Here is a 57,070-nt window from a genome sequence, read left to right as displayed (position 1 = left end):
TATTTCCGTTTTCTGTATTTCCACCTTGGTCCTGATCCTTATCTTGATCTTTTTTGTCATCAGGCTTTTGCTCATCAGTGCCAGGGGGCTGATTTTTGTTATCGTCTGTTTGGTCTGTCTGTTCGTCGTCAGGTTGCTGCGGTTCTTCTTCTTCTTTATTCTCATCATCCGCTTTTTCTTCCTCATCTGCGTCATCCTTAATGGTGAGGAAGGTAGAAGCCGCTTTACTCGTGACATCATCTACAGTGGCTGTCACTTGGAATTTATAAGTGGAGCCAGGCTTCACATCAGAGATGACCGCTTCTTTAGCAGAGCTGTTTTGAATCTCTTTATAGCCGCCATTATCAACCGCTTGCTTGACATTAAATGTAGCATCAGCGTCGTCAGAATAGCCCCAAGTCAGTGTGATGGATTTTTTCTCTTCATCATACACCGCTTTTAAGTCAGAAGGCTTATCGGCTTCTTTTTTCTCAAAAGTGTCAGACACTTTTGTTGGAACCGTACCTTTTACAAAGTATTCTGTTGTCTTCTTGTCACTTGGTGTATTCGGTCCGGCTAATTTTGCAGGATCGGATCCTTTTTCAACCGTAGCTTCAACGACACTGTCTGGTTTTTCAAATGAGCCGCTTCCATCATCAATTTGAGAAATCAATCGCTGGAAGACAATTTTGGCAACACGCTGCTCGTTTTCATTCAGCCATACTTTGCCGTCTGCATCTTTTGAATTACCGATTCCCGTCCAAACGGCTGCTGTGTATTGCGGAGTATAACCGACAAACCACGAATCTTTTGCACCGCCAGAAGGGATATTGTGTGTCTTAATATCTTTTTCTATAAAGTTCGTTGTACCTGTTTTACCAGCTACTTGAACGTTCGGTACTTGTGCAAGTGTACCAGTTCCAGATTGGACAGCAGTTTTCAGCATATCTGTGATCATAAATGCTGTATAATCACTCATTGCTGCTTTTGAGTCCGGCGTAAGGTCAAGTTTTGTCCCGTCATTAAATTCAACAGACGTGACAGCATGCGGTTCGTTATAGTATCCGTTATTACCGAATGCACTAAATGCTCCAGCCATCTTAAGGGAGGAGACACCATCGTCAAATCCACCGATTGAGTAGGACTCTGGAATGTCAGAAGGTAAGTCCATACCTAAGTTATTAGCGAATTGAACGGCATTGTCTGTACCAGCTTCTTGGAAAGCTTTTAGGGCAGGAATGTTACGTGATTGTGCCAAAGCACTTCTCATCGACATTTTCCCTAAGTGTCTTCTGTCAAAGTTATTAATCGGCGTACCGTTTGAGTACGTATACGGTGCATCATCAATTTGCTGATATGTTGACCATTTTTTGTTTTCAATGACTGGGCCGTAATCTAAGATCGGTTTGATTGTGGAGCCTGGCTGGCGTTTTGCATCCGTCGCATAGTTAAAGCCGCCGGCTGGTACATCACGTCCACCGCCAATGGCGCGAATTTCACCATTTTTCGTATCAAGCAGAGTCACACCCGCCTGCATCCCTTTCGTAAATCCAACTGAATCTCCATTGATGATTTCAGTTAGATGATCCTGTGCATTTCGATCAAGTGATGTATAGATTTTTAATCCATCAGTTGATGCATCCACTTTGGCTTTTTTCTGTACTTCTTCCATCACTTCTTCAATGTAGGCAGAGTACTTACTAGAGTTTTGGCTCTTATATTTACTAGCTGAAACAACTGTCTTGCTGACAGGGGTTGCTTTTGCAACGTCATAGTCTTTTTCTGAAATGTAGCCTTGTTTTTTCATAAGGCTTAAAACGATATTACGGCGTTTTTCCGCTGCCTCGGGGTGTTTCACTGGGTTATAGGCAGAAGGACTCTGCGGCATACCTGCAAGTGTAGCAGCCTGTGCAACGGTTAGTTTATTTAAATCTGTGACTCCGAAAAATTGTTCAGCTGCTTTCCCAACACCATAAGCATAAGGAGAGAAGAAAATACGGTTTAAATACATTTCTAAAATTTCATCTTTAGAGTATTTTTGCTCAAGCTGAATCGAGAGCCATACTTCCTGTACTTTCCGTTTTAACGTCTTTTGATTGCTTAGGAGGGAGTTTTTCACAACCTGCTGTGTAATTGTACTTCCGCCTTCAGCACCAAAGCCGTCCTCAACGTTTGCGACAAGTGCACCGCCGATACGGATTGGATCAATCCCGTGGTGCTTATAAAAACGTGCATCTTCAGTCGCAATAAACGCGTCTTTTACTACATCGGGTATATCTTTTATCGAGACATACGTTCTTTTTTCTGCACCAACTTCTGCAAACACTTTCTTGTCTTTATCATAAAGCTTTGAAGAGTATGGTGTTTTAAGCTTACTATCATCAATAGAAGGAGCGCTTGATGCAAAAACGGCAAAAGTTGTGATTCCGGCAACTAAACAAAGTAGACCGATCACGAGTAAAGATAAAAATATTTTTTTAAATAGACCTGCTTTCTTTTTGCCTTTTTTGTTCTTTTGCTTCTTATTGTTTTCTTGACTTGCTTTACGTCGCTGTTCACGACTTGTAAATTGATCAGACATCACATCTCAACCTTTCGTGTTAAACCTTTTTCGAACGTAATTGCTGCTTGCTTTCATCCGAAAAATGAAGTGTCTCCACTACTTTAATATAATCAATTCTTGGCGAATATCCAAGTGTCATTATGTGGCCAGCTTCCATTAATTCGTCTTTGCTAATGGATTTACGGCCGTTTTTTTTCTGCCGCTCCCAGAAGAAAAAGAGATCTGAAGCGGGCAAATAATAAACGGAGCCAAAAGCGGATATAATAACGAAACAAATACCGCCTTGCTTTTCAACCTGTTTCATATGCTCAATTTGATGGTCGTGGAAATTTTTGAGCGGAAACGAGGTAGTGCTTTTGGTTTCCTTTGCTTCAAAATCGATATAGCGGCCTTTATACACCCCGTTATAGTCTGTTGTGGATGATTGTTTAAAATAGGCTTCTTTAATGACAGCAGCACTTCTTTTTGGATAATCCACATTCACAATTTGAACTGGGGTAGGCTTTTTATGAATGACTGCGATCCCGTTGACCAAATAGTATTGGTTTGTTTCATTTAAATCAGCCTCAAGCGTCATCCCGCGGTTACTATAAGAGGATTCGCCGCTGATTCTTTTTTTTGTCCCAATTTGTTGTATGGGCTGATACGATTTTCCGTTTGGATACCGAATCATCAAGTTTCAGCCTCCTTTTAATGCATTTTGTATTGGAGAGATCACCATGTTGTCCCAAGAAGAGCATATCATCACTCAGCAAATTTTGCGTGAAACGAAAGCAAAAAATAAAGACAACCTGACGAGAACAAATGCCTACAAGCGCTTTTATGACCGGCATCCAGAGATGAAATGGTCGCTGCTCGCTTCCTTTGTCTCGAGAAATGCTGGGTGGTCCATGACGGATTTAAAAGGCGAGCTCTTCCATCCAGGTTTAACGGATCAGCAGGGGCACCTTTTTTTCACAGCATATGAAAGAGCGAATTGGCTGATCTTTTCGGATGCTTACCCTCAGCTTCTTTTGTACGAATGGTCTAAGCGATGCAGTAAACCTTTGTTTCATCTGCTGCCTTATTTCTCCGTGTCTCGTTTTATGAGCGCTGAGTGGGAACGCTTCTGGCTAAAGCGTGACACAGAGCGTCTGCTTTATGCACTCATCATAAATGAACAATATACTATACAATCTCCTATTATACAAAATCCTCTTCTGAAAAAGAATGTTTTTCACTCGATTCAATATCTTTTCAGCGAGTGGGGACATTTCCAAACCGTTGTTTTTCCAACGGTGGACGGGCATTTGTACGGCTTAACCATACGGAAGTTTTCCAATGTAAAGGATCGCATTACATTAGGTAAAAAACTAGCGAAACTATTATTTCGAGCCGATTTGTTTTCGGATTTTTATCATTTTTTGCATACCGTTCCGCATACGGGATCTCGGTTTGATTTTGAACCGTTTTTAGGGATCGCTAGAAGGTCAACACCTTTTCTTCGGACGGTTTATCCGGTGATGACACATTCATTAGACGATCAAAGGGAAGATTGGTTTCAAAAGAAATTGAGTCCATCTTTATTTGAGGCAGAGCCGCTGCCAAAGCAGATTGAGCTGACCGACTGGTATTTTCATAAAAAAAGACAGCTTCGTTTTCTTTTCTCATTAGAGCACTATTTTTTGCATAAATAAAAAGCAGGGGGTGCCTGCTTTTTTTACGTAGATGGACGATTAGGACCGCCGAGCTTTTTATCCAGCTGATCTGGACTGTTTTCTTTCCCTTTTGGTTTTTGCTCTTTTGGTGCTGGCTGCTTTTTCATGAAATCTACCTCCTTTTGTCTTTAGAATTTACACAATCGGACGCAATCATACAAAGAAGGACAAGCATCTGTCGAAAAGGAAGAAATAGCGCTTATCTACACTTAGATTGGCGATTTGCTTCTAGTTTTGTCATGTGTGAAGGAGGGTGAGAAAGAAAAGAGAATGTAACGAGAGACGATAAAGGAGGAATCTGATGATGAGCGAATTTGTATCAAAAGAATCCATTATGCAGTTGTTAGAGGAAATCGAGCGAAAAATTGATGCGGTAGAGGAAGAGCTGTCTCTTGCTGTGAAGGAGACGAAACGTGCAGCGATAGAAGAGCAAGAACAAATGATTGACCGGCTTGAATCAGAAGTAAAGGACTGTGAAGTGAAGCTTCATGCAGCCGAGTATAAACTGGCAGCAAGACCGGCATATCACGCCGGATAGCTTTTCTATTTGAGCAATAGGTAAACGTTTGATAGGATGGTTCATAGAGGTGAACACTTTGGATAATCAAACATTACTTGAACATACACAAAACTTGAGAATATGGATCGAAGAAGCGTATGAGCAGTACCAAAAGGGAAAGGCTGAAGAGGAGTACCCATCGTATGATTTTTATACGGATATTCAGCCGGCCGTTGTTACATTTGATCAGAAAATGGAGGAGTGGCTCACCGCTGCCATCTCGTTTATTGAGCAGGCCAAACCTAGATATTTACACCAAGAACAGCTTGAAGCCGTAAAAGAAAATGGAAAAGAGGTTGTCCTGCAATCTTATTTTGGTAAACAGCACGCACCCCGTGTAAAAAATTTAGTTGAGTCAGTGGTTTACACTCTGAACCTTTTAATAGAAGAAATCAAAAAGCGCAGCTAAAGACATGATGCTGCGTTTTTCTTATGGCTTCTTTAGGCACATCTTCTGCTCTTGGTCATAATATATGAGTGTCATCAATATGTGTTGAGAGCGAGAGGAGCGAGATAGATGTTCCCTTATTCAAACCAGCAGCCTTATGAATTCAATCAATTCAAGCAAAGGCCTTTTCCGTATCCAGAGATGCAGCAGCAGCCTCCGCAGCCTCCAGACTATTTCATGCCGCCGTATCAAGGTGGAGGGGGAATGAATCAGGCACCATCTACTGTTTATCAGCCGCCTTATGGATACCAAGAAAACGTGCCGCCTTTACAGCCGCCAGAAGCGATGAATCCACCCCAAATGCAGCAGCCTCCAGGCATGATGCCCATGCAGCCGCCTATGAACCCTTATCCATTGCCAAGGCCGCAAAAACAGCAGCCATCTCAATTTAAAAGTGTGCTGTCACAATTCAAAAAGACGAATGGGCAATACGATTTTAACAAAATGTTTGATACAGCTGGCCAAATGATGAGTACAATGAATCAAGTAGGCTCATTGGCGAAAGGATTTACAAGCATTTTTAAAGCATAGCTAAAACCCAATAGATTGATCTATTGGGTTGTTTGCTTTGGCGCAGACACATGAAGCGATTGATCTTTCCACACACTCTTCATTTTCGTTTCATCTATTTTTGCCGGCATTAAAATGGTTTTGGTAAAGCTTGAATACGAAGAAGTCGTATCTGTTTTGATTTTTTCCTGTACTGATAAGTGTAAATATTGGGCTTTTACTTCTAGCGCAATGTCTCCTTCGACAAAATGGTCTGGAAATTGAATCTCGATATACACATTCTGTTCATCCTCTGTCACACCGGTCGTAATGGATGCAAGTGAATGCGATGTGGTCATGAGTGCCTCTGCACTATTTAATATCTCGTGAAACGGGGAGGATGCAAAAAATTGCTCAATCGCTTCATATAGCATATCTTCATTTGCCAGCATTTCATGTTTTTTTTCGCCTTCATGTTTCATCTGAATCACCTCTCATTTACAGCCTATGCAGAGGGGGCTCAGGCGGTTATCAATTGATGAGAGGAAAAAATTATGATTAAATAGTGTTGAATGAAGCAAGGTGTATGGGCGTAAAGTTTCATACACGAAATAGATTTAGGAAGCAAAGCTTGAAGGGAGCAAATTGACATTGCTGAAAAAATTATTCGGTTTCGGAAAAAACCAAGATGATGTAAAGGAAGAAGTCATTTATTCTCCAGTTGATGGAGAGTTAATGGATATGACTGATGTACCAGATCCCGTCTTTTCTCAAAAGATGATGGGAGACGGCGTAGCAGTAAAACCAAAAAGTGGGACGATTGTGTCACCAGTAGAGGGTGAAATCATTCAGCTCTTCCATACAAAACATGCAATTGGCATTCGAACACTCTCGGGGCTTGAGCTTCTGATTCATATCGGACTTGAAACAGTTGGGTTAAATGGTGAAGGATTTGAAGCCCACATGAAAGAAGGGGATAAAGTGAAAATCGGTGATCCTCTTATTACATGTGATTTAGAACTGATTGAAGAGAAAGCATCAAGTACAGTGACACCGATTGTGATTATGAATGGTGACCTTATCGAACGACTTGATAAAGAACCAAAAGGCTCTGTAGAAAAGCAGATGTCCAAGCTCTTTACAGTGAAAATGAAATAATCCATGAATAGAAAAAACTACCCACTGATAGGGTAGTTTTTTATTGTGCTGAGGACATTAATCCTCCATCGGAACCCAGCCTTGACTTGCTTCCATGACAGACCACAATCCTTCTGGAATGAGATACTTGTCTTTTTGGCTGCGTTTAATGACGGTTTCAATCTCTTGTTCTCTGCCTTCTTTAATCTTCTTAGCCCAATCTGGGTCGACGATCAGCTCTCGTGCGACAGCGATGAGAGGAATCCCTTGATTGTAAGCATGGAGTGCATCTTCAGCTGTAATGACACTGCCTACTCCAATAAGCGGAAGAGCATCGCCGCAGCGTTCTTTTAGCAGTTCCATACGAGTTTTATTAGAATCTGCGCCTCGTCTTGCTTTAGAGCCAATCTCCATTAGAGAGATATGCAAATAATCGAGGCTTTTTGTTTTGAGAACATCCACTAATGTAAACGTCTCTGTCATTGTTAAACCAGGTGTTTCTGGTTCTTCAGGAGATAACCGGTATCCAAAGATAAACGGTTTAGCCGCATGTTCTTTGATGGCCTCTTTAACTGCATCTACAACAGCAATAGGGAAAGCTAGACGTTTTTCTTCATTTCCTCCCCATTGATCTGTACGCTGATTGCTATGCGGTGAGTAAAATTGTTGTAATAAATAACCGTTTGCTCCGTGAATTTCCACGCCGTCAAACCCTGCTTGCACCGCTCGTCTCGCCGCTTCTTTAAAGGAGTCGATAATATGCGTAATTTCCTCTTCTTTTAAAGCGCGTGCAATTTGTTTTCCATCTTTAAACACATCACTTGGCGCAACCACATCACCGTTTGGAACTAAATGAGGGAGAGCCTGAGAGCCGCCGTGATGAATTTGAATAATGGCTTTTGTTCCTTTCGCCTGGATTGCTGCAGCCAATTTTTTCAGGCCTGGTATATCTTCATCTCTTGCGATAGAAGGCTGTCCTTCAAATGCCTTCCCATCTGGAGTCACATTCGCACATGCTGTAATCACCATGCCCATTTCACTTGATCTAGCTGTAATGAAGTCAATTTCGTCTTTTGAAATGGTGCCGTCATCATGAGAACCGAAGTGTGTCATTGGAGCAACGACTAACCGGCCATCAATAGAAGCGCCTCCTGGAAACGTAAATGGTTCAAACAAAGGCTTAAATTCGTTTTTCAATCTGATCATCTTCTTCCTTGATAAAATCATTTCACTTTAGAAGTGTAATAGATATTGTTACAACAGTTCAAAGTATTTGCTCATAAGTCCGCATCAAAAAATTGCCGCCTAGTCATGCAAACAAATATTCGGTACACTAGAATGAGAGGTGGACGCAATATGAAAAAGAAAACAATGAACGAACTGATAGAAGAATTAAAGAAAGACGAACAGGTAGAGCATTGGCATGAAATTGAAGCAAAGCCTGCACAGACCTCTCCCGTTCCTGAAAGAGTGGACGACAGGCTAAAAAAGGCGCTTGAAAAACGAGGCGTGAAAGAGCTGTATATTCATCAAAAGGAAGCCTTTGAACGTGTAATGGATGGTGAGCATGTAGTGACTGTTACACCAACAGCTTCAGGTAAAACGCTTTGCTACAATCTGCCTGTTCTTCAGTCGATCGCAGAAGACCAGACAAACCGCTCTCTTTATTTATTCCCAACAAAAGCGCTCGCACAGGATCAAAAGAGTGAACTTAACGAGATCATCCACGAGATGGATGTTCCGATTCATAGTGAAACATATGACGGGGACACCTCCCCGGCCATTCGGCAGCGAGTCAGACAAGCAGGGCATATTGTCATCACAAACCCAGATATGCTGCATTCAGCTATTTTGCCTCATCACACGAAATGGGTCAGCTTGTTTGAGAATTTGAAGTATATTGTCATTGATGAACTTCATACATATCGGGGTGTGTTTGGCAGTCATGTGGCCAATGTGATTCGAAGATTAAAGCGAATTTGTGCATTTTATGGAAGTGATCCGATTTTCATTTGTACTTCCGCAACGATTGCGAATCCAAAAGAGCTGGCGCAGCAGCTCACAGGGAACAAAGTGCATCTTATTGAACGAAACGGAGCGCCCAGCGGTAAAAAGAATTTTGTGTTTTATAACCCGCCAGTGGTGAATAAACCATTAAATATTAGACAAAGCGCTGCCACTGTCGTCAACCAATTGGCTAAAACATTTTTAAAAGAAAAAATTCAAACGATCGTTTTTGCTAGAAGCAGGGTACGAGTAGAAGTGATTTTAAGTCATATTCAAGAGCTTGTGAAAAAAGAAATCGGTCCAAAATCGATTCGTGGGTATCGCGGAGGCTATTTGCCAAAAGAGCGCCGCGTGATTGAAAAGGGGTTAAGAGAAGGAGACATTCTAGGTGTCGTCAGCACGAACGCACTAGAATTAGGGGTAGATATAGGTCAGCTAAAGGTATGCATTATGACGGGGTATCCTGGCAGTGTAGCGAGTACATGGCAGCAGGCTGGACGTGCTGGAAGGCGTCATGAGGAGGCGCTCATTATCATGGTAGCAAGCTCCTCACCCCTTGATCAATATATTGTCAGACACCCTGAATATTTCTTTAATAGACCGCCTGAAGCAGCCAGAATCAATCCTGAAAATCTCATTATTTTAGTGGATCATCTAAAATGTGCTTCCTACGAGCTGCCATTTCGGACGGATGAACAGTTTGGCGGCATGGAAGTAGAAGACATTTTGCAATACTTACATGAGGAAGGGGTTCTTCATTTTAGCGGGAACCGGTATTATTGGTCAGATCAATCGTTCCCAGCGCATGGCATCAGCCTGCGGTCTGCAAGCCAGGAAAATGTGGTGATTGTGGATCAATCAGATGTAGCGAATGTCCGAATTATTGGAGAGATGGATCGATTCAGTGCAATGACATTGCTTCATGATGAGGCAATTTATTTACATGAAGGGGTTCAGTATCAAGTAGAAAAGCTAGATTACGAGCATTTGAAGGCTTATGTGAAACAAGTGGATGTAGAATACTATACAGATGCTAATTTAGCTGTTCAGCTCAAGGTGCTGGAAATCGATCAGACAACAGAGAAAGAAGCGGTATCTGTTCACTACGGTGATGTGACTGTCAACGCAATGCCAACAATTTTCAAAAAAATCCGGCTCAGTACCGGTGAAAATATCGGCTCTGGTCCAATTCACCTACCTGAAGAAGAAATTCATACGAGTGCGGCTTGGTTTGAATTACACGAGGCAGAGCGGAGATTTGAAGAGAAGACACTTGAACAGCTCCTGCTTGGCATCGCAAATGTTCTTCAGCACATTGTACCTGCTTTTGTGATGTGTGACCGATCAGATATTCATGTTGTTTCACAAATTAAAGCGGCACATACCGGTAAACCGACAGTCTTTTTATATGACCACTACCCTGGCGGAATCGGCTTAAGCAAAGAAGTCCAAGCTCGTTTCGATGAAATAGCAGGTGCAGCCATTCAGCTGATAGAGCGGTGCCGCTGTGAGAACGGCTGTCCATCCTGCATTGGCATGGAAATGAAAGAGGTGAGCGGAAAAAGCAGCATTGTTGAATTGATGTCTGCATTTTAAGAGGAAGGAGGAAGATACCTACTCATGTCTTTAAAAGGGAAATTAAATCGAATGAAGAAGCACCTATCGCACAACCAGCCAAACGAAAAACGTCAAAAAACAGTGGAAGGGCAGCCTCAGCCTGTGATGGCCGAAAACATTCCATTTTTAAAGGAATGGGAGCAATTGGGTGCAGCTCCTTATCACTTTGAGAATTCCTTTTGTCTCATTCGAGAAGTCACCTATTCATTAGATGATAAGCATGGACTCTACTCGTTTGCGGAACTGCCAAAGATCATCGAGGCATGGAACAAAAGCAGCATCCAGCATTCTCTATCGGCTAAAGGTTACAAGCCGCATGAACTGTTTTTCTTTGATACAGAAACAACTGGATTATCTGGCGGAACGGGAAATATGATTTTCTTGCTAGGACATGCGCGGGTATTTGCTGACAAAGTAGTGGTGAAACAGCACCTGCTCACAAATCCGGGAAATGAAGCGGCTCTTTATAAAAGCTTTCTCGATGAAGTGAACGTAGAATCACTCGTTACATATAATGGAAAATCATTCGATTGGCCGCAAGTGAAAACGAGACATACTTTTTTGCGAGATCAAATCCCTGCGCTTCCAGAGTTTGGCCACTTTGATCTTCTGCATGGATCAAGACGATTGTGGAAGCATAAATATGAACGAATGGCGCTGTCTGTGGTTGAAAAAGAAGAGCTGCACGTCCACCGGGAGGGAGACACACCGGGTTTTTTGGCACCGATGATCTATTTTCACTTTTTAAAGGAACAAAAACCGAAGCTCATCGAAGGGATTTTGACTCATAATGAATTAGACGTCCTATCGTTAATCAGCCTTTACATCCATCTATCCAAAAAAATTCTATCTATGGATGCGGTAAAAGAGCACGATGAGAAATACGCGCTGGCTAGGTGGCATCTTGCGCATCGTGATGTACAGGAAGCTACGAAGCATTTGCGGGAATTAACAGGTGCTGATTTTGAACATGCCAATCAGGCGGCTTTTGATCTCTCCTTACAATATAAACGGCTAAACGAGTGGGATGAAGCAGTTCGAATTTGGGAAACATTATTTGAATCAAGTGATGTCCATTTGGCATTAAAAGCAGGTATAGAGCTTGCGAAGTGTAAAGAGCATCGCCAAAAAGATGCAAGGTCAGCTCTTTCCATCACGGAATCTTTATTATCTTTCTCATCGTTAAGCGAGCGAGACACAAAAGAGCTTGAGAAGCGAAAAAAACGGCTATTGAGAAAAGCTGGGCAATGAAATATTATTACCCGGGAAAGCGCAAAAAATGACAACGTTCGGCTCTCGGCCGAAAATAAAAATTGTTTAGCACTTTTATTGTAGAAAGTCCGCGAATCCTGTAAAATAACGTTAGATATTGAAAGAGGAGCGTATAGCATGTATAAGGGTCTTTTCTACTTGTTTTTTCTTGTGGTCATTTTGGTCGCTTTTGTGTTTTCAAACTATAAAGATATTTTTCTTGCCAACTTTTAAAATAGGTTAATGCATTAGTACATGTACACCTCTTAATTCATACATTGTTAATGTAAGAAAATAAAGGAGAGGGGAATGCTACATGTACCATCATCACCATCATTGCCATCCGAATGTTACACAGCCAATTGTTCATCCGACGAATCATTGCTGTACACACAGCGAGTCAACAACAATTGTGCCGCATATCCACCCGCAGCATGTGACAAATGTTCACCACCATAATTTCAAACATGTTCACTACTTCCCGCATACGTTTTCTCAGGTGGACCCGACAACACATCAACACTTTAACTGCGGTGGACCTTGCTGTAACAGATAAAGTGAATGGGACTTTTATAAGTCCCATTTTTTAAAAGCAGGTGAAAAAATGAAAATTATTGCTGTCACAGGGTACAAGCCCTTTGAGCTTGGGATATTCAAACAAGACGAGCCTGCACTTCAATACATAAAAGCGGAGCTTCAAAAAAGGCTGACAGCCCTTATCGAAGAAGGTCTGGAATGGGTGCTCATATCAGGCCAGCTTGGGGCAGAAATTTGGACAGCCGAAGTGGTGTTTGAGCTTCAGGAGGAATATCCAGCGTTAAAACTTGCAGTCATTACGCCATTTTATGAACAGGAAGAGCGCTGGAATGAACAAAACAAAGAGTTGTATGAAGGAATTCTTGCACAGGCCGATTTTGTAGAAAGTGTCACGCATAGACCGTACGAAAGTCCGGCACAATTTAAACAAAAGAACCGCTTTTTTATTGAAAAAACAGATGGTCTTCTCGTCTTATATGATCCCGAGCATGAGGGATCGCCGAAGTATATGATCAGGGAGGCGGAAGCTTATACCGATTACCCCATTATGTACATCACGATGGATGATCTAAGAGCGCAGGTTGAGGCAGAAGATCCGTTTTTTGATTAAAAGCAAGAGAAAATTTGACAACGTCACGTATTTCTGAAAAAATATACTATGAATTCACGATATGAGGTGAAAAAGATGCTTGCTGATAAAGTAAAGCTTTCTGCGAAAGAAATTTTAGAAAAAGAATTTAAAACAGGTGTCAGAGGGTACAAACAAGAAGAAGTCGATAAATTTTTAGATATGGTCATTAAAGACTATGAGACATTCAACCAAGAAATCGAAAAACTTCAACAAGAAAACCTCCACTTGTCAAAACAGCTTGAAGAAGCTGTTGAACAAGGGAAAAGACAGCCTGCACAGTCTAATACAACAAACTTTGATATTTTAAAAAGACTATCGAACCTTGAGAAACACGTATTCGGCAGCAAACTTTATGATTGAGTCTTGCTGAAAAAAGCTTGTGTCAGATGTCATTGTCGTTTATAATAACGCTTATTGATTAACGTTCGGGTAATCGCTGTAATGCTATTTAGGGCATTGCAGAGGAAAGTCCATGCTCGCACGGTGCTGAGATGCCCGTAGTGTTCGTGCCTGGCGAAAAAATAAGCCAGGGCAGCCTGGGAAAGGCTGACGGCAGGAAAAATGCCTACGTCCTTTTTAGGATATGGCAAAGTATCCTTGAAAGTGCCACAGTGACGAAGTCTCACTAGAAATGGTGAGAGTGGAACGCGGTAAACCCCTCGAGCGAGAAACCCAAACTTGGTAGGGGAACTTTCTCAAAGGAACCAAACGGAGAGAAGGACAGAGAATTCTGTAGATAGATGATTACCACCTGAGTACGAGGCATTTGCCGTTTGCAGTACGATGGAACAAAACATGGCTTACAGAACGTTATATCCGTTATCATAAACATGATGAAACAAAGCTCTCCTATTTCAACATATGGAGAGCTTTTATCTTGAATACATAAAAGGACGAGAAAACAGGTGATAAATCAATGAAAACCTATACACTCATCGCAACAGCTCCAATGGGAATTGAAGCAATTGTTGCAAAAGAAGTAAGAGACCTTGGCTATGAGTGCACAGTCGACAACGGAAAAGTGATTTTCAAGGGGGATGCTCTTGCGATTTGCCGTGCAAACCTTTGGCTGCGTACAGCAGACCGGATCAAGGTACAAGTTGCTGAATTTTCGGCAAAAACATTTGATGAGCTTTTTGAACAAACGAAAGCGATTGACTGGGCCGCTTTTTTACCAAAAAACAGTACGTTTCCTGTCATCGGGAAATCTGTGAAATCTCAGCTTGCCAGTGTGCCTGACTGCCAGCGCATCGTCAAAAAAGCCATCGCTCAAAAGCTTAAATCCTCCTACAACATTCAGTCTGAATGGCTTGAAGAGACGGGACCTGAATATAAAATCGAGATCGCTCTTTTAAAAGATAAAGCGGTTCTTACGCTTGATACATCTGGTGTAGGTCTTCATAAACGCGGATACCGCATGGATCAAGGCGGAGCACCTATTAAAGAAACGCTTGCTGCTGCGCTCGTCTTATTAACGAACTGGACACCTGACCGTCCGTTTGTTGATCCTTTCTGCGGATCAGGAACAATCGCCATAGAAGCGGCGATGATAGGACAAAACATTGCTCCAGGATTTAACCGAGATTTTGCGTCTGAATCATGGGAATGGATCGGTGAAGACGTATGGAACAAAGCGCGTGTGGAAGTCGAAGAAAAAGCAAACTATGATCAGCCGCTCCGCATTATTGCAAGTGACATCGACCATCGTATGGTAGACATCGCAAAAATGAATGCAGAAGAAGCAGGACTGAGTGAACTGATTGAGTTCAAACAAATGCAAGTAAAAGACTTTCAAACAAAAGAAGAGTACGGTGTGATTGTTGGAAATCCTCCTTATGGTGAACGACTGAGTGATAAACCAGCTGTTGAAAAAATGTATCAAGGAATGGGTGAAGCGTTTAAGAACCTAGATACATGGTCCATTTACATCTTAACGTCACACGAAAAATTCGAAGAGTGCTTCGGAAGAAAAGCGACGAAAAAGAGAAAGCTGTTTAATGGATTTATTAAAACAGACTATTATCAATATTGGGGAAAACGCCCGCCTAGAAAGCAACCAACCGAATCGTAAGAAATGGCCGCACCGAAAAAAGGTGCGGCTTTTTTATGCTGAAAAGGTATAACTCCTCGCGTGGCGGAATAAACTGAACTTGATTTTAAAAAAAGAGGTGTCTTCATGATTCATTATGATCAAATTCAGTTAATCCAAAAAGCACTCAATTCGACTGCTCAAGAAATAGAAGGGCATGAAGGTGGACAATCTGCTCAGCTTACGGCAGCCATCGAAGATTTGGCGCTGGCTCAGGCATACATAGAACGTTCTGAGCATGCATTTTTAATGAAGGAAAGCTATCAACATCGCCTGCGCTCATAAAAAAAGATTGTTTTTCCCCAGCGTAAATGGTACTATTGAATGTCTGAATGATTCAAAAGTTGGGGGTTGAAGCAGGTGACAGCATCTCGTTTGCCTTTTTCATTATCAAAAGAACACAATTTTTACGAAGAACTGGGCAACTGGATTGGTGATGTGTTTTATGACATTTTGCCAGAAAAGGGCTTTGATCTTCGAGATGAACAAATATTTATGGCTTTTCAACTAGAAAGAGCCTTTAAAGAAAAAAGTGTGATGTTTGCCGAAGCTGGGGTAGGCACAGGCAAAACTATCGTCTATCTATTATTTGCCGTCACATATGCAAGGTATACAGGGAAGCCTGCGATTATTGCATGTGCAGACGAAACGTTAATTGAACAGCTCGTTAAACAAGAAGGTGATATCTATAAAATTGCCAATCACCTTGATATTCAAATAGATGCGAGATTAAGTAAATCGCATGATCAATATTTATGCTTAAAGAAGCTGGAGAAAACGATGCAGCGTGAAGATGATGAAAAGTGGCTCGATATTTATGAATCACTGCCTTCATTTGTTCATGAATCACATGGCATGCAAACCTTTTATCCGTATGGCGATCGAAAAGAGTATCCAGAGTTATCAAATGATGAATGGTCACGAATTGGCTATGATTCGTTTCAGGACTGCCTGACGTGCGATATGCGTCATCGCTGTGGTTTGAATTTATCAAGAGATCATTACCGGAAAGCGACAGACCTCATCATCTGTTCACATGATTTTTACATGGAGCATGTGTGGACGAAGGAATCCCGGAAACGTGAGGGCCAGCTTCCGCTGCTTCCTGAGCATAGCTCCGTCGTATTTGATGAGGGACATCTTCTCGAGTTTGCCGCACAAAAAGCGTTAACGTACCGAGTGAAGCAATCAACGCTCGAAACATTTTTGGAACGTCTTTTGCAAAACGACATACGCGAAGAATTTGCAGAGCTTGTTGAAGATGCACTTGCAACAAACGATGAGTTCTTTTATCTCTTAAAAACACATGCCAAAGAAGTCAAAGGCTCGCACCGGCTTGAAATTGGGCGTGTCGATGAGGTGAAGCGTTCTGCAAGTGAATTGTGTGACTTGCTTGAAAAAATCGGAGAAGCGCTCGTGTTTGAATCTGAGATGTATACGATCGATCAATACGAATTATCTGTTGTGGAAGAATACATTGAACAAATGGCGTACTCTTTATCGCTTTATCAAAAAAATGCCATTAGCTGGCTGGAAAAACAGGAATTAGATACAACATTTGTTGTGATGCCAAAGACGGTTGCAGAGGTGCTTGGCGAAAAAGTATTCTCGCAAAAAAGACCATATATTTTCTCTTCCGCTACATTGTCTGAGAATCAATCCTTTGATTATTTAGCTGAAAGTCTTGGGATTAAAGATTACTTATCAATGAGTGTCGCTTCGCCGTATGATTACGATGAACAAATGAAGATTTATTTCCATGGAATTCAGCAGCTCGCTGAGCAAGAGGCAAAAGCACAGCAAGTGATCACTCAGCTGAAAGAAAATGGAGGACGATCTCTGATTCTCTTCCCTTCATTTGATGAACTTCATTTCTTTAGAAAACAACTTGAAGCAGCAAATGAATCACTGCCGTTTGACGTATATTTTGAGGGAGACGAGGAAATCAGCACGATTGTTCAAAAGTTCCAAGCAGATGAAACATCCGTGTTATGCTCTGTTCATCTGTGGGAAGGGCTTGATATTCCAGGTCAATCATTAACGAATGTGATCATCTGGGGACTTCCTTATCCGCCGCATGATCCGGTATTTGAAGCGAAACGGAATGAAGCAAAGGATGCACATGCTGAAGTTGACCTTCCGTATATGCTGCTTCGCTTACGCCAAGGTATCGGAAGACTGATCCGGACAAGCCAAGACGCAGGAAGCATTCATATTTACTTTGATCGTAAAGAAGATACTAAGCTTCAAAGTAAAATTGAATCCGTCCTGCCAGTGAAGCCCATCATCACATCTTAAATAGCTGAAAACTTGCAAATGAGGAGGATACCACGGTGTATCCTCCTTTTTCATTGACAAAAGAACATTCATTGAAGTAGCCTTGAAACGTACATACATATTTTATTGATTGGGGGAACAAACGCATGAGTCTTGAAGCAACTGAGAAAGCGTTTTATCAATTACTAGGGAAAATCGCCCATTATACAGAGGCGCTCCATTTACTTTACTGGGACTCTAGAACACAAGCACCTAAAAAAAGTGCGGATTTTAGAGCTGAAACGATCGGTCAATTATCAACTGATATTTTTAATATGAAGACTTCTGACGAAATGAGAGATCTTCTTCACGCATTAAACAAACATCGAGATGAGCTGTCAAAAGATACACAGAAGGCGCTCGAATTATCACAAAAAGAGTATGATGAAAACAGTAAAATTCCGAAAGAAGAATTTAAAGAATACTCGATTTTACAATCAAAAGCGGAGCATGTTTGGGTAGAAGCAAGGGAGAAATCAGACTTTTCACTCTTTGCACCATACTTAAAACAGCTTATTGACTTTAACAAGCGTTTCATCCAATATTGGGGCGTGAAAAAAACGCCTTATGATGTGCTGCTCAATAACTATGAGCCAGATATGACGGTTGAACAGCTTGATCAAAAGTTTGGTGCACTTCGTGACGCTATTGTTCCTCTTGTGAAAAAAATCGAAGCCTCACCTAATAAGCCGGATACTTCATTTTTATCGAAAAGCTTCCCAATCGATAAACAAAAGGAATTGAGTCTCTTTTTCTTAAAAGAATTAGGATATGACTTTGACGCAGGCCGCCTGGATACAACAATTCATCCATTTGCTGTAACGTTAAGCAGAGGCGATGTACGTGTGACGACCCGTTATGATGAGCATGATTTTCGAATGGCGATCTTTGGAACGATTCATGAATGTGGTCATGCGATCTATGAGCAAAACATTGATGAAGCACTGAGCGGAACACTTTTATGTGATGGGACTTCGATGGGAATCCATGAATCACAGTCTCTTTTCTTTGAGAACTTTATCGGCAGACACGAAGATTTCTGGAAAACGTATTATCAAAAGCTGCAAGAAGCTTCTCCTGAGCAATTTAAAGATGTTTCTTTAGAAGACTTTGTGCATGCAGTGAATGAATCGAAGCCGACTTACATTCGAATTGAAGCCGATGAACTGACGTATCCGCTTCACATTATCATCCGCTATGAAATTGAGAAAGCGATTTTCAATGAAGAAGTAGCAGTTGAAGATCTGCCTGCACTTTGGAATGAAAAATATCAAGCGTATCTTGGCATTACGCCTCCTAATGATGCACTCGGTATCTTGCAGGATGTTCACTGGTCTGATGGAAGCTTTGGATATTTCCCTTCATATGCTCTTGGTTATATGTATGCAGCGCAATTAAAGCAGCAAATGATTAAAGATTTACCAAATTTTGATGAGCTTATTCAAAATGGGTCTTTTGCACCGATAAAAGAATGGCTGACGGAACATGTTCACCAGCATGGAAAACGGAAAAAGCCATCTGAAATCATTCAAGATGCAACAGGCGAAGAATTAAATGTTCAATATTTAATTGACTACTTAACAGATAAATATACAAAACTGTATTTATCATAAAAGAAGGGCACCCTTTCATGAGAGGGGTGCTTTTTTGATGCTTGAATATTCTAAAAACGAACATTTTGTTCTGATCTATTATTTAAGTTCGGTATTTTTCTAGAAAAATGCTTTCCAAGCGTCTGAAATCTTGTTATAATTTGAACACTATAACACTCATATAATCGCGTGATGATGGCACGCAAGTTTCTACCGGACACCGATAAGGTCCGACTATGAGTGAGCAAAATGAAACAGCTCTTGTTTGAGCTGAAGATCCGTTGATCGTTTTCGCATTGCTTGCTCCTCATGGACAGCAATGCTTTTTTTATGCCAAAAATTGAATGTTTGCCAATTATGCTAGGGGGAAGAATGATGGAATTGTTACGTCAAAAAATTGAGAACGAGGGAATCGTTCTGTCAAATCAAGTGTTAAAAGTAGATGCTTTTTTAAATCACCAAATTGATCCTGTGTTAATGCATGAGATCGGGCAAGAGTTTGCTAGATTATTTAAGCACGATGGCATTACAAAAATCATCACAATCGAATCTTCTGGCATCGCACCTGCTGTGATGGCTGGGCTTGCTCTTCAAGTACCTGTTGTGTTTGCAAGAAAACGTCAATCACTCACATTAACGGATAACCTGTTAACAGCCAGTGTGTACTCTTTTACGAAAAAAGTAGAAAGCACGATTGCTGTCTCAAATACGCATCTTAGTGAAAATGATTGTGTGTTAATCATCGATGACTTTTTAGCGAATGGTGAAGCTGCGAAAGGACTTGCTGCAATTGCAAAGCAGGCGAAGGCAAAAGTAGCCGGATTTGGCATTGTCATCGAAAAATCATTCCAGCCTGGAAGAAATGCGCTTGTGCAAATGGGCTACCGCGTTGAGTCCCTCGCACGTATTGAATCACTTGAGGAAGGGAAAGTCACGTTTGTACGGGAGGTACAATCATGAGTACCGCTAAAAAAGTCAAAACGCTCTCACTGGGTATTCAGCATGTGCTGGCGATGTATGCCGGTGCTGTTCTTGTGCCGCTCATTGTTGGAGATGCGCTCGGGCTCACGCCTGCACAGCTGACTTACTTAATCTCGGCGGATATTTTCATGTGCGGGGCTGCCACATTGCTTCAAGTATGGAAAAACCGCTTCTTTGGGATCGGTCTGCCTGTCGTATTAGGCTGTACATTTACTGCGGTTTCTCCTATGATTGCGATTGGCTCTAAGTATGGCATTTCGTCTATCTATGGAAGTATTATCGCTTCTGGGTGTATCGTCATTCTTCTTTCTTTTTTCTTTGGGAAGCTTGTGAAATTTTTCCCGCCTGTTGTCACAGGTTCTGTCGTCACTATTATTGGTATCACCCTCATTCCTGTAGCGATGAATAATATGGCAGGAGGAGAAGGAAGTGCGGATTATGGTTCTTTTGAAAATCTAGGGCTCGCTTTCCTTGTGCTGTTTATCATTGTACTGCTCTATCGGTTCACGAAAGGGTTTATGAAGGCGATCGCCATTTTAATCGGTATTCTTCTTGGGACAGCAGTTGCTGCGTTTATGGGGAAAGTGGAGACAGCTGAGGTGGCAAAAGCCCAGGTTTTCCGCATGATTGAGCCATTTTATTTTGGCATGCCGACCTTTGAATTTGCACCGATCATGACCATGACGTTAGTTGCGATTGTGTCATTAGTCGAATCAACAGGCGTTTATTTCGCACTAGGTGATTTAACAAACCGGTCATTAAAAGAGAAGGATTTGGCTAAAGGCTATCGGGCAGAGGGGATTGCTGTGTTATTAGGCGGAATCTTTAATGCTTTTCCATACACAGCCTACTCGCAAAACGTTGGATTGATCCAGTTAACAGGAGTCAAGAAAAACCAAGTCATTGTTGTAACAGGAGCATTGCTCATGTTATTTGGTCTTTTTCCTAAGATCGCTGCCTTTACGACGATTATTCCAAAGTCAGTCCTTGGCGGTGCAATGGTTGCCATGTTTGGCATGGTCATTGCATACGGTATTAAAATGCTCTCGCGCGTGGACTTTGCAAAGCAGGAGAACTTGCTGATCGTCGCTTGCTCCGTGGGAATCGGCTTAGGAGTTACTGTCGTACCGCAAATGTTTGAGCATCTGCCAGATTCGATTAAATTATTAACAAGTAACGGCATTGTGGCCGGAAGCTTTACCGCTATTTTGCTTCATATTATTTATCACATGATTCCTTTTAAAAAAGAAGCCGGGCATGACCTGGTAGAAGAACCTAAGCAATCTGTTATGTAAACCCCTCTCTTGGAGAGGGGGTTCAGATTATGGACAAAGAGCTAAAATGACCTTTTATTTTAGCTCTTTGTCTTCTTTTTAGCTTGATAAAAAACCTTTGAAGTCCTAGGATCCTAGGAAGGAGCGTGTGAGGGTTTGTCTACAAGCTGAAAGCCCGCATCTTTTGGATACGGGCTTTTTGTGATTAGCACTATTAATGTTGTACCGGCGGCATTGTTTCGTTAATGACTGCAAATGTATAGCCCCTTGCTTTTAGCTGTATAATCAGGCTATCTAAATAGTTTGTGGTAGAGGGTTGATCATGCATTAATATAACTTTTGGTTCCCATGGTTTATTTTTCTCAAACATTTGCAATTGATTCAATACCTCTGGAACATATTGTGCGTTTTTATATCTCCAGTCAAGACTATCAATCGTCCAGTCCCAGTAAATAAAGCCATTTTGGTTTAAACGTACTTTTTGATGATATGTTAAATTTGGAACACTGCCAAAGGGGGTTCTTACAAGACGGCTGTAGACGCCTGTAACAGAGGCAAGAATACGCTGAGCTTCTCTCATTTCATTTGCTGGAGACTCGCTGTTCTGATAAAAGAGGTTTATATCATGCGTCATGCCATGAAGACCTAATTGATGTCCTTCTTGATAAAGTCTTTTCACAGCTGATTGGTGTGCTTGGATTTGCGGTCCAAGCATGAAGAACGTCGCCTTCACGTGATGTGCTTTTAATACATTTAACAGCTGATTTGATGTAGCAGAAGGACCATCATCAAATGTTAAAAAGACTGTTTTATTCGTTGCCTGTTGGTTTGGATTGGTCTTAAAATGTGTATCCAATGTTCTTGTAGACTGATCTTTTGCTTTCAGACTGATGCTTGTGTCACGGAAGTCACTGCTGGCAGCATTTTTTGCTTGCCCATTTGTCGCCTGCAAATGGGGTTTAGACATATCCCAGATAAAAAAGAGAAACAGTGTAAGAAGCACTAAACCAATTACCTTTGAGAGAAGTATCGTGTTGTAGGGTGTCTTTTTTTTGGAAACCTTTTTCATTACAATCACTCCAGTCAATTAAATTTTGAGCCGAACCATGTTGTAGATTCTTTCTTTTTTCACTGTTTTTCCTGGTACTCATATTGATTAAATATATAGTGGAAAAAATCCTTTTTATATAGAAAATTCAAATAAATTGGGAATTTATGGATATTATTTTGTGTTGATCAGCAAAAAAAGGTGATCCATTCATGTTTAAATGAAATCATTCTGAATAATGATCGAAACCTTAATATTTATACGCTAAAATAGCAGCAGATTTGACCATTAATTCGAAGCGAAAGGGAGATTCCGTATGAAAGTGTTGTATAAGTAAAGGGGGGGTGTCTACGTTCTGAACACTTCTCTTTTAGAGGTGTTTTTTTGCATAAAAAAAGCAGGTTCGCTTGGCTTAGAACGAACCTGTGAAGGAGGAAAACTACATCATGTTTTCACCTATATTATCCAATATTTATCAATTGTCGTCAAGACAAAAAGTTAGCCGGAGGAAAATATTTTGACTGAATTGTGACGTTTTGGCATGTATATCCTTTTTTCGATAGGGGATATTAATCGAAAAAAGAGGTGAAGCCGATGGCGTACATTCTTTCTGTTGGAACGAGTCTGCCAAAACATCATGTGGATCAAAAAAAGGCGGCTGATTTTGCTAGATCCCAATTTAAACGATCGTTTAAAGATATCGACCGGCTGCTGAGAGCTTTTCAAAACGGAGAAATCGAGAGCAGACAGTTTGTGCAGCCAATTGAATGGTATCAGACGCACCACTCTTTTGAGGAGAAAAACAATCTCTATTTGGAAAAAGCATTGGCTCATGCAAAAGAAGCGGTCATACACTGTCTTCATGAGAAGGCGTTCCTGAAAAAACCGATTCCGTTTGAAGAGATCGATGCATTGTTTTTTATTTCAAGCACCGGACTTTCGACACCAAGTCTTGATGCAAAACTGATGAATGTTCTTCCTTTTTCGCCTTATACGAAACGAGTGCCGATCTGGGGATTAGGGTGCGGGGGCGGAGCGGCAGGGTTGTCCCGGGCTTACGAATACATAAGGGCATTTCCAGAAGCAAAGGTGCTGGTTGTCGCCTGTGAACTGTGCAGTTTAACTTTCCAGCCGCAAGATCAATCAAAAAGCAATTTAATCGGGACATCTTTGTTCGGAGACGGGACAGCAGCGGTACTCTTAACTGGAGAAAAAGGTGTATCTGAATACGCCGATCTAAAAACAGTTCCTAGAGTGATTGGTACACAATCCGTCACAATGAAAGAGTCTGAGGATGTGATGGGATGGGAATTTACAAGTGACGGCTTTCGGGTTATTTTCTCCCGTGACATTCCTTCCATTATTTCAGGCTGGTTAAAAGAGCAAGTCGATCAATTTTTAGAGCAGCAAGGGTATTCGGCAGAAGACCTATCAGTTTTTCTTGCCCATCCTGGAGGAAAAAAAGTGATTGATGCCTATATTGAAAGTCTATCCTTACAAGAGGATCAACTTTTTTCATCAAAAGAGGTACTTAAACAACACGGGAATATGTCCTCTGCCACAGTTTTGTATGTGATCAAACATTATCTTGAACATCAATCCGCTGAAGCGGGAGATATGGGTCTTTGCGGAGCGCTTGGTCCGGGCTTTTCCTCAGAGCTGCTGCTCATGAAATGGGAGGAGGTCTTATCATGATCATTTGGCTCGTCATTGGTTTCTTCGTTTGTCAGCGGCTTATTGAAATGCTTGTGGCTAAAAGAAATGAAAAGAAAGTAAAAGCGATCGGTGCCATTGAATTTGGTGCAAGTCATTATCCTTATATGGTCGCTATGCATGCGGGCTTTTTTCTCTCACTTATGGTTGAGGTATGGGGGTTAAACAGGCCGCCGTCTCGCTATTTTCTTGTGCTTCTCGTTTTCCTGCTGGCCACACAGTTGATTCGATACTGGGCATTATGTTCTCTTGGGACGTATTGGAATACAAAGATTTTAGTTGTACCAAATGCGATGATGGTGAAAAAAGGACCTTATCGCTGGTTAAAGCATCCTAACTATGTCGTGGTGGCGATTGAGCTTATGCTGATCCCGCTTTTATTTAATGCTTATTTTACCGCCATTTTGTTCACATGTTTAAATGCATGGATGATGGCTGTGAGAATTCAAACAGAAGAGAAAGCGCTCAATCAGTATTTGTTAAATTAATATTGAAAATCATTATCAATTGTGATACACTTTCATTAATGATAAGCATTCTCAATCACGAAGGATGGACGGTGATCACATGACAATGGTTTTCTTACTCGGTACGGTCTGTGTATACAGCCTATTAATTGGCTTCGTATTAAAAGGTGTTTCTAAAAAATCTGCTTCCTGATCGCAGTCAATTGCGACTGATCGGGCAGCAGATTTTTTTATTTCCTTAGATCAGAAGAAAAATCTCTTCATTTTGTGTAAAATGGTATCACATACATAACTGACTTTTCTAAAAACAAAGGGGTTTATCGTCATGAAAGACTTGTCTATTCGAGATTCGCTCGTTCAAACTACAGGTGCTTTATATCAAAGCCTTCTCAAAAGGGATGATCATGAACGCGCAGCCAAACTTGCATCGATTATCAAAAAGGAAGCTGAAGAAGAAGTGTATATCGCATTTACCGGCCACTATTCAGCTGGAAAGTCATCACTTGTGAATCATCTGCTTCATGATCACATCCTGCCAACGAGTCCAATTCCAACAAGTGCAAACTTGGTCGTCGTGAGGAAAGGGGAGAGTGAAGTGAAGCTTCACACCTCAGATGGCCGTTTTGCAAAAATGAGCGGTTCTTATGATAAAGAAGCAGTTCAGCGTTTTTGTAAGGATGGAGAACAGATTGAAATGGTGGAAATTAGCGGGGACTATAGAGGACTGGAAGAAAAGGTGGCAGTGATTGATACGCCCGGAATTGATTCAACGGATCATGCTCACTTTTTATCTGCTGCGTCTATTCTTCATCAAGCAGATGCTCTTTTTTATGTCGTTCATTACAACCATGTTCATTCTGAAGAAAACATTCGTTTCATTCGCTCCATTAAAGAGAAAGTGCCAAATCTTTATTTCATCGTCAATCAAGTCGATCGACATGATGAGCATGAGACAGCATTTGAAGACTACAAAAATCAAGTAGTTGATATGCTTCAAAAAGAAGGCATTGAAGAAGAACATCTATACTTTACATCTGTAACCGATGAGTCGCATCCAAGAAACGAAATGATTCGTTTAATCGAGAAACTGCAAGAATTACAAACATTGCCGAAAGCATCGCTTCGCGCCTATACCGAGCAGAAAATAGAGCATGTTTTAAAAGAACATATTGACTCATTAAAAGAAGAGCTGCAGGAAGAGGATCTGGATTTACAGCTTCAAGAAAAAAGAAAAGAAGTGAAGGAACTTGAAGCGAGAAGCAGCTTCATTGAAAATGGAGCAAAACAGTTAGAAGATGAAGTGTCTTCTGAAGTCGAGAACATTTTAAAAAATGCAAATCTAACCCCATTTAAAATGAGGGAGCTCGCAAGTGATTATATTGAATCGAAAGCACCTGGCTTTAAGGTAGGTCTGCTGTTCGCTAAAAATAAAACCGAGCAGGAAAAAGAAAAGCGGGCGAACGAGTTCTTAGCAGATGTCAAAGCAAGAATGAAAGCAGAAGTAGACTGGCATATTGCTGAGCTGCTCAAAAAAGAAGTCAAGAAACATCAGCTTGGTGAAGAGCTATTAAATCAAGTGATGGCATTTGAAACACCTGTAGAAGAATCACTGCTTGAAAACGTGATCCATCACGGTGCGACATTTTCAAATGAATACGTTTTGCAATATGCAAAAGATGCGGGTGAAGCACTGAAAAGACAGACGAAACAGAAAGCAATACCATTGATTGAACAAATGACCGAGATGCTGAAAACCCAGCTCATGAATGAAGAGGGAAAGCACCAAGAAAAATGGACCCGGGCAGCACAGGAGCTCCAAGCGCTGGAGCAATGCATGGAAAAAAATGATCACATCAGAAAAGATATTGAGCATGTATGGGATATATGGCAAAACGGAACAAATGAGCAGATCGAAGAAGATTGGTTTTATGTGAAAAAACACCGGATGCAGCATGACGAGCTAAATCAGAATCAAACATCAACTCATACCGAAGAAAGCGAAAAAGAAAATCAGCAGCAGACAGAGCTTGATCAAATGCGACAATCACAGCATATCCCGACAGCGCAGTCGATTGACCAGTTTGAGCAGCTTTCTCAAATTTTAATGCCATTAAACGCGCTTGGGTCTCAAAGAAAGTCCTTTGAAAAACGAACAAAGCGGCTGCAAGCGAAGGAATTTACACTCGCCTTATTCGGTGCTTTTAGTTCGGGGAAATCTTCGTTTGCCAATGCCCTTGTTGGGAGAAAGGTGCTGCCATCATCTCCTACACCAACGACGGCCACGATCAATAAGCTGACGCGGCCGACAGAAGACTATCCGCATGAAAGTGTGAAAGTGGTGTTCAAAACCGAGCAGGAAATATTAGAGGAGCTCGATCAAATTCTCGGGTTTTCTATAACAGAAGAAAAGGGAGATACGTTTCAAGCGAAACTCGAGCGGACGCTGAAAAAAAGAGAGCTTGAACAGGATCACCGCATCATTGTTGACCATTTTTTAAACGCTCATGAAAAGTTCCGTGATTCGATTCAAAAACAAACGCCGCTCAATGTCACCCTGCAAGAATTAAAGCCATATGTGGCTGAAGAGGCTGTTTCTTGTGTGGTGAAGGAAGTGACGGTCTATTTAAGTACACCTTTAACAGATAAAGGACTGACGATTGTTGATACACCAGGCGCCAGCAGTATGAATAAACGTCACACAGAGATTGCCTTTCAATATATGAAGGACGCTGATGCCCTTCTTTATTTAACTTACTACCAGCATTCTTTCTCAAAAGCAGACCGGTCATTTTTACGTAAACTCGGGCTTGTAAAAGATTCATTTAGCATGGATAAAATGTTTTTTATTATCAATGCAGCTGACCTCGCAAAGGATCAAACAGAGCTTGAAACCGTCTTTGACTATGTGAAAAATGAGCTCACAAAAGAAGGTATCCGGCATCCAAACCTTCATCACGTATCGAGTAAGGAAGAGATCGAAGGAAAGGGACAGTCGCCTTATAACCAGTATGCACAGCTTAGAACACAGCTCGACTATTTTATTGAGGAAGAATTAACGAAAGATGCGATTGAGCTTCTGTATTTTGAAGCCAGTACATTATGTAGAACAGTTGACAAGCTGCATGAGACGCTGCATCAGTCGGAAGATGAAAAGCAAGCAGAAAAGAAAAAGATAGACTCATCCTATGAAGCGATCGTTGATCATATGAGTCATATTAAACGATCTAAGTTAGTAACAGAAAGTGTGAAAAAGGACTTGCACGAACAGCTTTACCACATTGTTCAGCGCTTGTCACTTTATGCAAATGATCTGTTAAAGACAGCCTTTTATCCTGGAATATCTCAAGGGGACTTCAGACAGGAGTTGAAAAAAGCGCTTGAACAGGCGCTAAAGGATTATGAATTTGAATTTGTACAGGAGATAAAAGCGCTTGATATTCGAATGGAATCGTTTATCACTCAATATTTCAAAGAGGAGTGGGAGAAAGGATTACAGGCTGCGTGTGCAGAAGATCCTTACTTTTCTCTCCGGCTGTCGCCGCCAGATCAGAAAAATGCCGAACTGAAACAGATTGAAGTGGAAGCGGACCTGACGCCGTTTGAGCCGCTCTTAAAGAAGCAAAAATCAGCGAAAGCTTTCTTTGAACAGAACGGGAAGGCAGCGTTTATTGAAGCGATTCGAGATGTCCTTTTCCAATTAACGACGAAATGGGCAGATAAAGAAAAAGAAGAATTACAGAGCAGATACGATATGATGGTGAAGACCTTTACTGAAAGATATGAAACAGAAGCGCTTAAGCAGCTGAGTGAACAAAAACAAACATTTATCATGAGCTTAACGACAGATGCGAAAGAGCAGGCGATGATAGAACAAGTATACAAGCAAACAAATGAATGGAAGAACCAGTTGAAAACCATTTGATTCATGATAGACTATATAAAAAAGAAAGCAGTTGATAAAAAATGACGAGCGTACACGAAGAAATTTCCGCACATTCACAAAAACAGAATGCTCATATCAAATCGTTTCTTGCGCTTGAGCAGAAAAGAGAGCAGGCAATAGAGACTGCTGTTTTGAAGTGTGAGCAAAACGAGCCATTTACAACTGACGAGATCAATGAAATTACTTCGAAGATGAATGAGCTTGCACGAGGCGGAATTGTTCCGCTGCGTAAGCATGTCACGATTGATATGGTCAGGGAGTATGTCGAACGAAAACAGAAGTAAAGAGTAACTTTCTCTTTTTTGGTCATCTTAACAAGTGAACCGAGAAAGGGGAATGATGATGGAAAAAAAACAGCATGCAAAAAAGCAGGATGAGCGTCACCCTAAACAAAAAGAGATGCCGTCCTACGCAGAAGCAGAATCGAAAAAAATGCAATACGGTCAAAAGTAATCCCCAGGTGCCACTTCTTTTCCAAAAGAAGAAGGCGCCTTTTTTATGTCGAATTCTATGTTCTATGATAGAATAGGAGTATTGTTTTGAAAAAGGGAGTTTATAAGAATGAATAAACACGTATTGCTTGTTGATGGCATGGCGCTTCTATTCAGATCGTTTTATGCAACGGCTGTCCATCGAAATTTTATGATAAATGATCACGGTGTCCCGACGAATGGAGTAAATGGCTATTTGAAGCATTTATTAACCGCTGTTCAGACATTTGAGCCAACCCATATTGTTTGCTGCTGGGATATGGGAAGCCAAACATACCGAAATGAATTGTTTCAAGATTATAAAGCAAATCGAGGAGAGGCACCTGTCGAGCTCATTCCGCAATTCGATTTAGCAAAGGAAGCGACAGAAGAACTAGGAATTGTAAACGTTGGTATAAAGGGCTTTGAGGCAGATGATTGTATCGGCACGCTGGCGGCAGTCTATCAGAATGAAGCACGTGTGACTGTCCTAACTGGGGACAGAGATTTGCTGCAAATATTGAATGAACAAGTGACGGTTGCTCTAATGCAAAAAGGAATCGGGAACTATAAACATTATACTAAAGCTTTATTTGAAGAGGAAATGGGCATCTCTCCAAAGGCGCTGATCGATATGAAAGCACTTATGGGGGATTCAAGTGATAATTACCCAGGCGTCAAAGGAATCGGCGAAAAAACAGCATTAAAATTTATTCAAACATATCAAACCATTGACGGATTATTAGAAAATGTTCATGAACTAACGGCTGCCCAGCAAAAGAAAATGCAAGCAGGATTAGAAGATTTGAAGCTTTCCCGTTTATTGGCAGAGATCAAATGTGATGTCCCGCTGAGCTGTCCAATAGATGAGACGAAGGTGAACATCAATCAAGAACGGGCTGCTGCCATGCTGCGATACCATCAAATCAAAGGAATTGAACCGATGGTGAATCGGTTAAGTAAAATAGAGATCAGCTAAGCTGATCCCTACATTCATCTTTTTGTATTGCTTTTCTTCGCTCTATTTTCGAGCTGAGATAGTGGCTGCTTATCTTTTGTTTGCGCATCACCTTGAGGCGTTGTCCCATTTGTGACACGACCTTTATTTTCTTTATCCAATCAGTATCACCTCATACATTAGCATAACCGAAAAAAAGCGATTCATCCTTTAGAAAGGTGAATCGCTTTTCTAGCGAGCTGATCAGCTACTTGATTTTCCTTGCTTGGAATCCACTTAATGAAAAATAAATCAAACTGGCTTTGAAGCTCGATCATCTCTTTTATAAAATGCTGAAAGGCTGGATTTTTAGCAAATCCTGCATTGGCTGCACGGTCAACTACCTGTGAATCTGTTCGAAACGAAACGGATCGCAGTCCTTTTTCTACGCAGATTTTCATCCCTTCAATGAGAGCGGAAAATTCTGCTTCGTGATTGCTCATTGATCCAAGAGGAATCGAGAAAGATTCTGCCTTTCCATCATATTTAATGAAAATACCGATGCCAGAAGGACCCGGATTACCTGCGCTAGCACCATCAATGTATATTTCAGCTGGCAATTTATTTCACCCTTTCATCAAGCGGAACCATTTTTTTCGCTGCATACGCGTATGGTGTCGCAATCGCGGCGACGATAAATTTAATCACATAAGTCGTGATGAAGATTTCGATCCATACATGAAATGGATAGGTGCCAAGAAAGGCAATTGTTGTGAAGATCAGTGTATCAAGCAGCTGGCTGATCATCGTACTTCCAGCGTTGCGCACCCAGAGCGCACCATCGGAAGGAAATATCCGGCGAATAAACGAATATACATAAACATCTAACATTTGACTGATGATATAAGCAGCAAGACTGCCAAGTGCGACCCTTGGCATAAAGCCAAAAATGGTTTCCAGGGATGTTTGAGAAATGTCGGATGGAGCGGGATGGAAAAGTAAAGCCTCCTGCATGACAACGGTTAGTGTTAAAAGAGTGGCAAAACCAATCCAGACAGCTTTTCTCGCTTCATTTTGTCCGTATTTTTCATTCAATACGTCCGTTGCAAAGAATACACTGCCGTATAAAATGTTTCCAAGTGTTGCCGTTAAGCCAAACAATTCAACGGTTTTGACCACTTGTAAATTTGCAGCAACCGTCGCAAAGCCAATCCAGACGAAAAGGCCCATCTTGCCAAATCCTTTATAAAATAGAAGAACAATGATAAAATTAATGATCGCAAATAAGATCCAAATACCTTCATTAAACAAGTGACATGAACTTCCTTTCTCATTGTGAAATGTAACTTTTTGATTATAGCATAACGAACGTTTACCTTAAAAGTACGGGAAGGCGATGTGATCAATGAAATTAAGAGCACACTATACAATGAAAGTGAAATCGATTGGGTCCATTGCTTTTTTCCAAGAAGATTGGATGGAGCTAAAAGAGGCCTTGATTTTAGCAAAACATATCGATAAAAAAGAACCACAGTCACTCCTATCATTTGAAGATGAAAAAGGGGCGATGTGGTCTATTAAAGAACTTGAAAAACTAAATGAAGAACTAAAGCTTGAACCTGATCAGCTTCAGGTCTATTTTGATGCAAGTTTTCACAAAGAAACAGGCGACTCTGGTCTTGGGGTTGTCGTTTACTATAAGCTCGGAGAAGATGCTTATCGTTTGAGAAAAAATCAGCCCTTCCAAGGAATCACCAATAATGAAGCAGAATATGCGGCTTTATTTGAGGCTGTCAAAGCTTTAAAAGATCTTGGAGCAAGCAGAAATTCTGTCACGATTAGAGGCGATTCACTTGTTGTCATGAATCAATTAAAAGGAGAATGGCCTTGTTATGATGATATACATAACAAATGGCTCGACCGGATTGAAGCGGCTTTAAAAGAGCTGAGGCTTACGCCAACATATGAAGTCATCGATCGTAAACAAAATGCAGAAGCGGATCAGCTTGCAAGGCAGATGCTTGCAAACGTCCCAATCGAAAGTAAGTTGAAATTAGAAGCAGACGGAGCTGAATAATGTGGATAAAAAAACAGCAGTACAAGAATTGACGGATCTCCAAGACACGTATTGTTCAGATTGTTTGATTAAGAAGCACTTTCGAAAAGAATATGGAAAAAAATACGCCCACTCCTTTTGTATTCAGCAATGCACAGTAGGAGAGAAAATAAAAGAATACGGACAGACGCTGCTTAAAAAGTAAGCGGCTGCCGCCCCGGTTTTCCCTGCTCAAACATCCGCTCATGAAAAAAAACGGATAGAATGTGTAAAAAGAGAACATATTCTGAAAAATGAGCCGATATAACTATAGAAAGTTTTGGTTGAGTTACTTTTTGACTAAGTGACGGATAATAGAGGAAAAGGGGAAGGCCGGCATGGATAATAAGGATTTCGAAACGGTATTACATCGAACATTTCAAGAGGTATACAGCGATCTAGAGCAGCTAGTAGATGTTGCAAAGAAGGGAAGACCTTTTCTCGAAAAAGATATTTCTGAAATTGAACAACGACTGAAGCAAAATATTTTAGCAATTGAAATTCAGCTGAAAATCAAATAAGAGAGGCATATGCCTCTCTTTATTTTGTCGTTTCATCATTGATTTAGTTGATTAGATTTTTGTTACGTTTGCAGCTTGAGGTCCACGATTACCTTCAACGATTTCAAAAGAAACTTCTTGTCCTTCTTCTAAAGACTTGTAGCCGTCACCTTCGATAGCTGTGAAGTGAACGAATACATCGTCTCCGCCTTCAACTTCAATGAAGCCGAAACCTTTTTCATTATTGAACCATTTTACTTTACCGTTTTGCATATTGCTTTTTCCTCCTAGTACTGTAGCACACCTTTTGGCATACTAAAAAAAATTTTCATCACCTAACGACTTTGCAGTTGTTAAATGATGGTTCCACTATACACCATCAAAAGTAAAGCGTCAAGCAGGCGAGCCAAATTTTGAGCAGAATGTTTGATTTTTTTGTTTTTTTGGTGAATAACAATGAAATATAAAACGTTTTCGGAACCTCACGTGCAGCTTGTCCGTATATAAAAAAAATACAGAAAGAGGTGCAATCATGAATCGTTATACACTTGAAGAATTTGTTCAGAATACGCAGCAAGAAGATAAAGGAGAAGGGGTCTTCGAACTTGAAACACCAAGACTTTTAGAAATTAATTTGACTGACACGATTTGGGCAAAAACGGGTTCCATGGTTTCCTATCGAGGGAAAATCAAATTTGAACGTGAAGGTGTTTTTGAGCACGGCGTCTCCAAGATGTTCAAAAAAATGCTTTCAGGAGAAGGCACCTCACTAATGAAGGCGACAGGTGATGGGAAATTATATGTGGCAGATCAAGGTAAAAAAATCTCGATTCTTCGTTTGGCTCAAGGAGAATCCATTTTTGTGAATGGAAACGACCTGCTTGCGTTTGAACCATCTGTCCGCTGGGATATCAAATTAATGAAAAAAGTGTCTGGTATGCTTGCAGGCGGATTATTTAATGTCAAATTAGAAGGACCGGGCTTAGTTGCAATCACAAGTCATTATGAGCCGCTGACACTCATTGTTCAGCCGGGTGATTCTGTTTATACAGATCCGAATGCGACTGTTGCGTGGTCAGGGGATTTAAAAACTGAATTTGTGACAGATGTTTCCTTTAAAACGTTTATTGGCAGGGGAAGCGGAGAGTCCATTCAAATGAAGTTTACCGGAAGCGGCTTTGTTGTCGTTCAGCCGTTTGAAGAAGTATACACAACAAATGGAAATCAAGGGTGAGGAAAAAGGTGTCCGTCAATGACGGACACCTTTTTATGATAATGCGCGAGCATATGTTTTGTTATTCATGATGAGATCTGACTGCTCAACGATATCTTCCAAAATGGTTTGAGAAGATTGTTTTAAGTGCAGTTTTTTCATGTTTTGTTTCATTGTTTCTAATTTTTCTTCGTCCTGCAGCAAGTTGGTCACAGATTCTAAAATGTCTTCATGTCGGTTAATGACAATGGCAGCGCCATATTCCTCAAAGAAAAGAGCATTTTCCTTTTCTTGTCCAGGGACAGGCTTATAAAGAATGACCGGGACACCGATTGCAGTTGCTTCTGTTAAAGTAATGCCGCCTGGTTTTGTAATCATACAATCTGTTACTCTGAACAATTCATCAATTTGTTCCACATATCCAAGCGCCTTCAATTGATCTGGGTGTGCTTGTTCAAGAACGCTAAGCGATTGTTTCAGCGCGGCGTTCTTTCCGCATACAACAACAATTTGTACTTCACTGTCGAGAAGCAGCGCCTCACATAATTCCTTCACATTTTTTAGTACACCGTGAGCACCGGCCATGATGAGAAGAACTTTTTTATCTGATGATAATCCATATTTCTTATAGATCATCGATTGTGGCACGTCTGCTTCAAACTGTGGTCTAATAGGAATACCTGTCACCTTGACATCGCTTGGATGTGTGCCGATTTCCACTAATTTTTGTTTCACATAATCGGTTGCAACATAGTATCGGTCGATGTTTTCATGTACCCAAATCTTATGGAGACAAAAATCTGTCATGACATTAAAAGTCGGAATCACTTTACCTGTTTTGTTTCGGTATTCTGGTACAACAATCATCGGGAATGTAATAATGATGATGTCCGGATTGTGTAACTGAATTAATTCATCGAGACGCTTATTTCCCATCTTTAAATAAATGTTAAATTTGCGTTTATTGTAAATTTTATCTACACCGTAATAAAACAAGCGATAAAATTGTTTCCCAATGGAAAAGCTCTTCAAGTATAAATATTGAGTCACTTCTGACACAATGGGATTCGATTCTTGATACAAATTAGAAACTACAACATGTTCAAACCCTTGGGATTTGCATTCATCATACAGTGTTTTTGCTACCTGCATATGTCCATTTCCATAATTTGCGGTCAAGATTAATATTTTTTTATTGGTATTCAAGAATATTCACCTCAAATGTAATCAACAACAACAAAACTTCGTACGAAAACTATTAATCTCATAGGTCTACATATACATAAAGATAACATATAAACAGTTAGAGCATATCATTCGTTACGAAAGAATTAAACTAATTTTAAAAAACAAACAGATTCAATTGATAATGGAAGACAGAGCCATTTGTATTTTAACACATTTTGACGATTTATCATCAGACCACAGTCTATTTTATTCCCAAACGTATGGTGTTTCTTGATAAACATAATAATTTAGCCAATTCATAAACAATAAGGTTGCATGGGCTTTCCAGCGATTTACTGGGATTAATGTGTCACCATCTTCTATAAAATAGTGGACAGGTTTTTGGACTGTATCATGTTTCAACAAATCTCTTTCATATTCCTGCATCAATGTATCTGTATCATATTCAGGATGTCCAGTTAAAAATACTTGTTTATCATCATCTGAAACAATTAAACAAACACCCGCTTCTTCAGACATACTCAAGACTTTCAAATTCGGCGTGTTTTTTAATTGTTCTGTATTAATATCTGTATGCCTAGAATGTGGGACATAGTATACTTCATCAAAACCTCTGACTAATCTTTCTTTTTTCTCTTTCACAATATGCTCAAATACACCAAATTTTTTCTCGGGAAGCTTGATTTTTTCAATCCCGTAATGGTGATATAAACCTGCCTGTGCACCCCAGCAAATATGAAGGGTAGACGTTACATTGGTTTTACTCCAGTCCAAAATGTCCTGCAGCTCTTTCCAATAAGAAACTTCTTCAAAAGGTAAGTGCTCAATTGGTGCGCCAGTGATGATCATTCCATCAAATTTTTTATGGCGGATCGATTCAAAGGTCGTATAAAATTCATCTAGATGCTCTCTCGACGTATTCTTCGGTGTATGTGTACTTGGAATCAAAAACGTGAAGTACACTTGTAAAGGAGAATTTCCGAGCATTCTCAGCAGCTGCGTTTCAGTTTGTATTTTTTTTGGCATTAAATTTAAGATCACGATATTCAAAGGACGGATATCTTGCTTGAATGCCCTTGTCTCATCCATGACGAAAATATTTTCGCTCTCTAGTATTTGTTTTGCCGGCAGATGAACTGGTATGTTAATAGGCAACTCGCCACCCCCTGAACCAAAGCTAATTTCACTTCATTATAGGAACTTTCTGGCGATATTTCAATGTTTCAATTATGTTACAATGAAAAATAGAGCAAAAAAGAATGCTGTTTCTGTAAAAAAAGGAGGCCATTTTGTTATGATCACAAAGCATTTATCTGATATTGACATTGCCCAAAAGGCTAAGCTGAGACCGATTCAAGACATCGCAGCAAAGCTGCAAATACATGACGAAGAATTAGAATGCTATGGTTTCACAAAAGCGAAAATATCTTTGACTATTTTTGACCGTTTAAAGAAACAAAAAGAAGGACACGTGATTCTTGTCACTTCGATTAACCCTACGCCAGCAGGTGAGGGGAAATCCACCGTAACTGTCGGCCTTGGTCAAGCCTTTGAAAAAATTGGCAAAAAAGCGATCGTTGCGATGCGTGAGCCATCATTAGGTCCTACAATGGGGATTAAAGGCGGAGCAGCGGGCGGAGGATATTCACAGGTGCTGCCAATGGAAGAAATCAATCTTCATTTCACAGGGGATTTTCATGCCATTACATCTGCACATAACGCCTTATCTGCATTTATTGATAACCATATCCATCACGGAAATGAACTCGGCATCGACACTCGGCGCATTGTGTGGAAGCGGGTGCTTGATTTAAACGATCGTGCATTAAGACAGGTCGTTGTCGGACTTGGCGGTCAGTTAAATGGGTATCCTAGAGAAGACGGATTTGATATTACAGTGGCTTCCGAAATGATGGCGATCCTCTGTTTAGCAGAAGACTTAAACGACTTAAAAAAACGTCTTTCTTCTATTGTTGTTGCCTATAATCAAGAAGGAGAGCCAGTCACAGTGGGAGCACTTGGATATGAAGGTGTTCTGACGTTACTTTTAAAAGATGCACTCAAACCAAACCTTGTTCAAACGATTGAAGGAACCCCAGCCCTTGTCCATGGCGGTCCTTTTGCTAATATTGCACATGGATGCAATAGTTTAATTGCAACCAAAATGGCAGCAAAATTAGCTGATTATGTCGTAACAGAAGCAGGATTCGGAGCAGATCTTGGAGCAGAAAAATTCCTCCACATTAAAACAAGAGCTGGTGAATTCAAACCTAGTGCAGTTGTCATTGTCGCAACAGTGAGAGCATTAAAGATGCATGGCGGAATGAAGAAAACCGAACTCAAAGAAGAGAATGCACACGCCGTATTAGAAGGTATACATAATTTGGAAAAGCATATTGAAACCGTGCAAGCTTTTGGTCTTCCATATATTGTGGCGGTAAACCGGTTTATAACGGATACAAAAGAAGAGATTCAAGCGATAGAAGATTGGTGCGGCAAACATGGCCATCCAGTCAAAGCCGTGAATGTATGGGAAGAAGGAGGCGAAGGCGGAACAGCTCTTGCCGAGGAACTAGCAGCACTCATTGAAAAGAAAAAGAACAACTTTACCTATTTGTATGAAGAGAACGATTCCATCGAAGAAAAGTTATATAAAGTGGCCAAAGTGGTTTACGGTGCAGATGGGGTCACGCTCACAACTAAAGCAAGAAAGCAGCTGGCTGCCATTGAAGAAAACGGCTGGGCTCATTTGCCGGTTTGTATGGCAAAAACACAATATTCTCTTTCAGATGATCCAGCTTTAATCGGCAGACCTAAAGGCTTTACCATTACGATTCGAGAGTTAAAGCCGTCTGTAGGAGCAGGGTTTATTGTAGCCTTAACCGGAAGCATTTTAACAATGCCTGGATTACCTAAAAAACCCGCGGCTCTTGAAATGGATTTATTAGAAGACGGCAGTGTAACAGGACTCTTTTAAACGGGAGCATAAAAAGCGATTTTCTAAAAGAAGCATGTTACGATAGGAAAAAGTGAATCCTAGGAGGCTATGAGATGTCAATTTATGATATTCAGGTCAAGACCATTAACGGTCAGGAACAATCGATGGCAGATTATAAAGGAAAAGTGCTCATTATTGTAAATACAGCAAGCAAATGTGGGCTGACTCCTCAATTTAAACAATTACAAGAGTTATATGATCAATATCATGAAAAGGGCCTTGAAATTTTAGGATTTCCGTGTAACCAATTTATGAACCAAGAGCCAGAAGGAGAAGAAGCCATTCAAGAATTCTGTTCTTTGAATTATGGAGTGACCTTCCCTATGTTTGCGAAAGTAGATGTCAATGGCGAAGAGGCGCACCCGCTGTTCAAGCATTTAACAAGTCAAGCGAAAGGTGTGCTTGGGACAAAAACAGTGAAATGGAATTTCACAAAATTTATCGTGGACCAAGACGGAGAAGTTATTGAACGATTCTCGCCGAAAACACCACCAAAAGAATTAGAAAGCTCAATCATCACTCTGCTTAACAAATAAGATGGTGACAGTCATGCATCGAAAACAATTGGAGGCAGCAGCCTCCTTTGTTTCAGACAGGCTGAAGAATGAACCGACTGGACACGATGCGGCTCATGTTGCTCGTGTACGCCAGCTTGCCGTTCGTATTGCAAATCAGGAAGGCGGCTCTCTTTTTATCATCGAAATGGCAGCGATTGTACATGATGTCATTGATGAAAAGCTGTCAAGTGAATGGAAGGTCACTGAAAAGCAGCTTGAGCATCAGCTCCTTTTGTGGGAATTGGACACGCGGGATATCCGCTATATCATGGACATCATTACAACGATGTCTTTTCGTCATCGGCATAAGCAGTTTAGGCCAATGACGTTAGAAGGGGCCATTGTTCAAGATGCGGATAGGCTGGATGCGATAGGTGCAAGCGGTATCGCTAGAGTGTTTACGTATGCTGGCGCTACAGGTGAGCCCCATTATACAGAGGACACGCAGCAGAGCTCTGTGCTAAAGCATATGGAAGAAAAACTGCTCAAATTAAAAGACTTGATGAACACTCATGCAGGAAAGCAGCTTGCTGATGAGCGGCATGAATTGATGAGTTTATTTATCAAGAAGTGGAAAGAAGAATGCGGCCTTACAGATGAGTAGGGTCTTTATGTGTGTAAGGAGGATATATCAATGAAAATAACAGCAATAGAACCAACGCCAAGTCCGAATACGATGAAGGTGATTTTGACAGAATCACTTGCCGGCGGTAAAAGCAACAACTACAAAAAGGATCAAAAAGATGAAGCACCAGAAATGATCAAGCGTATTTTAAGCATTGAAGGTGTAAAAGGGGTTTATCATGTTGCAGATTTCTTAGCGGTTGAGCGAAATGCAAAGTTTGACTGGCAGGGTATTTTACAACAGGTCAGAGAAGCCTTTGGACAAGAAACAGAAGGTCTTCAGGAAGGATCTCAGTCAGGCGATGACACATTTGGTGAAGTGAAAGTGTTTGTCCAAATGTTTAATGGGATTCCAATGCAGGTCAAACTGTCAGATGGTGAAAGAGAAGAACGGTTTGGCATGCCTGAACGTTTTCAAGCAGCCATTTTAAAGCTTAGAAGCAGCTCAGACAATGTCGTGTTTGAACGTGTGTGGAAAGAACACGGCGTTCGTTTTGGAGAATTTGCTGATATCGGTCAGGAAGTCACAGAGGAGCTGCAAGCAGCCTATGATGACGAGCGTTTAGCCCGATTAATAGAGGCGGTTAAAGAAGGTCAGGAAGCTGTAGATAGACAGGTGAACCGAAAGGCATATGATGTAACAGAAGAGATGCTGCAAGAGGAAGATTGGAAAAAACGTTTTGCCCATTTAGAGCAAATGCAGCCAGAGCTAAAGGACATACCTGTTTTAATGAAAGCAATGGAGGATCCAAAAACGTCTATTCGCAGACAAGCCGTTGTGAATGCTGGCATGATTGAAGATCCTGCCATTCTGCCTATTTTATATAAGGGGCTCGAAGACAAAACAGTGACGGTCCGCAGAACGGCTGGCGACTGTATTTCTGACCTTGGGGACCCAAGTGCTATCGAAGCCATGATCGCAGCATTAAAAGACCCGAGTAAGCTCGTCCGCTGGCGTGCAGCTATGTTCCTTTATGAAGAAGGGGACGAAACGGCACTTGAAGCATTAAAAGAAGCAGAGCAAGACCCTGAGTTTGAAGTCAGTCTTCAAGTGAAAATGGCGATTGAGCGCATTGAGCATGGAGAAGAAGCAAAAGGCTCAGTATGGAAGCAAATGACAGAAAGTAGAAAGAATGCATCAGAATGATGAGAAAGAAGAACAAGCTGCCAATGAAAAGCAGCTTGTTTTTCTAAAAACGATAGACAGAAAAATTTTTTTAGAAAAATTATTTTGAATATTGTTGAAATATGCGAAAAAACTCTATATAGTAGTACCAATATAGAATATTGGAGGTCAGATTTTATGACACGAACCTTGCTGAGCGCTTGCTTCAGCAGCCATGTTAGTCATCAGTCATTCATAGGTGGCTAAATAAACAGAAAATTTGTAAAATAAAATCAACTCAAAATCATGCAGTCAACAAGACTTGTAGTATAGGAGGCTTTTTAAACAGATGGCAGAACTACGCAGTAATATGATTAAACAAGGAATCGACAGAGCACCTCACCGAAGCTTACTAAGAGCGGCGGGGGTAAAGGATGAGGATTTCGGCAAGCCATTTATTGCCGTATGTAATTCCTATATTGATATTGTCCCAGGACATGTCCATCTTCAGGAATTCGGGAAGATTGTGAAGGAAGCCATTCGTGAAGCTGGCGGGGTGCCATTTGAATTCAATACGATTGGCGTCGATGATGGAATTGCCATGGGTCATATCGGGATGAGATATTCATTGCCAAGCCGTGAAATCATTGCGGACTCTGTGGAAACCGTTGTATCTGCTCATTGGTTTGATGGAATGGTTTGTATTCCTAACTGCGATAAAATCACACCAGGAATGATGATGGCAGCGATGCGCGTGAATATCCCGACTGTCTTTGTGAGCGGGGGACCGATGGAAGCGGGTAGAACAAGTGATGGCAGAAAAATTTCCCTTTCTTCTGTATTTGAAGGCGTTGGTGCATACCAGTCAGGTAAAATCAATGAAGAGGAATTAAATGAATTAGAGCAGTTTGGCTGTCCAACCTGCGGATCTTGTTCAGGTATGTTTACAGCTAACTCAATGAACTGTTTAGCGGAAGCACTCGGGATCGCTCTTCCTGGAAATGGAACGATTTTGGCGACATCACCAGAACGAAGAGAATTTGCGAAGAAGTCTGCAAAACAACTCATGGAGCTCATCAAAAAAGATATTAAACCACGGGATATTGTCACTGAAAAAGCAATTGATAATGCATTTGCATTAGATATGGCACTTGGTGGTTCAACTAATACCGTTCTTCATACATTGGCGATTGCAAATGAAGCAGGTGTTGAATATTCACTTGAACGTATCAATGAAGTAGCAGAACGTGTGCCTCATTTATCAAAACTTGCTCCAGCTTCAGACGTTTATATTGAGGATTTACATGAAGCAGGCGGCGTTACAGCAGCACTAAATGAATTGTCTAAAAAAGAAGGAGCTCTTCATTTAGATACAATGACCGTTACTGCGAAAACGCTTGGCGAGAACATTGCGGGGCATGAGGTAAAAGATTATAACGTCATTTATCCAATTGACAAGCCATTTACTGAAAAAGGCGGCTTAGCCGTTTTATTTGGAAACCTTGCGCCAGATGGAGCCATCATTAAAACGGGCGGGGTACAAGACGGGATCACACGCCACGAGGGACCTGCCATCGTATTTGAATCCCAAGAAGAAGCCCTTGAAGGTATCATTAATAGAAAAGTAGAAGCAGGACATGTTGTCATCATTCGCTACGAAGGACCTAAAGGCGGACCTGGCATGCCTGAAATGCTTGCACCTACTTCACAAATTGTCGGCATGGGACTTGGACCAAAGGTTGCTTTAATTACAGACGGACGTTTTTCCGGCGCTTCTCGCGGATTGTCTATTGGACACGTCTCTCCAGAGGCAGCTGAGGGCGGCCCGCTTGCCTTTGTTGAAAATGGTGACCATGTCGTTGTCGATATCGAACAGCGCATTTTAAGCGTAGATGTTCCAGAGGAAGAATGGGAAAGAAGAAAAGCAAACTGGAAAGGCTTTGAGCCAAAAGTAAAAACGGGTTATCTTGCTAGATATTCAAAACTTGTGACATCAGCCAATACAGGCGGCATCATGAAAATTTAATCTGATATCGAACATTTGAAAATTGGCTCTCTCTATAGTATCCTTTATTCACAACATAAGGATTATAGAGGGGGCTTTTTTATGTCAATGGCATATGAAGAATATATGCGCCAGCTCGTTGTACCGATGCGTCAAGAGCTGACAAGTGCAGGATTTCAAGAACTAACAACGGAAGAAGAAGTAGAACAAACGATGCAAGAAGCAGAAGGAACGACATTTGTCGTTGTCAATTCTGTATGCGGGTGCGCTGCCGGCTTAGCACGCCCAGCTGCTACACAAGCTGTGATGAAGGCAGAAAAAACACCAGATCGAATTGTCACAGTTTTTGCTGGTCAGGACAGGGAAGCAACGGCAAAAATGAGAGAATACTTCACAGGGGAAGAGCCATCGTCTCCATCTATGGCACTTTTAAAAGGAAATGAACTCGTTCATTTTATTCCGCGTGACGAAATTGAAGGTCATGAAATGGAAGACATCATGAACAACGTCTTATCTGCATTCGAAAAACATTGCTAATACACATGTTGAAATGTCCTGTAAACAAATCAGGGCATTTTTTCTTGATCATGATGGAGGAACCGCATGCTTATCACAACAAGCTTTAGAGCAAATGAACAAACAATTGAAACAGCAAAAGCCCTTGCAGAGGATTTACATGGTGAGTATGTAGAAAGGCGCAAACAATCCGTCAAGCAGCTTGCGATGAAACGAGGAGATGTCCTTGTTGTGGGGAAAGAAAGATTTGAATGGTATCAGCCAAATGGTGAAAAGTTCTTCTTCCATCCAAGCTCAGCGATGTTCAGGGTGAAGCGGCTCATGCGCGGAGAAAAGGATCCTTTAATCGAAGCCACGCAGCTTCAGCCGGGCGATTCCTTTTTAGATTGTACGCTTGGCCTAGGATCAGATGCCATTACAGCAAGCCTGCGAGTAGGTGCGAATGGAAGGGTCGTCGGTATCGAAAAGAATCCGATGACAGCATTGCTAGTGCGAGAAGGACTAAACACATGGGAGACAGGGGTAAGAGAGGCAGATGAAGCGATGAACCGGATATCTGTTGTAAGTGGAGACAGTATCGAGCAGCTAAAAAAGCTCTCTGATGAATCATTTGATGTCGTCTATTTTGATCCGATGTTTGAGGAGACGATTCAAGAGTCTGCAAGTATCGCACCGCTCCGTCATGCGGCAGAGCACCACTTTGACCACGAAACAGCCGTCCAAGAAGCACTGAGAGTGGCGAGAAAAAGAGTGGTTTTAAAAGATCATTGGAAAAGCACCCGATTTCTAGCAGACTCCTATCAATTTCACGTTTTAAAACGAAAAACAGCCCAATTTCATTATGGATATATTGAGAAAGAAAAAAGCCCTCGCTAAAGGTTCAGGTGTGCAGACAATTCTTTTTAATTCCTTGTCAATCATCTAAAAAAGCCCTTATTCAGGGCTTTTAATCTGTAATCTCCATATAGACAAAATAAAATAATGTCAGCAAGGAAGCCGTAATAAAAAAACCTTCAAGCATACCCATTCCTCCCAAATTTTAGTCGTCATTACTGCCATTGTAAACGTTTTATTATGAAAAAGAAAGTCTCAAATCGGTGACCAAATTGAATGACTGAAAATTCATTATATGCTAGAATAGCAGTATGATAACTTATGGAAGGAATTAGATATCATGAAGATGTGGATGAGAAAAACGCTTGTTGCGCTCTTTACGATTGCAACTTTTGGTTTAGTCTCTCCTCCGTCGGCTTTGATGACAGACAAGCCCTCTGAACTTTCTTCATCTGATAAAACGCCTTATACAGCTGTTTATGATACATCAGATGAAATGCGCAGCTGGGAACTAACGCAAGAGGAAAGCAAAGAACAGTTAGATCCCTTTGAGCAATATAAGCAAGAGGTGCTGTCAAGTGCAGAAAATCAATCCTTTCTCAAATTTGGCCGTAAAATCACACCTGTCATTGAGGACGAGTACAGAGAAGAGATTCAGCCGAAGATTGAACAAGTGTTAACTGACTATTTAACAAATTTCAAAGATGACGAAAAATTTCAAGATGTTGTTTTAACTGATCAGCCTTCAAGCGGAAATGGCGAAAAAATCTTCCACATTTACAACCGCAAGACCGGAGAAGATTTGCTCCGTTTTCATGTCAGAAGAGATCAGCCGCCTCACAGCGGATATTGGTTTAACTTTCATTACCATACAGCAGAAGATGGATTCCAGACGCATCACGAACTCGGTAATATTTACTGGGACAAAAACACCCCGCCGAGCTGGATGAGCCACTAGAAGGAGATGTCATGCCCATTGAAAAAATATACAATGAACGAAATGGTGCAAATTACAAAACAAATGTTAAACGATCGCGGAGTGAAAATTGAAGATATCGCACACATTGTGCTGAAGCTCCAAGAAAAATATCATCCAAACCTTCCACTTAGTGTCTGTATTGAAAATGTTGAAAAAGTGCTGAATAAAAGAGAAATTGTCCATGCAGTTTTAACAGGACTTGCCCTTGATCAGCTGGCAGAAAAAAAGCTCTTGCCAGAACCTTTACAGCACTTAGTTGAAACAGATGAGCCGCTATATGGAATTGATGAGATTATTCCGCTTTCCATTGTCAATGTATATGGATCAATCGGTTTGACCAACTTCGGTTATTTAGATAAAGAGAAATTTGGTATTATTCGTGAATTAGATGAAGGCCGTCCAGGTGAAGTGCATACTTTCCTTGATGACCTAGTCGCTGCACTTGCCGCCGCAGCTGCAAGCCGCATTGCTCACTCACACCAAGATATTAAGGATGAAGAGCAGGAACGAGTGAATCAAGCATAAAAAGAAAAACATGTCTGCTCATCATGCAGTCATGTTTTTTTGGTTTCAAGAAAAGCCGAAATAAGGTAAACTACAACAAGAACATAAATAAAGGATGAAAAAAATGAAACAATACAAAGAGTTATGCCGTCATGTATTACAGCACGGGGATGAAAAAGGTGACAGAACGGGTACAGGTACAATCAGCACGTTCGGTTACCAGATGAGATTTGATTTACAGGAAGGATTTCCTCTTTTAACCACAAAGAAATTACACCTGAAATCGATCATTCATGAGTTGCTTTGGTTTTTAAAAGGTGATACAAATGTCAAATATCTTCAAGAAAATGGTGTCCGCATTTGGAACGAATGGGCAGATGAAAATGGAGAGCTGGGCCGTGTATACGGTGCACAGTGGAGATCATGGGCGAGCGGAGACGGCGAGACAGTGGATCAGATCACAAAGCTGATTCATGATATTGAGCACAACCCGAATTCAAGACGACTGATCGTCAGCGCTTGGAACCCGGGGGAAATTGATCAAATGGCGCTGCCTCCTTGTCATTGTCTATTTCAATTTTACGTATCAAACGGGAAGCTTTCCTGCCAGCTATATCAAAGATCGGCAGATATCTTTTTAGGCGTGCCATTTAATATTGCTTCATATGCCCTTCTAACGATGATGATTGCCAAAGTCACAAATCTTGAGCCAGGAGAGTTTATTCACACACTCGGAGATGCTCATATTTATCAAAATCATCTTCCACAGGTGAAAATGCAGCTAGAGCGCGAGGAACGCACGCTTCCTACGCTTCGTATTACAAGAGATGTAAAGAGCATTTTTGATTTTACGTTTGATGATTTTGTGCTTGAGAACTATGATCCGCATCCGCATATAAAAGGAGAAGTCAGTGTATGATTTCCATGATTGCGGCGACAGGAGAAGACAGAGTCATTGGTCTAGATAATCAAATGCCTTGGCATTTACCAGCAGATTTAGCGTATTTTAAAAAAGTCACAGGCGGTCACACGATTGTCATGGGCAGAAAAACCTTTGAATCCATTGGACGAGCGCTGCCTAACCGCCGAAATATTGTGCTGACCACAAGTTCTTCTTTTAAAGCAGAAGGATGCGAGGTTGTTCATTCAATTGCTGATATTTTGGCAATTGGGGAAAGCGAGACAGAGCTATTTATCATTGGCGGGTCTAAGCTGTATGAAGAAATGATGCCATATGCTGATCGTCTCTATATCACGCACATTCACCATGCGTTTGAAGGAGACCGCTATTTCCCGTATTACAATGAAGATGAATGGACGATTGTATCACGCGAAAAAGGCCATCGTGACGAAAAGAACCCCTACAATTATGAATTTGTCGTATATGACAAAAAAGGATAAGTGAGTAGGAGGAGTACGGTTGTTTCGTTATTGGTTTTTAACGATTTATGTTGTTGTATCCTTTTTAAAAAGTATGAGGCATTTGTACGATCATGAATTAACGGATCCACGCATTTCCTATACGAAACGAATGCATCTCATTCATGAGCATGTAAAAAGGTTTTCCCGGGGATGTATTGATCAATCAGGATCAGTCATGACCATTCATCAGCAAAAGAAGCTGCCAGATGGCCCGGTTATTTATGTCACAAAAGAGCTGAATCCAGTCACGACGACATTATTGATCGGCCACCTTGAGAAGCCATTTGCTTTCATGGCAAAGCCGAAGCTCTTTCGGTATCCGATTTTAAAACAATGGCTCAAAAAAATGGCGGTTATCCATCAGAATCAAACGGATGAGGTCTTATTAGAAGAAGCAAAGGAAAGAATCGTGTCTGGGCAGAGTCTATTGCTTTCAGAAGCGTATCGTCATATTGCAGAGGCGCTTGCTGAAGAATACGATTGTCCGCTTGTACCAATTGAAACTAGCGGAACGGATCGTCTTTTAACTGGGAAGATCGTGAAAAGACTGCGTCCTGTTAATGTCGATATTCATATTAAAGCTCCTGTCATGATCAGTGATTACGCACAAAAACGTGCATAGAAAAAACCAGCATCCGAATAGTGGATGCTGGTTTTTTCATTCTATGCAGCAGGAATGTTTACGCAATAGAATAAAATACAGAAGAACATCGATGCGCTGCCGCCAAGAACAAAGCTGTGCCAAATCGCATGATGATAGGGAATTTTCCGCCAAATATAAAAGATGGTTCCGACTGAATATAATATGCCGCCTAACAGTAAGAGGCCAAATCCTGCACCTGTTAATTGGATATAAAGCGGTTTGATGGCGATGATGATCATCCAGCCCATTAATAAATAGACAAGGGTAGATACGATAATAAAGCGTTTGACGAAAAAGATTTTAAAGACAATCCCACCAGCAGCAAGCGCCCATACAATGGCAAGGAGCGTATAGCCGAGTGCACCTTTTAGTGGTCCAAGTAAAAAGGGTGTATATGTACCAGCAATCAATACATAAATAGCCGAGTGGTCGAGGATTTCAAAAATATCTTTTGTTTTTTTGTGCCGAATGCTATGAAGCAGGGTTGAGCTTAAATAAAGCAGCAGCATGGATGCACCAAATATCGAAAAGCTGATAATGTCTGTGACAGTGCCGTATTGAACAGCGAATAAGACGAGAAACACAATGGCTGGGATGGATAAAATAACACCTATGCCATGTGTAATGGCGTTTGCAATTTCTTCTTTTACAGTAAACAATGGATGTCCTCCTTTTATTGAACCGGTATATAACCATCAAGCGACTTCAGGAATGAAAGACCTTCAAGTGTAATCTTCGTTCCGGCCCTGCCTTTTCCTTTCGTCACGTATGCTTTTTTCTCAAGATCATCTAAGCGGTTTCGCACCTGCTGAGGGGTCAGCGGGATATCTCCTTGTTTGCTTAATTCAGATAAGATGCGCCTGCTGGCTGCTTCTCCTTTTTCATTAAGAGATTTAATGGCTTCCAGCAAGAAAACAAACTCTTGTTTTTCCATTAGTGTGAGCTGGTGTTCTTCCTTTTTACCTTTCACGGCTGAGGGAAGAGGTGCTAACACAAAGGGCGGTAAATGATGTAAAAATACCGTGTGGCCTTCGAGTATGGACGCAGCGTAATGAACAATATTTTTGAGTTCTTTGACATTTCCTTCAAATGGATACTGCTGCAAGGCTTCCCAAACACTTGGATCAATATCAGGTGCCATGTTCAGCTTTTGAAAGAAAGCATTTGTTAACACAGGAATATCTGTTTTTCGTTCGGCTAAAGCTGGAAGGGCCAAATGAAGAACATTCAGACGATAAAACAGCTCGGGTAAAAAGGTAGAAGAAACCCTGAGTGCCTCTATTGATAAAGACGAAGAAGCGATTACTTTTGTTGCAGGTGACGTTTCTAGAAAGTGAATGACCTGGTGCTGCATAGAAATACTTAATGCACCGATTTCATCTAAATAAAGAATTTGATTGTTTTTTTCTGTGAAGGCTTTCTGTAAGGTTTCTTCATTCAAGATAGGGCAATACATGTGTGTCAGTGATGCGTGTGGAACAGATACGTTCGCCATTTCTTGGGCGAATAGCGTTTTGCCTGTACCGATGTCTCCTGTTATCAAGACCGGCTGTTCGTTTTTCGAAAATTGTTTTGCCAGATGAATTGCATGCTTGATATCTTGATGATCACCATAGATAGATGCGAATGATTGAGTGGCCATTGGGTGATTCCTTTCTTTGTGGTTCTAATTGGTTCAATTGTAACACCCAATTAAAACAAATGTACAGGAAAACGAAAAAGTTTATAAAATTTATGATGGATCCATGATCTATTGGTTTATTTTTTGAATATTCATGTTATAATGACAAATTAAATAAGGTTAAAGAGAAAGGATCTTGTACATGAAACCGTTGCTCAAAGAAAATACGCTAATTCAAGTGAAAGACATCTTAAAAGCCCATCAAAATTTGAAGGATGTAGTCATTCATACACCACTTCAAAAAAATGAGCGACTTTCTGAACGATATGAATGTAATGTCTACTTAAAAAGAGAGGATCTTCAAGTAGTTCGTTCCTTTAAATTAAGAGGCGCTTTTAATAAAATGAGCCAGCTTCCAAAAGATAAACTAGAAAATGGCATTGTCTGTGCAAGTGCAGGAAATCACGCACAGGGTGTTGCCTATTCTTGTAAATATTTAGGTATCCACGGGAAAATCTTTATGCCTGCTACGACGCCAAGGCAAAAAGTATCACAAGTGGAGCTGTTCGGAAAAGAATATGTTGAAATTATCTTAACCGGAGATACGTTTGATGATTCGTATCATGAAGCCGTAAAATGCGGAGATGAAGAGAAGCGCGAATTTATCCATCCGTTTGATGATCTGGATGTGATGGCAGGACAAGGAACGACTGCTGTCGAAATCTTAAATGATATCGAAGTGGAGCCTCACTTTTTATTTGCAAGTGTCGGAGGTGGAGGTCTGTTATCTGGTGTTGGTACATATATCAAAAATATCTCACCAGAAACCGAAATCATTGCAGTCGAACCGCTTGGCGCAGCTTCACTGCATGCCTCGCATGAGAAGGGCGAGGTTGTGACACTTGATTCGATTGATAAGTTTGTAGACGGAGCAGCGGTTCAGCGGATTGGCGAAAAGACGTTTACATCGCTTCAGTCTGTTGTCGATAAAATCAGTCTTGTACCCGAAGGGAAAGTGTGTACAACGATTTTAGAGCTGTATAATCAATGTGCGATTGTAGCAGAACCGGCAGGCGCATTGCCAATCGCAGCATTAGATGCCCATCGCGAGGAGATCAAAGGGAAAAATGTTGTCTGTATTGTCAGTGGAGGAAATAATGACATCGGCAGAATGCAGGAAATCAAAGAACGCTCGATGATCTATGAAGGACTTCAACATTACTTTATTGTCAACTTTCCGCAAAGAGCAGGAGCGCTTCGGGAATTTTTAGATGAAGTGTTAGGGCCAAATGACGATATCTCACGCTTTGAATATACGAAAAAGAATAACCGAAGCAAAGGTCCTGCGCTAGTCGGCATCGAATTGAAAGAAAGAGATGATTATGCAGCGCTGATTGAGCGGATGGATAGAAAAGGCTTTCATTATGTTGAAGTGAATAAAGATCAAGATTTATTCCACCTATTTATTTAGGCTTAACAGATAATTGGAAAAGAGGATTGATCGTTTGTGCTGCTCAAAACAATATGTTTTAGACGGATGGATGGAGCTCAGATCAAGGTAACAGAAGTCCCTGTTCTAAAGGGAGATGAGACGTATCGTTTCATGCTCACCTTTAGACTTGAAGCTTTCTTGAAAAAAGTCTATGTATCTAAAGGAAAGAGAACTGTGTACTCTTTCAGAGAGGATGTGAAACGTAACGTCAAGTGGAGCACATATGAACAGATCTATCAGGAGCCTACACTGAAACACAATGCGTAAGCAGGAATCTTTGTCAAAGGGGTAAGCAGCCATTTTGAAGTGGCCGCTGCTCAGTTTGGCAAGGATTTTTTTCTTGACAAGAAGAAAATGTGACAATTTCAAAAACGTTAGGTCAGTTGTTTTCAAGTGTGCAGGAAATAAGGTAATATCATAAGTAAAGACTAAGACAGCAAGGATGAGACGATAGTGAAACAAATTAAAATTGTAACAGATTCAACTGTGGACCTTCCGCAAGAAAAAATCAATGATCTTTCCATTCACGTGATTCCGCTCAATATCTCCATTTCCGGAGTTGATTATATTGACCGGGTGAATATACAGCCAGATGAATTTATTGAAAAAATGGAGGCCGCTGAGGAACTGCCGAAAACGTCTCAACCTGCGATCGGTCAATTCGTCGAATTATATGAAAAGCTGACGGCAGATGGAAGCGAAGTGATCAGTATCCATTTAACTGGTGGTATGAGCGGTACTGTTCAAACTGCTGAAAGCGCTTCGAAAATGGTAGATGGAAATATCACGGTGATTGATTCGAATTTTATTTCCTATGGATTAGGATTTCAAGTCATCAAAGCAGCAGAACTAGCCAAAAAGGGTGCAAGCCGTGAAGATATTATCACAGAATTAGATAAAATCCGTCTTCAAACAAAGCTATATGTCACGATCGATACATTAGAAAATCTCGTCAAAGGCGGCAGAATCGGAAGAGGAAAGGCGCTGATCGGCTCACTTCTTCACATCAAACCAATTGCCAGCTTGACAGACGGGGTATATACGCCAGAAGCGAATGTGAGAAGCTACTCTGCGCTTGTCCGCCATCTGACAAAACAGTATGTACAGGCGGTGAAGGGAAAAACAGTTCAAGCCATTGGGATCGCACATGCAGATGCATTAGAACTCGCTGAAAAGCTAAAAAAAGCGCTGCTTGATCACACACCTGAAGCACTGATTGACATCGCCTACACAACACCGATTATTTCTTGTCATACCGGAAAGGGCGCAATAGGCTTTACTTTTTATACCGATTGATAGAAAAAGGGGATGGACATATCATGTATAGAAAAAGGGGAGCCTTACTTGGTGCGCTTATGATGGTAAGCGTGCTTCTTTTAGTCTCATGTTCAAATGGACAAATCAAGGATGCTTTAAATTATCAAATAGAGCCGTTTGAGTTTGAAAACCAAGATGGCCAAAAGGTGTCATTGGATGATTTGAAGGGGAAAGTATGGGTAGCAGATTTTATTTTCACAAGCTGTGAAACGATTTGTCCGCCGATGACTGCTCATATGACAGAGCTGCAAAAACGGTTAAAAGAAGAAAAATTGGATGCGCATATCATTTCCTTTAGCGTGGACCCAGAGGTCGATTCACCGAAAAAGCTAAAGGAATTTGCAAAAGCCTATCCATTGTCCTTTAAAAATTGGGATTTTCTCACTGGGTATTCACAGTCAGAAATTGAAAAATTCGCAATGAAAAGCTTTAAAACCATTGTAAAAAAACCTGAAGATGAAGACCAAGTGATTCATCAGTCCCTGTTTTTTCTTGTCAATCAAGATGGGAAAGTGATGAAAAACTATGATGGCGTGCAAAACACACCTTATGATGACATCATCAAGGACATCAAAACGCTGAACCGAAGCTAGCATAAGGATGTTCAAATGGGCGAAAACATGATACACTTTTTTAATCAGAAAAAGGAGGGACATCATCGTTTGAAGGCTCGTTTGATTTTGATTGTGATGTCTCTAGCTTTTGTTCTTTCTGCATGTTCCGCGCAAGAGGCTGGCATAAAGGATAAACTAGAAGACACACCAAAAGTAAAAGAACATATTACCATCGCAGCGGTTGGAGATTCCTTAACAGAAGGAATCGGAGATCAAGATAAAAAAGGCTATGCAGGCATGACCCGTGACAAGATAGAAGCAGTGGACGGCGTGCAGTCTGTCACATTAAAAAACTATGCCATTAAAGGCAGTAGAACAGTAGATTTATTAAAAAGATTAAAAGAAAAAAAGGTACAGGACGGACTGAAAGACGCTGACTATATTTTCTTTACGATCGGCGGAAATGATCTCATGCATGTTGTCCGTCAAAATGTGCTTAATTTGACGTTTGCTCCTTTTCAAAAAGAGCAGGGTCCTTTTGAAGAGCGCTTTAAAACCATTCTTGCTCAACTGAGAGAACAGAATGACCATGCGAAAATCATGTATGTCAGCATGTACAATCCTTTTAAATTCAGTTTGTCTGAGCTGCGAGATATTGATGAAGTCGTTCAAGACTGGAATGCCGCTGCCAAAAAGGAACTCAAAAAAGACGGCAATGCGGATATGATCAATGTAGCAGATTTATTTGAAGAAGGTTCTGATGAAAAATTACTGGCAGAAGATGATTTCCACCCAAACCAAAAGGGGTACTCTCTTATGGCAAATCGTTTATTCTCCGAAGTGAAAAAAGAAGGACTGCCGAAGGAATAGGGTGAAACAGATGAAAAAATGGAAAAGCTTATTTTTTATTTTACTTGCAATCAATCTATTGATTGTGATTGGCTGCGGTATTTTGATGCTGCTGCCAGGCGGTCAATCCGCTTCAACCAAAGAAGTGAAAAGCGAATATGCTTTTAATATATCCAGCTCAAAGGAATCACTCACCAGCTTTGTGAATGATTATTTGAAAAATCAAGGATCAAATGATATGCCAGACTTTCATGTAGCAATCGATCAAGATGTGAAAGTAACAGGCGCAATTAAAGCTTTCTCTTCAACGATTGATGCAAACGTCTCATTTACGCCAACTGTTGAAGATAATGGAGATGTGCTTTTGAAAGTGGATGACTTTTCAATTGGACAATTGAGCATTCCGATTAGTTTTGTTTTAAGCTACATGGGTCAGTTCTATGAGCTGCCAGAGTTCGTTCATGTAAAACCGGATCAAAAAACGGTTGAAGTGCGTCTTTCAGAAATGCCGCTGACGAATGATATGTATGTGAAAGCAAATAAAATTGATCTGCAGAACGATGAAATTGAATTCTCATATTATCATCCAAAGCAATAGAACGTGTGAGTCAGGAGTGAAATCATGAAGCGAGTCTATCAATATTTTAGTTTACTGTCGTTTTTATTTGCTGCGTACTTTGGCATAACAGCTGCCAATGCTTTAAAAGCAGAAAATATCGATCAGTTTTACTTAAATATTGCCTACTGTGCATTATTTCTAGGCACGATGATTCTTGCTTTTGATTTTCAAAAGCAAGAAAAAGCTGAAGATGTCTCGTAAGGAGCCTTTTCCACTTTAGGAAAGGCTCTTTTTTATAATTGCCGAGACAAGACCACCTTTGCCATAAGTTCAGGATCTCCGTTAGCAAAACCATGAAGCAGAATCAGGTATGCACGCTTTGTTTGCAGATGAACTTTTGGGATATCAAGCAGTACACTTTGAGTGCCGGCGGCTTTCAATTCAAAATGATATTTGTTCGGGGAGAAATGATGAATGTGGGTGCTGTTTACATAATCAAGCTCCTTCGATATAACCCCATGGTCTCGTTCGTATATATCTATAGAAGGAAGGTCCGGAGACAGCTGTACAAATGTAAGTGCTGACAGGTCTTCTTGTTTGATCAAAGTAGCCTGCTGCTCAGTCAAGAGTGCAAAGCCTGCACGGGCACCTGTGATACATAATGTGTAGACCTCGCCGCTCTTAAATCGAATGCGGGAATGAAGAATTCTCTCATTTGTAGCCAGTTTGAACACTTCTATTTCATACATTCCCTCATCCCACTCCATATAAGCGGTCAAATGGCTGTAAGGCATTGGTTTCATTATCTGCTTCCGGTTCACATAAACAGCGAGCTCACTGAGATCTGGTGCAGCGTGAAATAATCGAATAAAGGCTTTTGATGAAGGGCTGCTTTGAAGATGCTCGTAGGTGTCAGCGAATGGCCGATATGGAAAGTCATGATAAAAGAGCTGCTGCATGTCATCAATCCCTTCTTTCTCATGCAATGGTGTTTTTTGTAGCGTATGCATGAAAAAGACGATCTGTATAGGCAAAAGAAGCATAGAAAAAGCCTGACGTTTTCCGTCAGGCCGGCATGTTAAGAAGGAGAAGAATATTGATGATATTCAGCTAGTTTAATGAACGTTTTTTCATCCTCAATTAAACCACAAACACCGCACTGGACTTTCATTTGAGGACCTTGATAGCTCAAGTGAAAAGGAGACAGCTGTTCTCCTTCGTATCTTTCGACAACTACTCCTGTTGCTGGATCTAGCTTGACAGGTTCTGAAAGCTGCTCAATGAGATTAAAGCGCGTTCTGTTTGTTTTACAGTTTGGACAAAGATAAGGGCTTGTCATGGTTTGTTCCACCTCTTTTTATCCGTAGCATGTCCTGAGCGCTAAAATCTATGCTTAATCCTTTTGACTTTTATCCAGCTTTTTAAATAATTTGATCATTGTTTTTAGTTCTTCGTCATCAAATGATTCAAATCGCTCCATAAAGTATTCGGTTTTCTTTTTCTCAAAATGCTCAGTAATTTCCTTACCCTTATCGGTTAAGTGGATTTTGATGATGCGGCGGTCCTCTTTTGAGCGGATACGGGTGATCCAGCCTTTTTCTACGAGTGTGTCAGTCACAGCGGTAATATGACTTGCTGACACTCCAAGAATGGAAGCGAATTCCGTTACTTTTTTTGCACCTTGCTCACGGAGCAGATTTAAAATAAGAAATTCATTCCGAGATAATTCGTTTTCGAGCAGGCTGTTAATTTCATAACGGATCTGCTTAAATACGGTTCTCAGTAAAGTGTCCATTTCGTACATCATTTGTTTTCTTTGTTCCAATCATTAAACCCCCATTATATTTTAAAGATACGACAGAATGCTTTCTTTTATTTTAGGTAGACAAGTCGTATCATTTTCATTATTTTTTATCATGTTATAATATGATGATACCATTTTTTAAATGAAGGGGGCACTAATATGTCTGAAAAACAAGAATTAGCCACATTTGCAGGAGGCTGCTTCTGGTGTATGGTTAAACCTTTTGATGAACAGCCGGGCATTATCAAAGTTGAATCAGGGTATACTGGCGGACATACAGTGAATCCGACCTATGAGGAAGTATGTACAAATACAACGGGGCATAGAGAAGCGGTTCAAATCACGTTTGATCCTGACGTGTTCCCGTATGAGAAGCTGCTAGAGCTGTATTGGCAGCAAATAGACCCAACGGACGATGGCGGGCAATTTGGCGATAGAGGGGAATCTTACCGTACAGGTATTTATGTTCATCATGACGAGCAGCGAAAGCTAGCAGAAGCATCGAAAGAGCAGCTGAGCCAAAGCGGGATTTTCAAAAAGCCAATCGTTACAGAAATTTTAGACGCAGGTCCTTTTTATCCAGCAGAGGAATATCATCAGCATTATTATAAGAAAAACAAAATGCACTACGAACGATATCATGTCGGTTCGGGCAGAGCCGGTTTTATTGAGTCCCATTGGAGTGATAAATAATGGCAAATGAAAAAGAAAAGCGTATAAAAGAATTAAACCGCATGCAGTACGAAGTCACGCAAAATAATGGCACGGAGCCGCCATTTCAAAATGAATTTTGGGATCATAAAGAAGAAGGTATCTATGTGGATATCATTTCAGGAAAGCCGCTTTTTTCTTCTTTAGATAAGTTTGATGCCCACTGCGGATGGCCAAGTTTTACAAAACCGCTTGAAGAGGAAGAAGTAGCAGAGAAGGTTGATACGAGTCATGGAATGGTGCGGACAGAGGTTCGCAGTAAAACAGCTGATTCTCATCTAGGTCATGTTTTCCCTGATGGCCCAGGGCCAAACGGTCTTCGGTATTGTATTAACTCAGCCGCTTTAAAGTTTATCCCAAAGGATGATCTTGAAAAAGAAGGCTACGGGGATTTGAAACATCTATTTGATTGATCCATCTAAAAATCGTCACATGGAAAGCAGCTGCTTCCGTGTGACGATTTTTTATTTTTTATGATGTGTATGATGTAATTGTTCAATGATGTGGAACAGCTTTTCTTTTGTAATGAGCGGTGCTTCTTTTGAGGTGTAATTCGTTAAGTCGACTTTTTGAAAGGCAGGATGCAAATGTGGTCTTGGTAAAATGGCATAAAATTGTTCATGTTCAAACAGTGCATCTGCTTCGTGCGGGAATGTGAGCTCCTCGTGAAGCTTTTCGCCAGGTCTTTTTCCGACTACAAGAACATCTGGAGATTTAGCATTGATTTGAGCGGCATATTCGTGAAACGCTTTTAAAAGATCGGCAAGCTGTAAGGACTCCATCTTGAGAATGAAGGTTTCGCCGCCTTTCATCATAATTGCTGCTTGAAGTGTGAGGGAAACAGCCTCTTCAATAGACATAAAAAAACGTGTCATATGAGGATCAGTCACGGTCAAAGGTTTTTCATTTAATAGCTGCTGGAGCATGATCGGAATAACGGAACCTCTAGATCCAAGCACATTGCCAAAGCGTACAGAGCAAAACCTGGTTTTTTGATTCGGAATACTTTCGTTTGCTTGGAAAAATAGTTTTTCTGAAATCAATTTTGTTGCACCCATGGCATTCGTCGGAGAAACCGCTTTGTCAGTTGAAATGTTGACGACATGACTCACTTCATGTTCGAGGGCGGCTTCAATGACGTGCTGTCCGCCGATGATATTCGTTTGAACGGCTTCGAACGGATTATCTTCACAAGTGGGTACTTGTTTTAAGGCCGCTGCATGGAAAATGATATC

General features: G+C 40.9%; 65 protein-coding genes, 1 other RNA gene and 1 riboswitch (2 of these 67 only partly in view). Of the genes, 48 read left to right on the top strand and 18 right to left on the bottom strand.

The window, feature by feature from the left end; genetic code table 11:
• Both NSQ25_RS10170 and recU read right to left on the bottom strand, forming a co-directional pair.
• Positions 1-2,560, bottom strand: partial view of a PBP1A family penicillin-binding protein gene (locus NSQ25_RS10170; protein WP_144496180.1) — the 5' portion only. It extends 149 nt beyond the left edge of the window; only the first 2,560 of its 2,709 coding nucleotides appear in the window; the start codon lies at positions 2,558-2,560; its stop codon lies off the left edge, out of view.
• A gap of 19 nt (positions 2,561-2,579) precedes the next feature.
• A complete protein-coding gene (recU, locus tag NSQ25_RS10165) occupies positions 2,580-3,215 on the bottom strand; it encodes a Holliday junction resolvase RecU (protein WP_034280474.1) in 636 nt (211 codons plus the stop codon).
• A gap of 46 nt (positions 3,216-3,261) precedes the next feature.
• On the opposite strand from recU, the gene NSQ25_RS10160 reads away from it, so the two are divergent.
• A complete protein-coding gene (locus NSQ25_RS10160) occupies positions 3,262-4,218 on the top strand; it encodes a DUF2515 domain-containing protein (RefSeq protein WP_061109278.1) in 957 nt (318 codons plus the stop codon).
• Between the two features lie 23 nt (positions 4,219-4,241).
• Here NSQ25_RS10160 and sspM read toward each other — a convergent pair whose 3' ends face one another.
• Positions 4,242-4,346 carry an acid-soluble spore protein SspM gene (sspM, locus tag NSQ25_RS10155; RefSeq protein WP_024422772.1) on the bottom strand — a complete coding sequence of 35 codons (105 nt, stop codon included), beginning with the start codon at positions 4,344-4,346 and terminating at the stop codon, positions 4,242-4,244.
• A 197-nt stretch (positions 4,347-4,543) separates the two neighbouring features.
• Here sspM and NSQ25_RS10150 point away from each other — a divergent pair, with 197 nt between their 5' ends.
• From NSQ25_RS10150 to NSQ25_RS10140, 3 genes are all read left to right on the top strand, one after another.
• Positions 4,544-4,777, top strand: coding sequence for a DUF5446 family protein (locus NSQ25_RS10150; RefSeq protein WP_326136266.1), 234 nt, complete (start codon positions 4,544-4,546; stop codon positions 4,775-4,777).
• A 49-nt stretch (positions 4,778-4,826) separates the two neighbouring features.
• Entirely contained in the window at positions 4,827-5,207 is a 381-nt protein-coding gene (locus tag NSQ25_RS10145; protein WP_224426683.1) for a YppE family protein, read from the top strand.
• A 108-nt stretch (positions 5,208-5,315) separates the two neighbouring features.
• Positions 5,316-5,777, top strand: a complete 462-nt coding sequence (locus NSQ25_RS10140) for a YppG family protein (RefSeq protein WP_034280480.1) — start codon at positions 5,316-5,318, stop codon at positions 5,775-5,777.
• 20 nt (positions 5,778-5,797) lie between these two features.
• On the opposite strand, the gene NSQ25_RS10135 is transcribed toward NSQ25_RS10140, so the two are convergent.
• Positions 5,798-6,217, bottom strand: a complete 420-nt coding sequence (locus tag NSQ25_RS10135) for an Hsp20/alpha crystallin family protein (protein ID WP_034280483.1) — start codon at positions 6,215-6,217, stop codon at positions 5,798-5,800.
• Positions 6,218-6,386: 169 nt separating this feature from the next.
• Between NSQ25_RS10135 and NSQ25_RS10130 the strand changes: the two genes are divergently transcribed.
• The gene (locus NSQ25_RS10130) at positions 6,387-6,893 is read left to right on the top strand and encodes a PTS glucose transporter subunit IIA (protein ID WP_034280784.1); all 507 of its coding nucleotides are present in this window, start codon (positions 6,387-6,389) and stop codon (positions 6,891-6,893) included.
• 57 nt (positions 6,894-6,950) lie between these two features.
• Here NSQ25_RS10130 and NSQ25_RS10125 read toward each other — a convergent pair whose 3' ends face one another.
• Entirely contained in the window at positions 6,951-8,069 is a 1,119-nt protein-coding gene (locus NSQ25_RS10125) for an NADH-dependent flavin oxidoreductase (protein WP_229137046.1), read from the bottom strand.
• Between the two features lie 159 nt (positions 8,070-8,228).
• Between NSQ25_RS10125 and NSQ25_RS10120 the strand changes: the two genes are divergently transcribed.
• From NSQ25_RS10120 to pbuX, 12 genes are all read left to right on the top strand, one after another.
• Complete coding sequence (locus tag NSQ25_RS10120) at positions 8,229-10,475, top strand: DEAD/DEAH box helicase (RefSeq protein ID WP_326136267.1); 2,247 nt, start codon at positions 8,229-8,231, stop codon at positions 10,473-10,475.
• Positions 10,476-10,499: 24 nt separating this feature from the next.
• Entirely contained in the window at positions 10,500-11,747 is a 1,248-nt protein-coding gene (locus NSQ25_RS10115; RefSeq protein WP_326136268.1) for a ribonuclease H-like domain-containing protein, read from the top strand.
• Positions 11,748-12,063: 316 nt separating this feature from the next.
• Positions 12,064-12,303 (top strand): CotD family spore coat protein, encoded by a 240-nt coding sequence (locus NSQ25_RS10110; protein ID WP_073206049.1) that lies wholly within the window; start codon positions 12,064-12,066, stop codon positions 12,301-12,303.
• Positions 12,304-12,351: 48 nt separating this feature from the next.
• Complete coding sequence (locus NSQ25_RS10105; protein ID WP_029706022.1) at positions 12,352-12,894, top strand: DUF1273 domain-containing protein; 543 nt, start codon at positions 12,352-12,354, stop codon at positions 12,892-12,894.
• Positions 12,895-12,969: 75 nt separating this feature from the next.
• Positions 12,970-13,275 carry a cell division regulator GpsB gene (gpsB, locus tag NSQ25_RS10100; RefSeq protein WP_012010336.1) on the top strand — a complete coding sequence of 102 codons (306 nt, stop codon included), beginning with the start codon at positions 12,970-12,972 and terminating at the stop codon, positions 13,273-13,275.
• A 61-nt stretch (positions 13,276-13,336) separates the two neighbouring features.
• Positions 13,337-13,723: RNase P RNA component class B (gene rnpB, locus NSQ25_RS10095), an RNA gene on the top strand.
• Positions 13,724-13,831: 108 nt separating this feature from the next.
• On the top strand, positions 13,832-14,986 hold the full coding sequence (locus tag NSQ25_RS10090; RefSeq protein WP_024428118.1) for a class I SAM-dependent RNA methyltransferase: 1,155 nt from the start codon (positions 13,832-13,834) through the stop codon (positions 14,984-14,986).
• 105 nt (positions 14,987-15,091) lie between these two features.
• Positions 15,092-15,289, top strand: a complete 198-nt coding sequence (locus NSQ25_RS10085; protein WP_024428119.1) for a hypothetical protein — start codon at positions 15,092-15,094, stop codon at positions 15,287-15,289.
• A gap of 75 nt (positions 15,290-15,364) precedes the next feature.
• Positions 15,365-17,302, top strand: coding sequence for an ATP-dependent DNA helicase (locus tag NSQ25_RS10080; RefSeq protein WP_034280490.1), 1,938 nt, complete (start codon positions 15,365-15,367; stop codon positions 17,300-17,302).
• Positions 17,303-17,427: 125 nt separating this feature from the next.
• On the top strand, positions 17,428-18,933 hold the full coding sequence (locus NSQ25_RS10075; RefSeq protein ID WP_305933693.1) for a carboxypeptidase M32: 1,506 nt from the start codon (positions 17,428-17,430) through the stop codon (positions 18,931-18,933).
• A 136-nt stretch (positions 18,934-19,069) separates the two neighbouring features.
• Positions 19,070-19,169: riboswitch (purine riboswitch) on the top strand.
• A 118-nt stretch (positions 19,170-19,287) separates the two neighbouring features.
• Positions 19,288-19,872, top strand: coding sequence for a xanthine phosphoribosyltransferase (gene xpt, locus NSQ25_RS10070; RefSeq protein ID WP_024422759.1), 585 nt, complete (start codon positions 19,288-19,290; stop codon positions 19,870-19,872).
• Positions 19,869-21,188: a xanthine permease PbuX gene (pbuX, locus tag NSQ25_RS10065; protein ID WP_034280495.1), complete on the top strand. Its 1,320-nt coding sequence runs from the start codon at positions 19,869-19,871 to the stop codon at positions 21,186-21,188. Before xpt ends, pbuX begins: the two co-directional genes overlap by 4 nt.
• A gap of 193 nt (positions 21,189-21,381) precedes the next feature.
• Here pbuX and NSQ25_RS10060 read toward each other — a convergent pair whose 3' ends face one another.
• Positions 21,382-22,236: a polysaccharide deacetylase family protein gene (locus tag NSQ25_RS10060; RefSeq protein ID WP_081124520.1), complete on the bottom strand. Its 855-nt coding sequence runs from the start codon at positions 22,234-22,236 to the stop codon at positions 21,382-21,384.
• Between the two features lie 573 nt (positions 22,237-22,809).
• Here NSQ25_RS10060 and NSQ25_RS10055 point away from each other — a divergent pair.
• From NSQ25_RS10055 to NSQ25_RS10030, 6 genes are all read left to right on the top strand, one after another.
• Positions 22,810-23,910, top strand: a complete 1,101-nt coding sequence (locus tag NSQ25_RS10055) for a 3-oxoacyl-[acyl-carrier-protein] synthase III C-terminal domain-containing protein (protein ID WP_034280500.1) — start codon at positions 22,810-22,812, stop codon at positions 23,908-23,910.
• On the top strand, positions 23,907-24,416 hold the full coding sequence (locus NSQ25_RS10050; protein ID WP_065214709.1) for an isoprenylcysteine carboxylmethyltransferase family protein: 510 nt from the start codon (positions 23,907-23,909) through the stop codon (positions 24,414-24,416). The genes NSQ25_RS10055 and NSQ25_RS10050 overlap by 4 nt, the downstream gene beginning before the upstream one ends.
• Before the next feature lie 64 nt (positions 24,417-24,480).
• The gene (gene fbpC / locus NSQ25_RS10045) at positions 24,481-24,588 is read left to right on the top strand and encodes a Fur-regulated basic protein FbpC (RefSeq protein ID WP_306299200.1); all 108 of its coding nucleotides are present in this window, start codon (positions 24,481-24,483) and stop codon (positions 24,586-24,588) included.
• A 132-nt stretch (positions 24,589-24,720) separates the two neighbouring features.
• Complete coding sequence (locus NSQ25_RS10040) at positions 24,721-28,317, top strand: dynamin family protein (RefSeq protein WP_214755546.1); 3,597 nt, start codon at positions 24,721-24,723, stop codon at positions 28,315-28,317.
• 41 nt (positions 28,318-28,358) lie between these two features.
• Positions 28,359-28,622: a YpbS family protein gene (locus NSQ25_RS10035; protein WP_024422753.1), complete on the top strand. Its 264-nt coding sequence runs from the start codon at positions 28,359-28,361 to the stop codon at positions 28,620-28,622.
• A gap of 277 nt (positions 28,623-28,899) precedes the next feature.
• Positions 28,900-29,787, top strand: coding sequence for a 5'-3' exonuclease (locus NSQ25_RS10030; RefSeq protein ID WP_024428128.1), 888 nt, complete (start codon positions 28,900-28,902; stop codon positions 29,785-29,787).
• Between the two features lie 14 nt (positions 29,788-29,801).
• Here the strand turns inward: NSQ25_RS10030 and NSQ25_RS10025 are convergent, their stop codons facing one another.
• The 3 genes from NSQ25_RS10025 to NSQ25_RS10015 are packed head-to-tail and all read right to left on the bottom strand — an operon-like array spanning position 29,802 to position 31,056.
• Positions 29,802-29,927, bottom strand: a complete 126-nt coding sequence (locus NSQ25_RS10025) for a hypothetical protein (protein ID WP_003215584.1) — start codon at positions 29,925-29,927, stop codon at positions 29,802-29,804.
• 42 nt (positions 29,928-29,969) lie between these two features.
• A complete protein-coding gene (locus NSQ25_RS10020; protein ID WP_041109559.1) occupies positions 29,970-30,365 on the bottom strand; it encodes a reverse transcriptase-like protein in 396 nt (131 codons plus the stop codon).
• Between the two features lies 1 nt (position 30,366).
• Complete coding sequence (locus NSQ25_RS10015; RefSeq protein ID WP_024422750.1) at positions 30,367-31,056, bottom strand: queuosine precursor transporter; 690 nt, start codon at positions 31,054-31,056, stop codon at positions 30,367-30,369.
• Positions 31,057-31,150: 94 nt separating this feature from the next.
• On the opposite strand from NSQ25_RS10015, the gene NSQ25_RS10010 reads away from it, so the two are divergent.
• The 3 genes from NSQ25_RS10010 to NSQ25_RS10000 all read left to right on the top strand — a co-directional run bounded on the left by NSQ25_RS10010 (position 31,151) and on the right by NSQ25_RS10000 (position 32,361).
• On the top strand, positions 31,151-31,822 hold the full coding sequence (locus NSQ25_RS10010; protein WP_214755548.1) for a ribonuclease H family protein: 672 nt from the start codon (positions 31,151-31,153) through the stop codon (positions 31,820-31,822).
• 1 nt (position 31,823) lies between these two features.
• A complete protein-coding gene (locus NSQ25_RS10005) occupies positions 31,824-32,006 on the top strand; it encodes a zinc-finger domain-containing protein (RefSeq protein ID WP_024422748.1) in 183 nt (60 codons plus the stop codon).
• Positions 32,007-32,178: 172 nt separating this feature from the next.
• Positions 32,179-32,361 carry a hypothetical protein gene (locus NSQ25_RS10000; RefSeq protein ID WP_008346368.1) on the top strand — a complete coding sequence of 61 codons (183 nt, stop codon included), beginning with the start codon at positions 32,179-32,181 and terminating at the stop codon, positions 32,359-32,361.
• A 51-nt stretch (positions 32,362-32,412) separates the two neighbouring features.
• Here NSQ25_RS10000 and cspD read toward each other — a convergent pair whose 3' ends face one another.
• Positions 32,413-32,613: a cold-shock protein CspD gene (gene cspD / locus NSQ25_RS09995; protein WP_003215784.1), complete on the bottom strand. Its 201-nt coding sequence runs from the start codon at positions 32,611-32,613 to the stop codon at positions 32,413-32,415.
• A gap of 259 nt (positions 32,614-32,872) precedes the next feature.
• Between cspD and NSQ25_RS09990 the strand changes: the two genes are divergently transcribed.
• The gene (locus tag NSQ25_RS09990) at positions 32,873-33,574 is read left to right on the top strand and encodes an AIM24 family protein (protein WP_034280509.1); all 702 of its coding nucleotides are present in this window, start codon (positions 32,873-32,875) and stop codon (positions 33,572-33,574) included.
• Positions 33,575-33,607: 33 nt separating this feature from the next.
• Here the strand turns inward: NSQ25_RS09990 and NSQ25_RS09985 are convergent, their stop codons facing one another.
• A complete protein-coding gene (locus NSQ25_RS09985; RefSeq protein ID WP_034280512.1) occupies positions 33,608-34,759 on the bottom strand; it encodes a diglucosyl diacylglycerol synthase in 1,152 nt (383 codons plus the stop codon).
• A 228-nt stretch (positions 34,760-34,987) separates the two neighbouring features.
• Complete coding sequence (gene metA, locus NSQ25_RS09980) at positions 34,988-35,896, bottom strand: homoserine O-succinyltransferase (protein ID WP_024428133.1); 909 nt, start codon at positions 35,894-35,896, stop codon at positions 34,988-34,990.
• Between the two features lie 139 nt (positions 35,897-36,035).
• On the opposite strand from metA, the gene NSQ25_RS09975 reads away from it, so the two are divergent.
• The 12 genes from NSQ25_RS09975 to NSQ25_RS09920 all read left to right on the top strand — a co-directional run bounded on the left by NSQ25_RS09975 (position 36,036) and on the right by NSQ25_RS09920 (position 46,907).
• Complete coding sequence (locus NSQ25_RS09975; RefSeq protein ID WP_326136269.1) at positions 36,036-37,718, top strand: formate--tetrahydrofolate ligase; 1,683 nt, start codon at positions 36,036-36,038, stop codon at positions 37,716-37,718.
• A 74-nt stretch (positions 37,719-37,792) separates the two neighbouring features.
• Complete coding sequence (locus NSQ25_RS09970) at positions 37,793-38,275, top strand: glutathione peroxidase (RefSeq protein WP_326136270.1); 483 nt, start codon at positions 37,793-37,795, stop codon at positions 38,273-38,275.
• 13 nt (positions 38,276-38,288) lie between these two features.
• A complete protein-coding gene (locus NSQ25_RS09965) occupies positions 38,289-38,900 on the top strand; it encodes an HD domain-containing protein (RefSeq protein WP_326136271.1) in 612 nt (203 codons plus the stop codon).
• A gap of 30 nt (positions 38,901-38,930) precedes the next feature.
• Positions 38,931-40,067, top strand: coding sequence for a conserved virulence factor C family protein (locus NSQ25_RS09960; protein ID WP_326136272.1), 1,137 nt, complete (start codon positions 38,931-38,933; stop codon positions 40,065-40,067).
• 307 nt (positions 40,068-40,374) lie between these two features.
• Positions 40,375-42,051 carry a dihydroxy-acid dehydratase gene (ilvD, locus tag NSQ25_RS09955; RefSeq protein WP_024422739.1) on the top strand — a complete coding sequence of 559 codons (1,677 nt, stop codon included), beginning with the start codon at positions 40,375-40,377 and terminating at the stop codon, positions 42,049-42,051.
• Positions 42,052-42,132: 81 nt separating this feature from the next.
• The gene (locus NSQ25_RS09950; protein ID WP_024422738.1) at positions 42,133-42,567 is read left to right on the top strand and encodes a BrxA/BrxB family bacilliredoxin; all 435 of its coding nucleotides are present in this window, start codon (positions 42,133-42,135) and stop codon (positions 42,565-42,567) included.
• Positions 42,568-42,633: 66 nt separating this feature from the next.
• The gene (locus tag NSQ25_RS09945) at positions 42,634-43,422 is read left to right on the top strand and encodes a class I SAM-dependent methyltransferase (protein ID WP_065214715.1); all 789 of its coding nucleotides are present in this window, start codon (positions 42,634-42,636) and stop codon (positions 43,420-43,422) included.
• A 298-nt stretch (positions 43,423-43,720) separates the two neighbouring features.
• Positions 43,721-44,338: a YpjP family protein gene (locus NSQ25_RS09940; RefSeq protein WP_024428139.1), complete on the top strand. Its 618-nt coding sequence runs from the start codon at positions 43,721-43,723 to the stop codon at positions 44,336-44,338.
• An 18-nt stretch (positions 44,339-44,356) separates the two neighbouring features.
• A complete protein-coding gene (locus NSQ25_RS09935; RefSeq protein WP_024428140.1) occupies positions 44,357-44,884 on the top strand; it encodes a phosphatidylglycerophosphatase A in 528 nt (175 codons plus the stop codon).
• 103 nt (positions 44,885-44,987) lie between these two features.
• Positions 44,988-45,782: a thymidylate synthase gene (locus tag NSQ25_RS09930; protein ID WP_024428141.1), complete on the top strand. Its 795-nt coding sequence runs from the start codon at positions 44,988-44,990 to the stop codon at positions 45,780-45,782.
• Positions 45,779-46,264, top strand: a complete 486-nt coding sequence (gene folA / locus NSQ25_RS09925) for a type 3 dihydrofolate reductase (protein ID WP_024428142.1) — start codon at positions 45,779-45,781, stop codon at positions 46,262-46,264. Before NSQ25_RS09930 ends, folA begins: the two co-directional genes overlap by 4 nt.
• A 19-nt stretch (positions 46,265-46,283) precedes the next feature.
• Positions 46,284-46,907, top strand: coding sequence for a hypothetical protein (locus NSQ25_RS09920; protein WP_024428143.1), 624 nt, complete (start codon positions 46,284-46,286; stop codon positions 46,905-46,907).
• A 41-nt stretch (positions 46,908-46,948) separates the two neighbouring features.
• Here NSQ25_RS09920 and NSQ25_RS09915 read toward each other — a convergent pair whose 3' ends face one another.
• Together NSQ25_RS09915 and NSQ25_RS09910 are read right to left on the bottom strand one after the other, a co-directional pair.
• A complete protein-coding gene (locus NSQ25_RS09915) occupies positions 46,949-47,587 on the bottom strand; it encodes a hemolysin III family protein (protein WP_024428144.1) in 639 nt (212 codons plus the stop codon).
• A 14-nt stretch (positions 47,588-47,601) separates the two neighbouring features.
• Positions 47,602-48,570, bottom strand: a complete 969-nt coding sequence (locus NSQ25_RS09910) for a sigma 54-interacting transcriptional regulator (RefSeq protein ID WP_061109262.1) — start codon at positions 48,568-48,570, stop codon at positions 47,602-47,604.
• A 181-nt stretch (positions 48,571-48,751) separates the two neighbouring features.
• Between NSQ25_RS09910 and ilvA the strand changes: the two genes are divergently transcribed.
• The 7 genes from ilvA (at position 48,752) to ypmT (ending at position 53,581) form a co-directional block, all read left to right on the top strand.
• Positions 48,752-50,020, top strand: coding sequence for a threonine ammonia-lyase IlvA (gene ilvA, locus NSQ25_RS09905; RefSeq protein ID WP_024428146.1), 1,269 nt, complete (start codon positions 48,752-48,754; stop codon positions 50,018-50,020).
• 36 nt (positions 50,021-50,056) lie between these two features.
• The gene (locus NSQ25_RS09900; RefSeq protein ID WP_024428147.1) at positions 50,057-50,308 is read left to right on the top strand and encodes a YpmP family protein; all 252 of its coding nucleotides are present in this window, start codon (positions 50,057-50,059) and stop codon (positions 50,306-50,308) included.
• Positions 50,309-50,494: 186 nt separating this feature from the next.
• Positions 50,495-51,337, top strand: coding sequence for a DegV family protein (locus tag NSQ25_RS09895; RefSeq protein ID WP_024428148.1), 843 nt, complete (start codon positions 50,495-50,497; stop codon positions 51,335-51,337).
• 59 nt (positions 51,338-51,396) lie between these two features.
• Positions 51,397-51,951 carry an SCO family protein gene (locus NSQ25_RS09890; protein WP_029706009.1) on the top strand — a complete coding sequence of 185 codons (555 nt, stop codon included), beginning with the start codon at positions 51,397-51,399 and terminating at the stop codon, positions 51,949-51,951.
• A gap of 69 nt (positions 51,952-52,020) precedes the next feature.
• The gene (locus NSQ25_RS09885; protein ID WP_075623731.1) at positions 52,021-52,782 is read left to right on the top strand and encodes an SGNH/GDSL hydrolase family protein; all 762 of its coding nucleotides are present in this window, start codon (positions 52,021-52,023) and stop codon (positions 52,780-52,782) included.
• 10 nt (positions 52,783-52,792) lie between these two features.
• A complete protein-coding gene (locus tag NSQ25_RS09880; protein ID WP_024422724.1) occupies positions 52,793-53,359 on the top strand; it encodes a YpmS family protein in 567 nt (188 codons plus the stop codon).
• A 24-nt stretch (positions 53,360-53,383) separates the two neighbouring features.
• Positions 53,384-53,581, top strand: coding sequence for a protein YpmT (ypmT, locus tag NSQ25_RS09875; protein WP_024422723.1), 198 nt, complete (start codon positions 53,384-53,386; stop codon positions 53,579-53,581).
• A 32-nt stretch (positions 53,582-53,613) separates the two neighbouring features.
• Here ypmT and NSQ25_RS09870 read toward each other — a convergent pair whose 3' ends face one another.
• The 3 genes from NSQ25_RS09870 to NSQ25_RS09860 all read right to left on the bottom strand — a co-directional run bounded on the left by NSQ25_RS09870 (position 53,614) and on the right by NSQ25_RS09860 (position 55,145).
• Entirely contained in the window at positions 53,614-54,330 is a 717-nt protein-coding gene (locus NSQ25_RS09870; protein WP_235046713.1) for a DUF4397 domain-containing protein, read from the bottom strand.
• Between the two features lie 68 nt (positions 54,331-54,398).
• Positions 54,399-54,659, bottom strand: a complete 261-nt coding sequence (locus tag NSQ25_RS09865; protein ID WP_025093107.1) for a hypothetical protein — start codon at positions 54,657-54,659, stop codon at positions 54,399-54,401.
• A gap of 54 nt (positions 54,660-54,713) precedes the next feature.
• Positions 54,714-55,145, bottom strand: a complete 432-nt coding sequence (locus NSQ25_RS09860; RefSeq protein WP_007500780.1) for a MarR family transcriptional regulator — start codon at positions 55,143-55,145, stop codon at positions 54,714-54,716.
• 138 nt (positions 55,146-55,283) lie between these two features.
• Between NSQ25_RS09860 and msrA the strand changes: the two genes are divergently transcribed.
• The gene (gene msrA / locus NSQ25_RS09855; protein ID WP_024422720.1) at positions 55,284-55,817 is read left to right on the top strand and encodes a peptide-methionine (S)-S-oxide reductase MsrA; all 534 of its coding nucleotides are present in this window, start codon (positions 55,284-55,286) and stop codon (positions 55,815-55,817) included.
• Positions 55,817-56,248, top strand: coding sequence for a peptide-methionine (R)-S-oxide reductase MsrB (msrB, locus tag NSQ25_RS09850; protein WP_024422719.1), 432 nt, complete (start codon positions 55,817-55,819; stop codon positions 56,246-56,248). The genes msrA and msrB overlap by 1 nt, the downstream gene beginning before the upstream one ends.
• Before the next feature lie 51 nt (positions 56,249-56,299).
• On the opposite strand, the gene NSQ25_RS09845 is transcribed toward msrB, so the two are convergent.
• A protein-coding gene (locus NSQ25_RS09845; protein WP_061109259.1) for an SDR family NAD(P)-dependent oxidoreductase crosses the window boundary here: on the bottom strand, positions 56,300-57,070 show its 3' portion. The gene runs 258 nt beyond the window's last position; only the last 771 of its 1,029 coding nucleotides appear in the window; the start codon falls outside the window, past its right edge; the stop codon is at positions 56,300-56,302.

It is taken from the genome of Bacillus sp. FSL R5-0512, assembly GCF_038593295.1.
GTDB lineage: Bacteria > Bacillota > Bacilli > Bacillales > Bacillaceae > Bacillus > Bacillus safensis.
This window is presented reverse-complemented; position numbering and strand designations above follow the sequence as displayed.

Coding starts and splice junctions, on each gene's coding strand:
- recU (WP_034280474.1), bottom strand. CDS start 3,215: ATGATTCGGTATCCAAACGGAAAATCGTATCAGCCCATACAACAAATT.
- NSQ25_RS10160 (WP_061109278.1), top strand. CDS start 3,262: ATGTTGTCCCAAGAAGAGCATATCATCACTCAGCAAATTTTGCGTGAA.
- sspM (WP_024422772.1), bottom strand. CDS start 4,346: ATGAAAAAGCAGCCAGCACCAAAAGAGCAAAAACCAAAAGGGAAAGAA.
- NSQ25_RS10150 (WP_326136266.1), top strand. CDS start 4,544: ATGAGCGAATTTGTATCAAAAGAATCCATTATGCAGTTGTTAGAGGAA.
- NSQ25_RS10140 (WP_034280480.1), top strand. CDS start 5,316: ATGTTCCCTTATTCAAACCAGCAGCCTTATGAATTCAATCAATTCAAG.
- NSQ25_RS10135 (WP_034280483.1), bottom strand. CDS start 6,217: ATGAAACATGAAGGCGAAAAAAAACATGAAATGCTGGCAAATGAAGAT.
- NSQ25_RS10120 (WP_326136267.1), top strand. CDS start 8,229: ATGAAAAAGAAAACAATGAACGAACTGATAGAAGAATTAAAGAAAGAC.
- NSQ25_RS10115 (WP_326136268.1), top strand. CDS start 10,500: ATGTCTTTAAAAGGGAAATTAAATCGAATGAAGAAGCACCTATCGCAC.
- NSQ25_RS10110 (WP_073206049.1), top strand. CDS start 12,064: ATGTACCATCATCACCATCATTGCCATCCGAATGTTACACAGCCAATT.
- NSQ25_RS10105 (WP_029706022.1), top strand. CDS start 12,352: ATGAAAATTATTGCTGTCACAGGGTACAAGCCCTTTGAGCTTGGGATA.
- gpsB (WP_012010336.1), top strand. CDS start 12,970: ATGCTTGCTGATAAAGTAAAGCTTTCTGCGAAAGAAATTTTAGAAAAA.
- NSQ25_RS10090 (WP_024428118.1), top strand. CDS start 13,832: ATGAAAACCTATACACTCATCGCAACAGCTCCAATGGGAATTGAAGCA.
- NSQ25_RS10085 (WP_024428119.1), top strand. CDS start 15,092: ATGATTCATTATGATCAAATTCAGTTAATCCAAAAAGCACTCAATTCG.
- NSQ25_RS10075 (WP_305933693.1), top strand. CDS start 17,428: ATGAGTCTTGAAGCAACTGAGAAAGCGTTTTATCAATTACTAGGGAAA.
- xpt (WP_024422759.1), top strand. CDS start 19,288: ATGGAATTGTTACGTCAAAAAATTGAGAACGAGGGAATCGTTCTGTCA.
- pbuX (WP_034280495.1), top strand. CDS start 19,869: ATGAGTACCGCTAAAAAAGTCAAAACGCTCTCACTGGGTATTCAGCAT.
- NSQ25_RS10060 (WP_081124520.1), bottom strand. CDS start 22,236: ATGAAAAAGGTTTCCAAAAAAAAGACACCCTACAACACGATACTTCTC.
- NSQ25_RS10055 (WP_034280500.1), top strand. CDS start 22,810: ATGGCGTACATTCTTTCTGTTGGAACGAGTCTGCCAAAACATCATGTG.
- NSQ25_RS10050 (WP_065214709.1), top strand. CDS start 23,907: ATGATCATTTGGCTCGTCATTGGTTTCTTCGTTTGTCAGCGGCTTATT.
- fbpC (WP_306299200.1), top strand. CDS start 24,481: ATGGACGGTGATCACATGACAATGGTTTTCTTACTCGGTACGGTCTGT.
- NSQ25_RS10040 (WP_214755546.1), top strand. CDS start 24,721: ATGAAAGACTTGTCTATTCGAGATTCGCTCGTTCAAACTACAGGTGCT.
- NSQ25_RS10035 (WP_024422753.1), top strand. CDS start 28,359: ATGACGAGCGTACACGAAGAAATTTCCGCACATTCACAAAAACAGAAT.
- NSQ25_RS10030 (WP_024428128.1), top strand. CDS start 28,900: ATGAATAAACACGTATTGCTTGTTGATGGCATGGCGCTTCTATTCAGA.
- NSQ25_RS10010 (WP_214755548.1), top strand. CDS start 31,151: ATGAAATTAAGAGCACACTATACAATGAAAGTGAAATCGATTGGGTCC.
- NSQ25_RS10000 (WP_008346368.1), top strand. CDS start 32,179: ATGGATAATAAGGATTTCGAAACGGTATTACATCGAACATTTCAAGAG.
- cspD (WP_003215784.1), bottom strand. CDS start 32,613: ATGCAAAACGGTAAAGTAAAATGGTTCAATAATGAAAAAGGTTTCGGC.
- NSQ25_RS09990 (WP_034280509.1), top strand. CDS start 32,873: ATGAATCGTTATACACTTGAAGAATTTGTTCAGAATACGCAGCAAGAA.
- NSQ25_RS09975 (WP_326136269.1), top strand. CDS start 36,036: ATGATCACAAAGCATTTATCTGATATTGACATTGCCCAAAAGGCTAAG.
- NSQ25_RS09970 (WP_326136270.1), top strand. CDS start 37,793: ATGTCAATTTATGATATTCAGGTCAAGACCATTAACGGTCAGGAACAA.
- NSQ25_RS09965 (WP_326136271.1), top strand. CDS start 38,289: ATGCATCGAAAACAATTGGAGGCAGCAGCCTCCTTTGTTTCAGACAGG.
- NSQ25_RS09960 (WP_326136272.1), top strand. CDS start 38,931: ATGAAAATAACAGCAATAGAACCAACGCCAAGTCCGAATACGATGAAG.
- ilvD (WP_024422739.1), top strand. CDS start 40,375: ATGGCAGAACTACGCAGTAATATGATTAAACAAGGAATCGACAGAGCA.
- NSQ25_RS09950 (WP_024422738.1), top strand. CDS start 42,133: ATGTCAATGGCATATGAAGAATATATGCGCCAGCTCGTTGTACCGATG.
- NSQ25_RS09945 (WP_065214715.1), top strand. CDS start 42,634: ATGCTTATCACAACAAGCTTTAGAGCAAATGAACAAACAATTGAAACA.
- NSQ25_RS09940 (WP_024428139.1), top strand. CDS start 43,721: ATGAAGATGTGGATGAGAAAAACGCTTGTTGCGCTCTTTACGATTGCA.
- NSQ25_RS09930 (WP_024428141.1), top strand. CDS start 44,988: ATGAAACAATACAAAGAGTTATGCCGTCATGTATTACAGCACGGGGAT.
- folA (WP_024428142.1), top strand. CDS start 45,779: ATGATTTCCATGATTGCGGCGACAGGAGAAGACAGAGTCATTGGTCTA.
- NSQ25_RS09910 (WP_061109262.1), bottom strand. CDS start 48,570: ATGGCCACTCAATCATTCGCATCTATCTATGGTGATCATCAAGATATC.
- ilvA (WP_024428146.1), top strand. CDS start 48,752: ATGAAACCGTTGCTCAAAGAAAATACGCTAATTCAAGTGAAAGACATC.
- NSQ25_RS09890 (WP_029706009.1), top strand. CDS start 51,397: ATGATGGTAAGCGTGCTTCTTTTAGTCTCATGTTCAAATGGACAAATC.
- NSQ25_RS09880 (WP_024422724.1), top strand. CDS start 52,793: ATGAAAAAATGGAAAAGCTTATTTTTTATTTTACTTGCAATCAATCTA.
- ypmT (WP_024422723.1), top strand. CDS start 53,384: ATGAAGCGAGTCTATCAATATTTTAGTTTACTGTCGTTTTTATTTGCT.
- NSQ25_RS09870 (WP_235046713.1), bottom strand. CDS start 54,330: ATGCATACGCTACAAAAAACACCATTGCATGAGAAAGAAGGGATTGAT.
- NSQ25_RS09865 (WP_025093107.1), bottom strand. CDS start 54,659: ATGACAAGCCCTTATCTTTGTCCAAACTGTAAAACAAACAGAACGCGC.
- msrA (WP_024422720.1), top strand. CDS start 55,284: ATGTCTGAAAAACAAGAATTAGCCACATTTGCAGGAGGCTGCTTCTGG.
- msrB (WP_024422719.1), top strand. CDS start 55,817: ATGGCAAATGAAAAAGAAAAGCGTATAAAAGAATTAAACCGCATGCAG.